Origin of the sequence: Fusicatenibacter saccharivorans (genome assembly GCF_015557635.1) — a bacterium.
Lineage (GTDB): Bacteria > Bacillota > Clostridia > Lachnospirales > Lachnospiraceae > Fusicatenibacter > Fusicatenibacter saccharivorans.
Window position 1 is genome coordinate 115,343 of record NZ_JADNOP010000003.1, and the last position, 57,671, is coordinate 173,013.

Here is a 57,671-nt window from a genome sequence, read left to right on the forward strand (position 1 = left end):
GCAGAACTTGCCAATATGATTAACGAGGCAGCACTCCGTGCCGTCCGTGATGGAAGAAAATTTGTCACCCAGGCGGATCTGGAGGAGAGCGTTGAGGTTGTCATCGCCGGATACCAGAAGAAGAATAAGATCATGACCGACAAAGAGAAACTGATCGTTTCCTACCACGAGGTCGGCCATGCACTCGTCGCAGCACTGCAGAGCCATTCCGCTCCGGTTACGAAGATCACCATTATCCCGCGTACGTCCGGCGCCCTCGGCTATACGATGCAGGTGGATGAAGATGAGCACAACCTGATGAGCCGCGAAGAGCTGGAAAACAAGATTGCAACGCTGACCGGCGGCCGTGTGGCAGAGGATCTGGTGTTCCATTCCATCACGACAGGTGCTTCGAACGATATCGAGCAGGCAACGAAGGTGGCAAGATCCATGATCACCCGCTTCGGTATGAACGAGGAATTTGGTATGGTTGCATTTGAGACGGTAACGAACCAGTACCTCGGCGGTGACACTTCCCTGGCATGCTCCGAATCGACAGCAGCACAGATTGATGAGAAGGTTGTTGCAGCAGTCAGAAAACAGTACGACAAAGCAGAGCAGCTCTTAAAAGATAACATGCCGAAACTCCACGAGCTGGCAAAATATCTGTATGAGAAAGAGACGATCACAGGTGATGAGTTTATGGAAATCCTGAATTTATCCCCGGATCAGCTTACGACAACGAGAATGGAAACAAACTAAAAAGCGATAAAAGCAGATGAGAATCCCGCGTTACTGTTCACCCAGCAGTGAAACACTTGCTGTTTCACTGCGTAAGAAAGTGATTCACGAATCCCGCGTTTCAAGGCGACTTCAGCCTTGCGCGGGATTCTTTCTTGTGCTATAATGCTGTAATGCGAAATTATGACACAAAAAGACAGATTTTTTAGGATAGATCAAGAGAACATAAGGAGAAACGCAATGAAGAAAAAACAGGCATGGAAAGTGATGGGTGCTGTCCTTGCGGGCACACTGGTATTTTCCGATGCAGTTCCGCTCCGTGCCAGCGCATCGGCAGGAACGGAAAAAAGCGCAGTACAGAACGAAACTGTCTCCGGAACGGAGAACGGTACAGAGACAAAGACAAAACGGGCAGCCGTTTATGTGAATCTGAAAACCGGCGATGATACGGCAGACGGTACAACGGCAGAGACAGCAGTAAAAACCGTGGAAAAAGCACAGGAGCTTCTTGCAGCTGCAGCGGCAGAACTGCAGGCGGACGGGAAAACAACCGAAAAAAACACTGCTGCAGATACCAGCAAAACGGCAGCGGAGGAAGCAGCAGAAAAATATCTGGTATTCGTCGGCATGGATGAAAAAGAGCTGGAAACGTATCGAAAGAAACAGCAGAAAACAGACTTCTGGGGAAGAGTAACAGATACCGTTTTTGCGGCAGATGAAATCGTGGTGACAGAAGCCGGATATGAGGCTGTTCTGGCAGCAGAAAAAGCAAAAGAAACGGTTTCGGAAACACCAACGCTTGCGCCGGGCGAGTCTCCGGCACCGGATGCGGCAGAAGATACCGTAACACCGACTCCGGGTCCGACGGAAACGCCGGATGCAGAGCCGACCGCAGAACCAACGGTGACCCCGGACGCAGAGCCAACGGTAGAACCGACGGAAACGCCGGACGCAGAGCCGACCGTAACGCCGGCGGAGGAACCAACGGCAACACCGACACCGGATGCGGACAACGGAGAAAATACAGAGGATACACCAACGGCAGCGCCGACACCGGATGCGGAACCGACCGTAACGCCGGAAGTAACTCCGACGACAGCACCGGGCGAGAATACCGATGACAGTGAAAATCCGGAGAATCCGGAAACTCCGGCAGAAGATCCAACCGTGACACCTGCCCCGGATGATACAGCAAAAGACGATCCTGCAGCAGATGATACAAACCAGGACGATACAAACCAGGATAACCAGAACGGAACGGGAAATGATGCATCATCGGACCAGTGGAAACAGGATGAAAATCTGGATGACCTTGTAAAAGATGAAATTCAGAAAGAAAACGAAACCGTAAAAAATTTCGATGAAATTTCCAATCCATCCGGTACGGACAGCACAGAAGACGGCTATCTGATCTCCGATGTCTCTCTTTTGATCCATCCGATGGCAGTAAGTCTGTCCGGAAGCGTTGTATCAGAGGAGCAGACGGAAACAGCAGAAGCTGAGACGGCGGACGAAGGCGAGCATGAACTGCTTGCAGCTGCAGAGCAGAAATCCAACCTGAGTGCCGGTGAAATGACAGCAAGTGCAGCCGATGACGTAAGTACGCTGCGTGCCGCAGGAACGATCCTTGTAGGACCGGACAACTACGGAACGAATAAGACATCCACTCCGACTCCGACAGCCACACCGTCGAAGAGCAGCAGTAACAACAGCTCTTCCAATTCCAATACCGGAAGCACAAAGATTCCGCAGAAGAAGACACAGACCACTGCAAGCATCCGCAGCATCCCGGTCAACACCGGCGATGAGACGATGGTGCTTCCGCTGGCGATCAGCTCCGCACTTTCTGCAGCCGTTATGTTCTGCATGGCATTCCTTCAGATGCAGGCGAAACGCGCAAAGAGCATGGCCGCATGGCTGGAATTCAAAAAGAATCATCCGTTTGACGAAAAATAAAGAAACAGGCATATCCGAAAAAGCCATTCCATACATTTACAGTATGGGAGGGCTTTTTCTTATGGAAGAAAAGAAAACATGGGAGGTGGGTGCGGGCAGCGGGATCGGCTGGCTGAAGGCGCTTCTCGTTTCCTATCTGATCTCGGTGCTTCTTCTTTTGCTGCTGTCTTTCCTGCTCTGGAAATTTTCCTGGAAGGAAAGCTGGGTGCAGGCGGGCATTGTGGTGATCTATCTGGCATCAAGCTTTTCCGGCGGAAGAATGGCAGGAAACATGGCGGGAAAACGGCGGTTTCTCTGGGGCATCTGCTTTGGAATCGTGTATTTTGCCATTCTGATCATCGTCTCCGCAGTCTTCCTGCCGGGCGGATTTGCCGGAGCCGGAAGACTTCTGTGGGCGGCAGCAGTCTGTGCCGTCGGCGGAATGGCAGGCGGAATGACGGCACACGGCAGATAAAAGCGGACAAAACAGAATATTTTTTCAAAAAACAGACTTTTAAATTTGAAAAACCTATGCTATAATGGGAAGAGCTAATGGCCGAAGACTATAAAAAAGTCGCGCGTCAACTACAATGAAGGAGGAATGTGCCATGAAACACATCAAAACTTTAAATACAAAAAGCTTACAGAACACTGTAAAAAAAGGTGGATGCGGTGAGTGCCAGACATCCTGCCAGTCCGCATGTAAGACTTCTTGCACCGTAGGCAACCAGAGCTGCGAGCATAAGTAAAAGTAATCCATAAGGACGAGTAAAAGGTGTTCCCAGAACCGGTTTCGCCGGATTTGGGAACATTCTTTTTGCCAGGCACATCAAAAAAAGAGAGAGTTATAGAAAGGAATACCACAGTGATACATTTATATAAAAGCAATGGCTTCAACATGGTGCTGGACGTCAACAGCGGTTCCGTCCATGTTGTGGATGACTGCGTATACGATGTCCTTTCCTGCATGAACGAAGGAAAAAATGCAGAAGAGACAGCAGAGGCGCTTAGCAGTAAATACGCCGAGCAGGACATCACCGAAGCCAGAGAAGAAATTCAGGAACTTGCAGACAACGGCATGCTCTTTACCAAAGATATCTACGAAAACGCAATCGATCAGTTTTCCAACCGTCCGACCGTCGTAAAAGCACTCTGCCTCCATATCGCACACGACTGCAATCTTGCCTGTCGTTACTGCTTCGCAGAAGAGGGCGAGTACCACGGAAGACGTGCGCTGATGTCCCTGGAAGTCGGCAAAAAAGCGCTTGATTTCCTGATCGCAAACTCCGGCAGCAGAAGAAACCTCGAGGTAGATTTCTTCGGCGGTGAACCGCTGATGAACTGGGATGTTGTAAAACAGCTCGTAGCCTACGGAAGAGAGCAGGAGAAGTTACATAATAAGAACTTCCGTTTCACCCTGACCACCAACGGTGTTCTCTTAAACGACGAGGTCATGGAGTTCTGCAATAAGGAGATGGGCAACGTCGTATTAAGTATCGACGGAAGAAAAGAAGTTCACGATCACATGCGTCCGTTCCGCAAAGGTGCCGGAAGCTACGATCTGATCGTGCCGAAATTCCAGAAATTCGCTGAACTCCGTCATCAGGACAAATACTATGTGCGCGGAACCTTCACGCATTACAACACAGACTTTGCTGCCGACGTCCTCCATCTGGCAGACCTCGGCTTCAAACAGATCTCGGTGGAGCCTGTTGTAGCACCTCCGACCGAGGATTACGCGATCCGCGAGGAAGACCTTCCGGTGATTTTCGAACAGTACGACATTCTGGCAAGAGAGATGATCAAGAGAGAAAAAGAAGGAAGAGGCTTCAATTTCTTCCATTTCATGATCGATCTGACCGGCGGACCATGTGTTTATAAACGTCTTTCCGGCTGCGGTTCCGGAACCGAGTACCTTGCGGTAACACCGTGGGGCGATTTCTATCCGTGCCACCAGTTCGTAGGACAGGAAGATTTCTGCCTCGGAAATGTTTACGAAGGCGTGAAAAAGACAGAAACTGTCAACGAATTCAAAAAATGCAACGTTTATTCCAAGAAGGAGTGCAGCCAGTGCTTTGCACGGTTCTACTGCAGCGGCGGATGCGCGGCAAACTCCTACAATTTCACAGGTAAGATCAACGATGTTTACGAGATCGGATGCAAGATGCAGCAGAAACGGATCGAGTGTGCATTGATGATAAAGGCAGCTCTGGCCGAAGATTAAAGAAAAGAGGAAAATCGCGACATGATGAAGAAGAAACAGAGTATCATCGCACTCGTCCTGGCAGCCATTGTAACAGTGCTTCTTGGATGGACGATGATCAAAGGATGGGGTCCTACCGGAACCGGTTCGATGAAGAACATCAACCTGGGTCTGGATCTGTCCGGCGGTGTCAGCATTACCTATCAGGCCGTAAAGGACAACCCGACAGACGAAGAAATGTCAGATACCCGCTACAAGCTGGAACAGCGTGCGCAGCAGTACAGCGAAGAGGCACAGGTGTATCTGCAGGGCGACAACCGTATTACCATTGAAATCCCGGGTGCAACCGATGCAACCACCATTCTGGAAGAGATGGGTAAACCGGGAAGCCTGTATTTCATCAAACAGACCAACGATGACGGAACAGAAAACTACACCTACGACAGCTCGACCGGCGAGTACGTTCTGAACGGAAAAACTATCGAAGAGCTCGAGGAGGACGGCTCCGTCGTTCTGACCGGTAAAGATGTGGAGAGCGCAGAAGCTATGCATCAGCAGAACTCCACCACAAAAGCAACCGAGAGCGTCGTTCAGCTGAAAATGACCGACGAAGGAAAACAGAAATTTGCAGACGCAACCCAGGAAGCCTACAGCGCAGGAAAGAGCATCGGTATCTACTATGATGAGAAATTCGTCAGTGTACCGAGTGTAAACGCTGTGATTTCCGATGGTACTGCAGTCATCTCCGGCGGAAACATGGACTGGGATGAAGCAACCAGCCTGGCATCCACCCTCCGTATCGGTTCCCTTTCCCTGAAACTTGAGGAGATCAACTCCAGCGTCGTTGGAGCACAGCTTGGATCTGCAGCTGTTTCCACCAGCGTGAAAGCAGGAGCGATCGGCATTATCCTGATCATCATCTTCCTTGCAGTTGTATACCGCCTGCCTGGTATTGCAGCCGGATGGGCACTGCTCATTTACGTTGAGCTGAACCTGATTTCTTTAAATGCATTTGACCTGACCCTGACTCTGCCTGGTATCGCCGGTGTTATCCTGTCGATCGGTATGGCAGTCGATGCGAACGTTATCATCTACGCCCGTATCGAGGAGGAGATCGGTGCCGGAAAGACGGTTCATGCAGCAATCCGCGACGGATTCAAGAAGGCAGCTTCCGCCATCCTGGACGGAAACGTAACGACTCTGATTGCAGCAGCCGTTCTGTATGCACTCGCAAGCGGAAGTGTCCGCGGATTCGCCATGACACTTGCTCTTGGTATTGTTCTTTCCATGTTCAGCGCCATGGTTGTTTCCAGACTGCTGGTCAACAGCCTGTACGGTATGGGACTGAAGGATGCGAAATACTACGGAACCAAGAAAGAGCGCAAGGGATTTCCATTTGTGGAAAAGAGAAAGATTTTCTTCACGATCTCCTGCATTCTGCTGCTTGCCGTTCCGGCCAGCATGATTTTCATGCATCAGACAAAGGGAAGCGCACTGAACTTCAGCCTTGACTTCAAGGGCGGTACTTCCATCAACGTTCCGTTCAACGAGGATTACTCCATCGAAGAGCTGGACAAAGAGGTAGAGCCGGTTGTGGAAGGCGTGACAAAAGATTCCAATATTCAGATGACAAAGGTTGTCGGAGGCAACAATGTCATCATCAAAACACGTTCTCTGACTCTGGAAGAGCGTGAGCAGGTTTACCAGGCAATGGCAGACAATTTCGGTGTCGATACTTCTGAAATCACTTTCGACAACATTTCTTCTACTGTAAGTAAAGAGATGAGCCAGAATGCGATGAAAGCAGTTATCATCGCTGTAGTCTGCATGCTGCTGTACATCTGGATCCGTTTCCGCGACATCCGTTTTGCATCGAGTGCCATCCTTGCACTGATGCACGATATCGCCATTGTATTCGGATTCTATGTGGTATCCCGTATTTCGGTCGGCAGCACCTTTATCGCGTGTATGCTGACGATCCTCGGCTATTCCATCAACAGTACGATCGTCATCTTCGACCGTATCCGTGAGAATCTGCCGGAGTTAAAGAGAGAGCCGATCGAGTCTCTGGTTGACCGCTGCATCACGGACACCCTGACCCGAAGCATTTACAGTTCCCTCACCACCTTTATCACCATCTTTGTTCTGTTCGTGATGGGAGTTTCTTCCATCCGCGACTTTGCAGCACCTCTGATGGTTGGTATCGTATGCGGAGCTTACACTTCTGTCTGCATCACAGGTGCCCTGTGGTATGTGATGAAGCACGTTGGAAAAAACAAATATGTGCCGTCCAAAGCAGTACAGAATAAGACAAAAAATAAATAAAAGCAGCAAAAACCATAAAAAGAGAAACGCCGGACCGGAAAAGTCCGGCGTTTCCTGCTAACAGGAAAGAGGAGAACATATGAAGAAAGAACGCTGGGTAGTTTCGGCAAAACGCGCCGATTTCCAGGCAATTGCGGACCGGTTCGGCATCGATCCCGTCATTGCCCGCCTGATCCGGAACCGGGATGTGACCGGGGAGAAAGAGATCGAAGAGTATCTCTTCGGTGATCTGGAGCAGCTCCACGATCCGCTGCTGATGAAGGATATGGAGCGCGCGGCAGATCTGATCGCAGAAAAAATCCGGGAGAAAAAGCCGATCCGCATCATCGGGGACTACGACATCGACGGTGTTACGGCAACGTATATTCTGCTGACCGGCTTAAAAGATCTCGGTGCCGATGCGGATGTGCGTATCCCGGACCGGATTGCAGACGGATACGGCTTAAATGAGCATCTTGTGCAGTTTGCCGCGGATGAGGGGCGGGACACGATCGTCACCTGTGACAACGGCATCGCGGCGGGCAGTCAGATCCGTCTGGCAAAAGAGCTTGGCATGACGGTTGTTGTGACGGACCACCACGAGGTTCCGTTTGAGGAGGATGAAAACGGAGAACGCCGCTACATCCTGCCGCCGGCGGACGCGGTTGTCAATCCGAAACAGAAAGACTGTTCCTATCCGTTTCCGGGCCTCTGCGGTGCGGCCGTCGCATGGAAACTGATCCAGACGATGGAGGCAAAAGCAGGTATTCCAAAGGAGCACAGCTTCCGCTTTCTGGAATTTGTCGCCATTGCGACGATCGGTGATGTGATGGATCTGCAGGGAGAAAACCGGATTTTTGTAAAAGCCGGCCTTCGGGCGCTCCATAAAACGCAGAACCTCGGCCTGCAGGAGCTGATCCGTGTGCAGGGCATCGAGGCGGAAAACGTGACACCGTATCACATCGGCTTCGTTCTCGGCCCGTGCATCAACGCATCGGGACGGCTTGACACGGCGGAGCATTCGTTAAAACTGCTCTGCGCAAAGACACGTGAGGAGGCTGCAAAGCTTGCTGGGGACTTGAAAGACCTGAATGAAAGCCGCAAAGAGCTGACGCGCCAGGGTGAGGCGAAAGCAATCGAGCTCGTGGAAACCTCCCCGCTGCAGAACGACAAAGTCCTCGTCGTCTATCTGCCGGACTGCCACGAGAGCCTTGCCGGAATCATCGCAGGTCGCCTGCGGGAGCACTTCCACAAACCATCCTTCGTACTCACCAGAAGTGAGGAGGGCGTCAAGGGCTCCGGCCGCTCGATCGAAGCGTATTCGATGTATGAGGAGCTCTGCAAATGCAAAGAACTGATGACGAAATTCGGCGGCCACCCGATGGCTGCGGGCCTTTCCCTCGCAGGAGAGGAGATGATCGAACCGTTCCGCCGGGCACTGAACGATAAGTCCACGCTGACGGAAGAGGATTTCGTCGAAAAAGTCGTGATCGATGTGCCGATGCCGATCACCTACATCACCAAAAATCTGATCCGCCAGTTAAGCCTCTTGGAGCCGTTTGGAAAAGGCAACACGAAACCGCTGTTCGCACAGAAAGGACTGACTGTATTAAATTACCGCATTTTTGGAAAGAATAGAAACGTGGTGAAAGTACAGCTTGCCGATGCGGGCGGATACCAGATGGATGGTGTCTATTTCGGCGAGGGAGAAGCGTTCGCCGCATACGTGGATGCACATCCAACCCTCTCGGTAGCGTACTATCCGTCGATCGATACGTGGAACGGACGCGACAAATTACAGATCAATATCCAGAGTTATTTTTAAAGATGCAGAAAAGCCGCAAATACCTGATTTTTCTGCCCTGTTTTCTATCGGAAACAAAATTGACGCAGAAGAATATTGATGCTATACTGTAAGGTGAATTGTCAAACCTTGACGAAACGGAGGAATATTTTATGAAAAAAGTAGAGGATTACGTAAGAAGTATTCCGGATTTCCCGGAACCGGGTATTATTTTCAGAGATGTAACGAGTATCCTGCAGGACGCAGACGGACTGCAGCTTGCCATAGATGAGATGCAGCATTTTGTAGAAGAAGTAGACTGTGACGTAATCTGCGGAACCGAGTCCCGCGGCTTCATTTTCGGTATGCCGATTGCTTACAATCTGCACAAACCGTTCGTGCCGATCCGTAAAAAAGGAAAACTTCCTCTGGAGACCGTCGAGGAGAGCTATGACCTAGAGTACGGCAGCGCAACGATCGAGATGCACAAAGACTCCATCAAACCGGGCCAGAAGGTAGTCATCATCGACGACCTGATTGCAACCGGCGGTACCGTGGAGGCTTGTGCAAAAATGATCGAGCGCCTCGGCGGCGAAGTAACCAGAATCGTGTTCCTGATGGAGCTTGCCGGCTTAAAAGGACGCGAAAAACTGGCAAAATATGATGTAAAATCTGTCATCCGTTACGATGGCAAATAACGTATCCAACGAAACGCAGGGGTTAATCATGAGAGCGGAGGATACATATGGAAGAAGAGAAAAGAATCAGTGAAGAAGAATTAAAGAAGGATGTGGCGGCGGCAGAAGCCAGAATCCGCAAGACGGACGATTTTACAAGTCCGGAGGAATTATACGGGGAATTGATCGCTTCTGTGAAAAAATATCATCCATCGGACGATATTTCCCTGATCGAAAAAGCATACCGCGTGGCAGCGGATGCACATAAGGACCAGAAAAGAAAGAGCGGGGAACCGTACATCATCCATCCGCTCTGTGTGGCAATTATCCTGGCAGATCTGGAGCTCGACAAGGAGTCGATCGCGGCAGGCCTTCTGCACGACGTTGTCGAAGATACCGTCATGACCGAAGAGGAGCTGACCGAGGAGTTCGGCCCGGAGGTGTCCCTGATTGTAAGCGGTGTCACGAAGCTGGCACAGCTGAAATATTCTGCGGATAAGGTCGAGGAGCAGGCAGAAAACCTGAGAAAGATGTTCCTTGCGATGGCAAAGGATATCCGTGTTATTCTGGTAAAACTGGCGGACCGTCTGCACAACATGCGGACTGCACAGTACTGGTCGCCGGAGACGCAGAAGAAAAAAGCGCGTGAGACGATGGATATTTATGCCCCGATCGCACAGCGCCTCGGTATTTCCAAGATCAAGGTCGAACTCGATGACCTTTCTCTGAAATATCTGGAGCCGGATGCGTACTATGAACTGGTGCAGAAGGTCAGCATGAAGCGGGAGCAGCGGCAGGAGTTTGTCGATGCGATCGTAAAAGAGGTGACCCGTCATATCCACCAGGCCGGCATTGAGGCAGATGTCAACGGACGAATCAAGCACTTTTTCAGCATCTACAAAAAGATGGTCAACCAGCATAAGACGCTGGATCAGATCTATGACCTCTTTGCGGTCCGCATCATCGTGGAATCCGTCAAAGACTGCTATGCAGCGCTCGGTGTCATCCATGAAATGTACACGCCGATCCCGGGCCGTTTCAAAGATTACATTGCGATGCCGAAGCCAAACCGTTACCAGTCCCTGCATACAACCCTGATCGGACCGAACGGACAGCCGTTTGAGATTCAGATCCGTACTTATGAGATGCACCGGATTGCAGAATACGGTATCGCTGCACACTGGAAATACAAAGAGGCCTCCGACGGCAAGAAACCGGGACCGGAGCAGGAAGAGGAAAAACTGACCTGGCTGCGCCAGATTCTGGAGTGGCAGCAGGACATGGCGGACAACCATGAGTTCATGAACCTCTTAAAGAGCGATCTCGACCTGTTTGCCGACAATGTTTACTGTTTCAGCCCGGCGGGCGATGTCAAAACGCTTCCGGTCGGCTCCTGTGCCATCGACTTTGCTTATTCCGTCCACAGTGCGGTCGGCAACAAGATGGTCGGAGCGAGGGTCAACGGAAAACTCGTGCCGATCGAGACGGAACTTCACAACGGAGACCGCGTCGAGATCATCACCTCGCAGAACTCCAAGGGACCGAGCCGCGACTGGCTGAAAATTGCGAAGAGTTCCCAGGCAAAGAGCCGCATCAACCAGTGGTTCCGCCAGCAGAACAAGACGGACAACATCGTCAAAGGCAAGGAAATGCTCACCAGCTATGCAAAGCTGAAGGGCAAAAACCTTGGAATCTATACGAAACCGATGTACGAAGAGGCTGTCATGAGAAAGTACGGCTTCCGCGACTGGGATTCCGTTCTTGCGGCCATCGGCCACGGCGGCTTAAAAGAGGGCCAGGTCCTCAACAAGCTGATTGAGACGTACGAAAAGCAACATAAAAAAGAGATCACCGACGAGCAGGTGCTCGAGGCGGCATCCGGAGAGAAAGTTCTGCCGGTTGGAAAGAGCAAGGGCGGCATCGTCGTGCGCGGTATCCACGATGTGGCAGTTCGCTTCTCAAAATGCTGCAATCCGATCCCGGGCGATGAGATCGTGGGCTTTGTCACAAGAGGACGCGGCGTGACCATTCACCGCACCGACTGTGTCAATGTCCTGAATCTGCCGGAATCTGAGCGGGCGCGCCTCATTGATGCTGAATGGCAGGCAGAGGACAACGGCGGCTCTCTCTATACCGTGGAGATCAGCGTTTACGCAAACAACCGTACCGGTCTTCTGGTGGATATCTCCAAGATCTTTACCGAGCGGAAGATCGACCTTGCGGCGATGAACGTGAGAACGAGCAAGCAGGGAACGGCTTCCATCGATGTGACGTTCGACGTGCACAACAACGAAGAGCTGAACAGCATCATCGAGAAGGTACGCCAGGTGGAGAGCGTGATCGATATTCAGAGATCGAGAGGATAAAAAGGAGAAAAGCGTATGATAAAGGTAAATTACCGGGCACTTGGAATGCTCTCGACAAACTGCTACGTTGTGGAAAATCCGGACAGCCAGAAGGTGCTGATCGTGGACCCGGGCGATTCGCCGCTGGAGATTGAACGCCAGATCGACGAGATCGACGGCGACCCGGAGGCCATTCTGCTGACCCATGGCCATTTCGACCATATGCTGGCAGCGGATGCACTGCGGAAAAAGTACCATATCCCGGTCTATGTCCATGAAAAAGAGCAGCACCTGCTGGGGGATCCAAAGAAAAATCTTTCCGGGCTCTGGAGCAAACCGTACACGATGCAGGCGGACAAAACCGTAAAAGAGGGCGATGTGCTGCATCTCGCAGACTTTGAAATCCACGTTCTTGCGACACCGGGGCACACGGCAGGCGGTGTCTGCTACTATATTCCGGCAGAGAAAGCACTTTTTTCCGGTGATACGCTGTTCTGCGAGTCCTACGGAAGATACGACTTCCCGACATCCTCCGGCAGAGAGCTGATCGCGTCGGCCAAGCGCCTGTTAAAAGAGCTTCCCGGGGATGTGACCGTGTATCCGGGCCACAACGATGAAACTACGATTGAACATGAAAAGAGGTACAATCCCCTTGCTTAATATCAGCCTTTGTTTTAACAGAAAAGATTTTGAATACGATGTGTATTCCCTGATCAAGGCATTCTATCCGGGCTGTGAGATTACCTCATGGTACGAAGAGGATGGGGCGCCGGACGGGGAATTTGCATATTATGATAAGATCCTGTACGCGGCAGACCAGATCTGCTTTTCCATAGAAAATGAGAAGCACGAAGAGCTTTCTGCCGCGTGTGAGGCGGTGGAATATGAAAAAGACCGCCACGAAACGAAAAATGTCCTGAAACGGATGGTCTATCGCACGCTCTCGAAAGTGAGCGGAAAAGAACTTCCGTGGGGCGACCTTACCGGCATCCGTCCGACGAAAATTCCGATGAAGATGCTGGAAGAGGGCAAAACAAATGTAGAGATTGCGAAATACATGCGCGAGACCTACTACACCAGCCCGGAAAAGACGGCACTTGCAATCACGATTGCCAACCGGGAAAAGGACATTTTAAAGACGATCGACTACGAACACGGTTACAGCCTGTACATCGGCATCCCGTTCTGTCCGAGCATCTGCCTGTACTGTTCCTTCGGCTCCCATGTGTTAAGCCGCTGGGAGCATATGGTAGATCCGTATCTCGATGCACTGATCAAAGAACTGATCTTTATCAGTGAGAACATGAAGGATTACACCCTTGATACGATCTACATCGGAGGCGGTACGCCGACCACGCTGAATGCGGCACAGATGGAGCGCCTGCTCACGAAAGTGACAGAGCTCTTCCCGATGGAGCAGGTGCAGGAGTTCACCGTGGAGGCAGGACGGCCGGATACGATCAATGAGGAGGTCTTAAAAGCCATCCGCAAATTCCCGGTCACCCGTATTTCGATCAATCCACAGACCATGAACCAGGAAACGCTGGATCTGATCGGACGCCACCATACCGTGGAGGAGATCGAGGAGAAGTTCCGTATGGCGCGTTCCCTTGGATTTGACAACATCAACATGGATCTGATCGTCGGTCTGCCGGGCGAGGACAAGGAAAAAGTGGCGCATACGTTGGAAAAAGTGGAAGCGCTGAATCCGGATTCCCTGACCGTCCATTCCCTTGCGTTAAAGCGTGCAACGAGACTCAACCTGTTCAAAGACAAATATCAGGAAATCTCGTTTGAAAACTCTGCCGAGATCATGAAAATGACGATGGACAGCGCACACCGCATGGAGATGGGACCGTATTACATGTACCGCCAGAAAAATATGGCGGGTAACTTTGAGAATGTCGGCTACTCCCGCGAAGGAAAAGCAGGTATCTACAACATCCTCATTATGGAGGAAAAACAGTCCATTCTGGCCGCGGGAGCCGGAGCGTCCACGAAATTCGTGTTTGAACACGGAGAGCGCATTGAGCGGGTGGAGAACGTGAAGGATCTGAAAAACTACGTGGAGCGTATCGATGAAATGATCGAGAGAAAACGTATCGGAATGGAGAAGTATCTGCCAAAATGAAAGAAAATTCCAGTCAGCAGCTTCACATGCTGCGCTATACCCTGACCGAGCAGCTCATCCATGGCATGGAAGTGAGCAATTTAGCTTACGATCTTGCGCGGGAACTTGGGTATGAGAAAGAAATCTGCTATGAGCTTGCAAAAGCGGGCGTTCTCCACGATATCGGAAAGATTGTACTGGAGAATTACGTAGAAGAACAGGATACACTCGTCGTCGAGGAGATGCGCTTTGTGCGGACCCATTCCACACTGGGCTATGAACTCCTGCAGGGACGCGGCTACTCCGATTTTGTGCTGGAGAGTATTCTGTATCACCATGAAAATTATGACGGAACCGGGTATCCGGCCAATCTGGCGGGAGAAAAGATTCCGTTTGGGGCGCGTATCTTACGCATCTGTGATGTGTACTGCGCGCTGACCTCCGACCGCCCGTACCGGAGTGCGTTTACGCGGAAACAGGCGATGGAGCTTATGACAGAAGAAGTCAAAAATTTCGATCTGAAAATGTTCCTGGCATTTCAGAGAGTGATCCACAGCGGCAGCCGGAAAGCGATCGAGCTTTCTGATGTCGATGAATTGATCCGGGAAATCATAAAGGAGAAAACAGAAAATGGCATTAAAAAAGAAACCGGTTACCGGAATGAAAGATATTTTACCGAAAGAAATGGCAATCCGTGACTATGTGATCCGTCTGATCAAGGAAACTTACGGAACCTTCGGCTTTACCTCCATGGAGACCCCATGCGTGGAGCACATCGAAAACCTGAACAGCAAACAGGGCGGCGAGAATGAGAAACTGATTTTCAAGATCTTAAAAAGAGGAGAGAAGCTGAAACTCGAGACCGCTGAGAAAGAAAACGATCTCGTAGACAGCGGCCTGCGTTATGACCTGACCGTTCCGCTCTGCCGTTACTATTCCAACAACGCAAACGAGCTTCCGTCCCCGTTCAAAGCACTTCAGATGGGAAATGTATGGCGTGCAGACCGTCCGCAGAGAGGAAGATACCGCCAGTTCATGCAGTGCGATATCGATATCCTCGGCGAGCCGACCAACCTTGCAGAGATTGAGCTGATCCTTGCTACCACCACACTGCTTGGAAAACTGGACTTCAAGAACTTTACGATCCGTATCAATGACCGCCGCATCTTAAAAGCAATGGCAGCCTACAGCGGATTCCCGGAGGAGTCCTATGACACCGTATTTATTATCCTCGATAAGATGGATAAAATCGGTTTTGAGGGCGTTGCCAAAGAGCTCGAGGAAGCCGGCTTTGCAAAAGAGTCCGTAGAGAAATACCTGAAAATGTTCGAGGAGATCACCCCGGATACCGCAGGCGTAGAGTATTGCCGTGAGAAACTCGAGGGATTCCTTGACAAAGAGTACGCAGACGGCCTGAAGACCATCATCGACAGTGTCAATGCCGTGAAGACCGCAGAATTCAAGATCGCTTTCGATCCGACTCTGGTGCGCGGAATGTCCTACTACACAGGACCGATCTTCGAGATCGCTATGGATGAGTACGGCGGATCTGTCGGAGGCGGCGGACGCTACGATGAAATGATCGGAAAATTCACCGGAAACCAGACCTGCGCATGCGGATTCTCCATCGGATTTGAGCGTATCGTTATGCTGCTGCTCGAGAGAGATTACCAGATTCCGGGTGCTCAGAAGAAAAAAGCATATCTGATTGAGAAAAACATGCCGGCAGAAGGAATGCAGAAGATCATTCAGCAGGCGACAAAAGAGAGAAGTGAAGGCACGGCCATCAACATCGCCGTGATGAAGAAGAACAAGAAATTCCAGAAAGAGCAGCTTGCCAGCGAGGGCTACACTGAGATCGAAGAATTTTTTGTTGACAAAATGTAAGGAATATCCAATAATAGTAATCGCATGAAAAAACGATGTGCTGCGGATGCAGATTCTTTGTGTCCGCAGTTCCAAATAGGAGGAACAAGAAAATGGCTGAATCCATGAAAGGCCTGAAGAGAACCTGCCGCTGTGCGGAAGTCACAAAAGCAGATATCGGAAAAAAAGTAACCCTGATGGGCTGGGTACAGAAGAGCCGTAATAAAGGCGGAATTATTTTCGTCGATCTGCGCGACAGAAGCGGTATTATGCAGATCATCTTTGAGAACGGCCCGATCAGTGAGGAAGGTTTTGAGAAAGCAGCAAAACTGCGCAGCGAGTTCGTCATTGCCGTAGAAGGTGAAGTTATGGCCCGCTCCGGTGCTGTCAATGAAAATCTGGCAACAGGAGAGCTCGAAGTAAAGGCTGAGTCCTTACGCATTCTTTCCGAGGCAGAAACCCCGCCGTTCCCGATCGAGGAGGATTCCAAGACGAGAGAAGAGCTCCGTCTGAAATACCGTTACCTGGATCTGCGCCGCCCGGACATCCAGAGAAACCTGATCATGAGAAGCAAAGTGGCAATGCTCACCCGTGAGTTCATGTCCAAAGAAGGCTTCCTTGAGATCGAAACCCCGATGCTGACGAAATCCACACCGGAAGGCGCCAGAGATTACTTGGTACCGAGCCGTGTTCATCCAGGCAGCTTCTACGCACTGCCGCAGTCTCCGCAGCTGTTCAAACAGCTTCTGATGTGCTCCGGCTATGACCGTTATATCCAGATCGTAAAATGTTTCCGTGACGAGGACCTGCGTGCCGACCGTCAGCCGGAGTTCACCCAGATCGATATGGAGCTTGCTTTCGTTGATGTAGACGATGTTATCGATGTCAATGAGAGACTGCTGGCACACCTGTTCAAAGAGGTGCTCGGCGTTGAGGTACAGCTCCCGATCCAGAGAATGACCTGGAAAGAGGCTATGAACCGTTTCGGTTCCGACAAACCGGACCTGCGTTTCGGTATGGAGCTGGTTGATGTTTCCGAGACCGTAAAAGATACCGAGTTTGTTGTATTTAAGGGCGCGCTTGAAAACGGCGGTTCTGTCCGCGGTATTAACGCAAAGGGACAGGGCGCAATGCCGAGAAAGAAAATCGACAAGCTCGTTGAGTTTGCGAAAGGTTACGGTGCAAAAGGTCTTGCATACATTGCAATCCATGAGGATGGAAGCTGGAAATCTTCCTTCTCCAAATTTATGACAGAGGAGCAGATGGAAGCCCTCATCAAAGCCATGGACGGACAGGCTGGAGACCTTCTTCTCTTCGCAGCAGACCGCAACAAGATTGTTTGGAACGTTCTTGGCGCACTTCGTCTGGAACTGGCAGAGCAGATGGGACTGCTCGACAAGAACGAGTACCGTTTCGTATGGATTACCGAGTTCCCGCTTCTGGAGTGGTCCGATGAGGAGAACCGTTTCACCGCAATGCATCACCCGTTCACCATGCCGATGGACGAGGATCTGCCGCTTCTGGACACCGATCCGGGCGCAGTTCGTGCAAAAGCTTACGATATCGTCCTGAACGGCACTGAGATCGGAGGAGGAAGCGTTCGTATTCACCAGAACGATGTGCAGGAGAAGATGTTTGAGATGCTTGGTTTCACAAAGGAACAGGCACATGAGCGATTTGGTTTCCTTCTGGATGCTTTCAAATACGGAGTTCCGCCTCACGCCGGACTGGCTTACGGACTGGACCGTCTCGTTATGCTGATGGCAAAAGAGGACAGCATCCGCGACGTCATCGCATTCCCGAAGGTAAAAGATGCTTCCTGTCTGATGACCGAGGCTCCGTCACCGGTTGACGCAGTACAGCTGGAAGAGCTTGGTCTTGAGGTTGAGCCGCAGGCTGAGGAAGAGACAATAGAAGAGTAAAGAAAATTTTGTAATTTACAGGACAGACAATTTTGCAGAAGTGCAGCGTTGTCTGTCCTTTTTTAGGTTTCACTCGATCGGTGTAAAGAAAAACTTAAGAAATTCTTCCACGTCTTCCCCGTTGTTTTGCTGGAAAAAAGTGCTACAATATGGTTTGTAAGAAAGATACGGAAACATCCACAGCAAGTGGAACACATAGAGAAAAAGACAAGGAGGGATCACGATGTTAGTTACATTAGTCATGCTGGCAACCTGTTTTGGTCTGCTCTGCGGAATTGGAATTTTATTTGGGATCGTCGGACTGCTGCTGAAATTTGGAGGAAAAGTCCTCGGCGCATGCGCCACTATTCTTCTCCCGATCGGCGTGATCTGGCTTGGATTTAAAATCGTGTTCGCCGTCGTTCCGCTTCTGTTCAAACTGGTCTGTGCAGCGCTGATCTGTTATCTCGTATACCGCATTCTGCGGGAGATGAAACTTGTAGCATAAAAAATAAAATCTAACAGATTCGAAAGAAAACCTGCTTTCCGTCATAAACACGGAGGCAGGTTTTTAATGACAAAAACAAAAATCTATTTTCAGAAAAAGCCAGTATTTGCTAAAAAAAGAGTAAGGAAAAAGTAAGAAAACAAAAAACAAAATGTGATACGATAGAACTAACTTGGGAAAGCAGAAAATTAATTTGTAAAATAGAAAAGTGGGAGGAAGCATATGAAGAAAAAAGTAATCGCGATTGTGTGTGCAGTCGCAGTGCTTGCGGCAGCCGGAGGGGGAGTGACATGGCATTTCCTTGGAAACGGTACAAAAGAGGACGATAACGTCGTCTATGTCAATACTGTAAAAGCCCTGACCAATCTGGGAACCGGAAATGGAATGGAAAACCGCTATGCCGGTGTTGTGGAGTCGGAAAATACCTGGAAGGTAGAGAAAAACAGCGAGAAAAAGGTAAAGGAAGTTTATGTGGAAGTCGGTCAGGAGGTTCAGGTCGGAACACCGCTGTTCTCCTACGATACCGAGAAATTCCAGAGTGACCTCGAGCAGGCGCAGCTGGATCTGGAACGCATAAACAATGAACTTTCAAGTATGAATACCAATATCAACCAGCTTTACAAAGACAAAAAGCAGGCATCAAAAGACCAGCAGGCAAGCATCACACTGGAAATTCAGGAAGCGGAGCTGGATTTAAAGAAAAAAGAATATGAAGGAAAATCAAAACAGGCGGAGATTGATAAATTAAACGATAACATCACCAATGCGACCGTGATCAGCGAAATCGCCGGTGTTGTAAAATCAATCAACAACGATGACAGCAGCGCCGGCGCTTACTCCGGTGACAGCTCCGACAATTCCTTCCTGACCGTTCTTGCAACGGGAGATTTCCGTGTAAAAGGCCAGATCAATGAACAGAATATGAGCGACGGTTCGATTACCGAAGGAAGCCAGGTGATCGTACATTCTCGTGTAGATGAGAATCAGACCTGGACCGGAACCGTGACAAAGATTGATCGGGAAAATGCCCGGACAGGAAGCAATAACGTTTACAGCAGTTCAGGAGACAGTATGACGCAGTCAAGCAACTATCCGTTTTATGTACAGCTCGATGGAACAAATGGCCTGATGCTCGGTCAGCATGTTTACGTAGAGCCGGATATCGGTCAGCAGGAAGTCAAAACTGGAATCTGGCTGTCCGATTACTTTATCAACGATATCGACAGCAATCCTTATGTCTGGGCTGATGATGGAAATGGAAAACTGGAAAAACGAAGTGTAACCCTTGGAACACACGATGAAAATATGATGGAATATCAGATCACTGATGGTCTCAAAGAGGAGGATGCCATCACCTTCCCGGAGGATGGTCTGGAAGAGGGCATGAAGACCGTCGTCAGCACCGATGGTTCGCTGGGACAGAGCAATCCGGCCGGCGGCGAAGATGACGGAATGATGGATGACGGTATGCTTGACAACGACGATGGAATGGTCGACGACGGTATGACGCAGGATGAAAACGGCATGGTCGACAATACCATGGATGGCGCAGAGTACAGCGGTGAGGAAGATACGACGAACGTGATCGGCGGCGCCGACGGTGGTGAAGCTGGCGAGAACGACGCGGCAGACACACAGGAAGCCGGATCGGCGGAGGACGGGGAGGTGCAGCCGTGATTCTGGAATTAGAGAATATCTGTAAAGAATATATGCAGGGCAAAATCCCGGTTCCGGTTCTGAAAAACATCAACTTCTCCATGGAAGAAGGCGAGTACGTTGCGATCATGGGTCCTTCCGGTTCTGGAAAAACAACACTGATGAATATTGTCGGCTGCCTCGACCAGGCGACGAGCGGACGGCTGATCCTCGACGGACAGGACATCAGCAAATGCAGTGACAATCAGATGTCGGACATCCGCCTGCAGAAAATCGGCTTTGTCTTCCAGAACTTCCAACTCCTTGCAAGACAGAGCGCAATGGAAAATGTATGCCTGCCGTTGACGTACGCGGGCGTGCCGAAAAAAGAGAGAAGAGAGCGGGCAGCGATTGCCCTCGAGCGGGTGGGGCTCGGCGACCGTATGAGTTTCAAACCGACCCAGCTCTCCGGCGGACAGAAACAGCGTGTGGCGATTGCAAGAGCGATCGTCAACCATCCGAAAATTCTGCTGGCTGATGAGCCGACCGGAGCGCTCGACTCCCATTCCGGCGAACAGGTCATGGAGCTGTTCCAGAGCCTGAACGACGAGGGCGTCAGCATCTTGATGATTACGCATGACGCGGAGATCGCATCGATGGCACAGCGCACCGTGGAGATCCGCGACGGAATGATGAAATCGAAGGAGGTGGCCGAAACATGAAAAAAGGAAAAGCCGCAAAGAAAGCCGCGATTGCAGTTGTGACCGCAGTTGCCGTGGGCGGTGTCAGTGTCGGCGGTTATTACGGCATCCGCCAGGCGCAGAAGACGACCGTAAAAGTGTATCCGGTCAGTGACTTTACGAGTGGTTACTGGGGAGACAACATGAACATGGAAGGCCAGATCACCTCAACGGCTTCCCAGAACATCTATCTTTCCGACAGCCAGACCATTTCCCAGGTTCTCGTCAAAGAGGGCGATGTGGTAAATGCCGGAGACACGCTGATGACATACGATACCAGCATGATCGAGCTGGATCTGGAAACGCAGCAGTTACAGCTTGCACAGACAAAGCTGAAAATCCAGCAGAGTGAAAAAGAACTGGAAAAGCTGAAAAAGACAAAACCGGTATCGGATACCCCGCTGGATCCGGTGGAGCCGGATTTCCCGGAAGATCCCGATTTTCCGGATTTCCCGGATTTTCCAGATGAACCCATCGATCCGGATTTCCCGGACGAACCGATTCCGACCCCGGAACCGGAGCCGACGTACGAGGATGCTGTTCTGTACAGCAGTACGAATAAGCTTATATTTGGTTCCAAACCATACAAAGGAGAAGGAACGCAGGAAGACCCATACACCTATCTCTGCGCACCGGGAACAGTCCTGACAGGCGGATTCCTGAATCAGATGGCAGGATACGCGGATGAAAAGGGAACGAAAAAAGAAGAGGACAGCGAAGGATACTGGTTCCGCCTGGAGATTCATGAGGAAAACAAAGCCGCAGAGGCGCTGGAAACCGTGTGGGAGCAGGATGGAACGAAGATTGCGAAAGTATACGAGACTTCGTATGAAGCAGTCCTGAGTCTGAAAGAATCCGAGTCGGCGGATGCACCGGAAGTAAAAATTACCACGCCGCTTGCCAACACAGAGGTGGCAGAGGGCGGCGGGCTGAAGCTGAAAATCGGAATCAATGAGAAGAAAGATACCGAAGAGAAGCCGGATGAGAAAGCTGACGATAAAACGGATGATAAAACCGAGAGTCCGTCCGAGGACGATGTGACACAGCCGGGTGAAGCCGGAAATGGAAGCGGAGAGACAGACGATTCCACGGAAAACACCGAAACAGATGTCACTTACACATACGTCTGGAAACACAACGGAAAGACAATCGACGGAGATTTTAAGGATACTTACACAAAAGAAAACATCACAAAAGAGGATGCCGGAATCTATACAGTAGAAGTGACAGCGAAAAATGACAAGGGTACTTCCATGGCAGTCAGCACTGCAAATGTGGCGGTAAAAGAAGGAACGATTACCCCGACACCAAGTGTAACTCCGACCCCGGGCGTTACGCCGGGACCGAGTGTAACTCCAGAGCCGACCGTCAGCCCGGAACCAAGTACAACACCGATTCCGACCACAGAGCCGGTTCCAACAGAAACTCCGGTGCCGAGCGAGACCCCAGTTCCGACGGAAACGCCGACGCCGACCAAAGTCCCGGCAGAACCGGAAGCGGAACCGCAGAGTGAAAGTGCACCGGAAGCAGTGCAGACAACAGCAAAAACCGTATTCTACGGTGAAAAAGCATCGGTACAGTCCCTCTTTACATCATCCACAGGAAGCAGCGCCAACAACAATACTTCTTCCGGTGATGATACCCAGATGACCTACACAAAAGATGAGCTGAAAAAAGCCATCAGCGAAAAAGAGAGCCAGATCCGTGGTCTGAAGCTGGATCAGAAGGAAGAGGAACTCAAAGTCAAAAATACGCAGAAATCCCTGGATTCCCAGACCGTAAAAGCGACGATCAGCGGTGTGGTAAAGAAGGTTGGAAATGCAGAAAACCCGTCCAACGACGGAAGCGCCTTTATCCAGGTCAGCGGAAACGAAGGTCTGTACGTGCGCGGCTACTTAAGCGAGACGTATCTCGATCAGGTAAAAGTCGGCGACGAACTCAACGTGACTTCCTGGTCTTCGGGTGCTTTTGCAGCGGCAACCGTAACCGAGATTTCCCCGTACCCGACAACAAGCTACATGTCCTACAGCGAGACACCAGCCTCCTTCTACCCGTTCACAGCCGTTATCCCGGAGGGCGGAGAAGGTTTTGAAAACGGCGACTGGATCGAGATTGCAATCACTGTCGGAAACGATGTAGAAAACGGCAACGGCCTGTACGTCAGCAAAGAATTCATCCGCGAGGAGAACGGACAGAAATTCGTTTATATCCGGGATGAAAATGATAAATTAAAGAAACAGAATGTGGTAACCGGAAAACTTCTGTGGGGCAGCTATTACGAAGTGAAGAGCGGTCTTTCCGAAGAGGATTACATTGCATTCCCGTACGGCAAAACCGTGGTGGAAGGCGCAGACACGAAGGAATCCAGTTCATCGGATTATTACAACAGTTAAGGAGGCGCACCATGTTAGAAAATGTAAGACTTTCCTTTCAGGGAATCTGGTCACACAAAATGCGTTCCTTCCTGACGATGCTGGGTATTATCATCGGAATTGCGTCGATCATTTCGATTGTCTCCACGATCAAGGGAACGAATGAGCAGATCAAACAGAACCTGATCGGAGCCGGAAACAACAACGTGACCGTCAGCTTAAAGCAGGGCGACGGCAATTACTGGATGGACAACGGACTGCCAAGCGGCGTGTCGAAACTGTCCGATGACCAGAAAAAGCGGATCCGCGAGCAGGATCAGGCGGAAAATGCATCGTTTTACACCGAAAGAACGTATGTGAGCGGCATCGCAAAAGGAAACACAACACTGGACAGCGCGAAGGCGCTTGGCGTGGATGAAAATTATCTGTCGACGTGCGGCTATCAGATTTATCAGGGACGCGGCTTTGTGGAGAGCGATTTCTCGAAGATCCACAAAGTTGTCCTCCTCGACGATACCGCAGTGCTGACACTCTTCCCGGATGAGTCGCCGGTCGGCAAAACGATCGAGATCATGGGAGAGCCGTTCACGGTGATCGGCGTGATCAAAAAAGCCGATTCGTTCCAGCCGGTCATCAATTCCAGGGAGGACTACTATACGTACAATCAGGAATCCTATCCGCTGGTGCTGATGCCGGATGTCTGCTGGCCGATCGTATTCCAGTATGATGAGCCGGAAAATGCCGTTGTGATGGCAAAAACAACCGAGGATATGAGCACGGTGGGAAAGACAACAGCGGATATCATGAACGAATCCGTGACCAATACAACGGATTCTCTTTCCTATCAGGCAGAGGATCTGCTGGAGAAAGCAAAGAGTCTGCAGGAGTTAGGTCAGAGCACGAACCAGCAGCTGATCTGGATCGCGAGCATTTCGCTTCTGGTCGGCGGTATCGGTGTTATGAATATTATGCTGGTATCTGTAACGGAACGTACAAGCGAGATCGGCCTGAAAAAGGCGATCGGAGCAAGAAAACGCAGAATTCTGTTCCAGTTCCTGACCGAGGCGGCGGTGCTCACCAGCATCGGCGGACTGCTCGGCGTGCTGGGCGGCATTATCATGGCACAGGTGATTTCGAGGGTATCGCAGACGCCTGTGGCGATCAGTATTCCGGCAATCATTTTCTCCGTGGTCTTCTCCATGGTGATCGGTATCGTATTCGGACTGCTGCCGTCGGTAAAAGCAGCGAACCTGAATCCGATCGATGCGCTGCGAAGAGAATAGAACAAAAAAGAGTTGAAAAATCCGTGCGGGTACAGCGTAGGTGCTGGATCCGTGCGGATTTTTTGTGCGGCGTGTGCGGATGAAACTTAAGATCTTTACTTTTTGCGGAAAGTCGGTTATACTGGAAAATAAGCGCAATTTGCGGCGCAGCAAAGAGGCATTCGAGTTTCAGATTCGGTATGTTTATGAAAATATAAGAAAGATTCAAAGACATTTCACATTCGTTTATGGTATAATCAAACAAGAGTATGACCAACGAAAAGGAGTATACGCGAATGAATATTTTGTTTTTTATCACACCGAAAAGTGAAACGGCTTATCTGTATGACGACTGCTCACTTCGGCAGGCCATCGAGAAGATCGAATATCATAAATACACGGCGGTTCCGGTACTGAACAAAAAGGGCTGCTACGTGGGAACACTGACGGAAGGAGATCTGCTCCGCATCATAAAAGAACGGTATCTGCTGAATTACCATGAAGCAGAGGATATCCCGCTCTGGCAGGTTCCGAAACGGTGGAATTATGAGTCCGTCAACATCAACAGCAACATCGAGGACCTGATCGAGATGTCCATGCGGCAGAATTTCGTTCCAGTTGTGGATGACGAGGGAATCTTCATCGGCATCATCCGAAGAAGAGACATCATCCAGTACTGTTATCAGAAAAGCGGCATCAAAGAAGAGGAAGAAGCCCGGCGCAGCGCGCGGAAACAAAACGCAGAACAGATGATTCTGCAGTAAAGAAGAAAATGAGGGAAACATTATGAAAAAACTGATCGATCTTATCCAGGAAGAGCTGGTAAAAGCCTTTACCGCTGCGGAGATGGACCCGTCCTATGCAAGGGTTTCCGTTTCCAACCGCCCGGATCTGTGCGAATACCAGTGCAACGGCGCAATGGCAGCTGCAAAAGCATACCACAAAGCACCGATCCAGCTGGCTGAAGCAGTTGTAGAAAAAGTGACCGATCACAGCGTGATCGGTGAAATTGAAGCCGTAAAACCGGGATTTATCAACCTGAAAATCAACCCGGAATTTCTGGCAGATTATCTTTCCAAAATGCAGAACGATGAAGATCTTTCTGTAGAGAAAACAAAAAATCCGAAAACCATCATCGTAGATTACGGCGGAGCAAACGTGGCAAAACCGCTTCACGTCGGCCATCTCCGTTCCGCGATCATCGGCGAGAGCATCAAGCGTATGGGACGCTTCATGGGCCACAACATGATCGGTGACGTTCATCTTGGAGACTGGGGTCTGCAGATGGGACTGATCATCACCGAGCTGCAGGAGCGCCATCCGGAGCTTGTTTATTTTGATGAGTCCTTTACGGGAGAGTACCCGGAGGAAGCACCGTTTACGATCAGCGAACTCGAGGAGATTTATCCTTGCGCAAGCGGCAAATCGAAAGAGGACGAGGACTATAAGAAACGTGCACTCGAGGCAACGAGAGAGCTGCAGCAGGGCAGAAGAGGATATCGTGCGATCTGGAAACACATTATGAATGTTTCTGTTGCCGATCTGAAAAAGAACTATGGAAACCTCGACGTTCATTTCGATCTGTGGATGGGTGAGTCCGATGCACAGGAGTACATTCCGGACATGGTAGATTACCTGAAAGACAATGGTTATGCACATTATGACCAGGGCGCACTCGTTGTTGATGTCAAAGAAGAGACAGACACAAAAGAGATCCCGCCGTGCATGATCTTAAAATCCGATGGAGCAGCTCTGTATGATACGACAGACCTGGCAACCATCATCCAGCGTATGAAACTGTACAAGCCGGACGAGATCTGCTATCTGGCAGACAAACGTCAGGAGCTTCACTTCGTACAGTGTTTCCGCTGTGCAAGAAAAGCCAAACTGGTGAATGATGATACCGTTCTTTCCTTTATCGGATTTGGTACTATGAACGGAAAAGACGGAAAACCGTTCAAGACCCGTGAGGGCGGCGTTATGCGTCTGGAGCGTCTGATCGGCGAGATCAACGATGAGATGTATCAGAAGATCGTGGAGAACCGCAGCGTAAAAGATACGGATGCAAGAGGAACGGCACAGATTGTCGGACTGTCTGCTATTAAATACGGTGACCTGTCCAACCAGGCATCGAAAGATTATGTATTCGATGTTGAGAGATTCACTTCCTTCGAGGGAAACACCGGTCCGTACATCCTGTATACGATCGTTCGTACAAAATCCATCCTCGGAAAATATAAAGAAGAGGGAAATGAACTGAAGAAAGGCGCACTCCTGGCACCGAAGAGCGACAGCGAGAAAGCTCTGATGCTTTCCGTATCCCGTTTCAACGGCGTTGTGGAGAACGCATTCGAGGAGAAAGCACCGCATAAGATCTGTGCTTATATCTACGAGCTTGCAAACGAGTTCAACCACTTCTACCACGAGACCAAGATCTTAAGTGAGCAGGATGAGGCAAGAAAAGCATCTTACCTGGCACTGCTGGATCTCGTCCGCGAGGTACTCGAGACCTGCATCGACCTGCTGGGATTCTCGGCACCGGAACGGATGTAAAACGCCAGGGGATCAAACTTAAAAGTCCGACGCAATCTGGCGTTGCGCGGAGTCAAGAGGGAAAAAATAGATAAAAAACAGGCGATTTTTTTGGCAGCCGTCGGCTTCTGTAGTTCTTGCAGAAACGGCGGCTGTTGTGTTATACTTACATCACGATTTTTCATCCGCTTGGACATTCGTCCTGAAAAATCGATTCTATATTACTCTATCGAAGAGCCATTCGGCTCAATTTATATCCATGTACAAAAACAGAATATCGGACTGACAAACGCTTTGACGTAAAAAGAGGAGGCGGGATCATTGGAAAAGTAGAACTTCCGGGAGGGAAGTATCGCCTGCTGTCAGTGCTCGGAAGAGGGGCAACGTCTGTCGTTTATCTTGCAGAAAAAACTGGATCCGGAAAGCGGTATGCAGTCAAGGTAAGTATATGTGACAGGGAAAAACTGCGCCGGGAGGCGTTTCTTTTACAGAAGTTTTCATATCCCGGGATTCCCTGTGCGGTGGAACTTCTGGAAAGTGGGACAAAAAGCTTTCTGGTGATGGAAGCTGTAAACGGAAAATCTATCGGACAGCGTATGCGTAAGGGAGAACGGTTTTCCAGCCGGGGAATTCTGAAAACGGGAATTGCCCTGAGCGGGATTCTCTGTTATCTCCATGCACAGAACCCGCCGGTTTTCTACCGGGATCTGAAGCCGGACAACGTGATGATAACAGAGCGTGGTGAAATATACCTTGTGGATTTCGGTGCAGCCGGAACAGAAGAAACGGGTGTGGAAGTCCGTTATGGAACCCGCGGTTATGCAGCGCCGGAGCAGTATGACGGGAAGTGTGACGCCCGTTCTGATCTTTATGCACTCGGCGCACTGCTTGCGGCAATGGCGAAGCATGCGAAAAAGCGGCAGAAAAGAGGACTCTGGCGGGTGCTGGAAAAGTGTATGCAGAAAAAGCCGGAGGAGCGGTATGCGTCTGCCGGAGAGGTCAAAAAGGCACTGCGGCGGCTGGAAAGAAAGCAAAAAGGCAGGAAGACTCTGCGGATCTTTGCAGTTTTTGCTTTTCTGACAGGAGGAGCGGCTGCAGCTGCCAGCAGGATGCCATGGGGGCAGTTTCCGGCGGCAGACGAATGGGAGGAGCAGGGCGATCTCTGGTTCTGCGGAAATCCGGTGGAAGAAGGCAGTCTGCCGAACTACCGGAAAGCGCGGGAAGCGTTCTTAAAGGCAGACCATCTCAGTCAGGCGGGACGTGTGGAGCAGGAACTTGTGGAATACTGTCTGGCGGATGATGCGGCAAGGGAAAAAATGCAGATGGAGCCACTGCTGGCTGAATTTTATGATGACACGCAGCAGGAGCCGGAAAAAGAAAAACGCTGCCGCAGATATCTTGCTGTTGCAGGAATGTATTTCAGTTTTTCTGAAGAACTGGCGCGTGAAAATGACACAGACGCCATGCGGAAAGGAATCGAAGTGCTGGAAAAGGCCGCAGGCGAGAATATGGAGGGGCAGTGGGAGAACGTCATCTGGCAGAGACTGGCGGATGCGTGCTATCTTGGCGGAAAATCCGGGGATGGGGAAAGAGAACAGGACTGGTGCCAGGAGAGCTTTCTCTATTACGAACGGCTTCTGTGCAGCAGACAGGATGGAAACCGGCGGAAAAATCTGCTCAGGGCCGCAGAGCTGGCACTGCAGTTCGACATGCAGGAAAAAGCAGAACAGTACCTCAACGAGGCAGCAGAAATTCCGGGAATGGAGGAGGACATTTTTTATCAGCAGATCAGAAAAAGATGGGAGGAAGCAGGATGAGAAAAAAGACCATATGCGCAATGATGACAGGATTCCTGGCCATCCAGGGAATCGAAGTCCACGCGGAGACACAGCAGGCGACAGGCGAGGCCGCAAGTGCGGTGGAAAGCGTGGAATTAGAAGCTGAAATCACCGAGAACAGTGATGTGACAGATGCAGACGGGAAAGCCGGACCGGAGAAACAGCTGCCGGACGAAAAGTCAGAAGAAGAACCGCCTATAGAAGAGAAACCAGAGCAGGAACCAGAGCCGCCGGAAGAGAAAACAGATCCGGCAGAGACCGGAAAGAAAGAGACAGAAGGAGAAGAAAAAATGCTTCCCCCGACGGTAATTCCGGATCCGGAGAAAGAACCAGCGGAAAGGTGGGAAGAAGAGGAGGAAGAAATTTCGGAAGATTCAGAATCGGGGAAGCCAGAAGAATTACCGGAGGCAGGAGATATGGGTTCCGGGGAATCGGAATCAGAGGAAGGATGTGAAGAAACAGATACAAAAGAATCAGAGACAGAAGAGTCAGATTCGGAGAGAACGGATTTTGGAGAAATGGACACAGAAAAACCAGATTATGAAGATACAGGTTCAGAAAAATCCGGAACGGAAAATTTGATGCCAGAAGATCCGGAACCGGAAAAGCCTGATATGGAAGAAACGAAGCAGGAATCTCCGTCAACCGAAAAAGAGTCAGAAAATCAAACCTCGGAAACAAAAGCACCAGAAAAAGAGGAGCCTACCGTAATGCCAGATGCCGGAAAGTCAAACACAGAAAAGCAGGAACAAACGGAGCCCGGGCAATCGTCTCCGGAGAAAGAAGAACTCAAAACAGACGAACAGCTGCCCGTTGCTGCAGCCACGCCCGAGGAGGTGACCCAAGATCCAGATGATATTCCGCTACAAACAGAAGAAAGCAGTCCTCCGCCTGCCGAAACTCCATCTGAGAGTGCCGGGGAGGAGCCATCTCAAATACCGCCGCAGATCATCGCCGATTTCATATTATCACAGATAGCAGACGAAGATTTCGAAGCGCCGATCCCCCTGATTATCCGCCCGGCCGACACCAGCGTCGAAATAGATCCCGGTTATACCCCGGAAATTCTGCTCGAGGGAGCCGCCGACACGGCTGAAATTCTTTCCTGCATGGTAAATGGCTCCGAAGCCGAATACGAATGGAAAGAAAACAAAATCTGTCTGAAAGCCGAGAGCCTTTCCGAAGGCTACAACCGCATCACTGTAAAAGTGCGTGGCGCAGACGGCATTGTACGAACCATGAAACCGTGGGAAGTCAACGTGAAACCAAAAACTTCCACACTTGTCAGCCAAAGAACCAGCCAGAAACCAAAAGGAACCCGCCTCTTGCAGTCCTTAAGGCGCCTCTGGAACCTGATTCGTGCCATTGCCGAAATTCAGAATCAGACCACCCGCTATCTGCGTGCACTCTGCAGAAAATAGCCTGATCCGGTTTTGTTTGTATTTCTAATTTCGATATGCTAGAATAAAAGACATGTCATACGATAAAAAAGTAAAAGAGGAAATAAGAGTATGTCAGATATGATATTATTTGATCTGGACGGAACCCTGACCGATTCCGGTCCTGGAATTACAAGATGCGTACAGTATGCGCTGGCATCCTTTGGCATCGAAGAGCCGGATCTGGAAAAACTGAACTGTTACGTGGGGCCGCCGCTTCTGGAATCTTTCATGAATTTTGCAGGCCTTGGCTGCGAAGAAGCACAGCAGGCCATCACAAAATACCGGGAGCGGTACGAGGCAGAGGGCATTTTTGAAAATGAAGTATACGGGGGAATCCCGGAGGTTCTGGCGTATCTGAAAGAGAAGGGAAAAATTCTGGCGGTAGCATCGTCCAAACCGGAAAAATACGTGGAGCAGATCCTGGAGCATTTCGAAATCAGAAAGTATTTTACCGTAGTAACCGGTTCAGAAATGAACGAAACCAGAACCGACAAAGGAGAAGTCATCGCAGAGACGCTGCGCCGACTCGGAGCAGAAGACAGCCGTTCCGACGTGGTGATGGTTGGTGACAGAAGCTATGACGTAATCGGGGCAAGAGAAAACGGACTGCTCTGTGTCGGCGTATCGTATGGTTACGGCGGAAGAGAAGAACTCGAGGCAGCAGGTGCCGCAAAGGTATGTGATACACCGGAAGAACTGAAACTGCTGGCGGAGGATCCGAAAGAAGAGAAGAAAAGACGCGACCGCATCAAAAAAATGAAGCCGGAGCGTATCCCGTGGCTGACAAGAGGAGAAAGTGGAACAGGAATCTTTGCGCCGAAAGAGAAAAAAGCAGAGAATATAAAAGAAAAAAGGACAGCGAAAACAGAGCCAAAAACGGAGGAAATCGTAATTCCTATCCAGCGGAAGCTATGGCGTCTTTTAAAACCGCTTCTGACGTACGAACTGTTTCTGATCGGAGCAACCGTACTTCTGGCGCTGATCCTGATGACGTTTACGACCGGCGGTTATCTGGAAGAGCGTATGCACGCGACATCCGTTCTTGCATCAGCAATCGGCAGTCTGGCGGCGATCCCGGTTCTCTGGAAACAGTACAAAAAAGATGAAGGCATGTTCCCGAAACCGGAAAAACGGTGGAGTGCTACAGAGGCAGCCGCCTGTATTCTGTTGGTTATGACCTTCGGCCATCTCCTGAACACTGTCATGAACGTGACCGGCTTTACCAGAATCTTTTCCGGCTATCAGGACATGGCATCAAAGATTTATGAAGGACAGAACCCGCTGCTTCTGATCCTGTCCGTCGGTGTGCTGAGCGCGGCCGCAGAGGAAATTGTTTTCCGCGGCATGATTTACCGCAGGGCAAAAGATTTCTGGGGAACCGGCTGGGGCATCGCAGCATCATGTCTGCTGTTCGGTGCATATCACGGCAATGTGACGCAGTTTGTCTATGCAGCCGTGGTAAGTGTGCTTCTGATCCTTATTTATGAGCGGTGTGGAACACTCCTTGCCCCGGTTCTTGCGCACATGGCAGAAAATATCTGGGGACTTTACCGGAGCCAGTTTATATCCTGGATGACAGAAAAAGCGCCGGCAGGAGCATGGATGTTCATCTTTTTCGAAGCCGTAATCTGCGCCGGAACGTTCTGGTATCTGTTTTTAACACCAGTAGACAAGAAGTCCCCCGCTTCTAAAGTGGAGGGATGAATTGTTAAAAGAAACATAACGGCAGTGGCGGGCGGAGAGAAATCGGTATCCTCCACTGACATGAGGCAGGTCATAGTCGAACTATTTTCGACATGTCAGACTCCGTGAAAATACCGACTGTGAGTTGAAACAAAGGATAAACAGGGAAAAACGCCAAAATAACGGAAAAAAACCACAGAATTCGCGAAAAAAATGCTTGTCATGAAAAAAACTCTGTGATACAATCTTACTGTTGCACAATAAGCACCCATGCGGTACCAAGGATGGTGCCTGTTTTTTGAAAAACAGGTTCCAAGGTGAAAAAACATGGGGAAGAATAAAACCATAAGGAGATAAAACAATGAGCGTAATTTCAATGAAACAGTTACTGGAAGCCGGTGTTCATTTCGGACATCAGACAAGAAGATGGAATCCTAAAATGGCTCCGTACATCTACACAGAGCGTAATGGTATCTACATCATCGACCTGCAGAAATCTGTAGGAATGGTAGATGACGCATACAAAGCTGTTGCAGACATCGCAGCAGACGGCGGCACAATCCTTTTCGTAGGAACCAAAAAACAGGCTCAGGACGCTATCGCTGTTGAGGCAGAGCGCTGCGGAATGTACTATGTAAACGAGAGATGGCTCGGCGGTATGCTGACCAACTTCAAAACCATCCAGAGCCGTATTGCAAGACTGAAAGCAATCGAGACCATGGAGCAGGATGGCACCTTCGAAGTTCTTCCGAAAAAAGAAGTCATTGAGTTAAAGAAAGAGCTTGCAAAACTGCAGAAAAACCTTGGCGGTATCAAAGAAATGAAGAGACTGCCGGACGCTATCTTCGTAGTAGATCCGAAAAAAGAGAGAATCTGCGTACAGGAAGCTCATACACTGGGAATTCCGCTGATCGGTATCTGCGATACCAACTGCGATCCGGAAGAGCTTGACTATGTAATTCCGGGTAATGACGACGCTATCCGTGCCGTAAAACTGATCGTTTCCAAAATGGCAGACGCAGTTATCGAGGCAAAACAGGGCGAGGCTGAGGAAGCTGCATACGAAGAAGCAGCAGAGACAGACGCTGAATAATTTACGCGAAGTAATGAACTGGGGGGAACTTGAAATTCAGGTTCCCTTCGGCGAATCTCACAATAGCAGATCGGCATGAAGATGCAGTCTGCTGAATCACGTATACGGAGGAATAAAACAATGGCTATTACAGCAGCAATGGTAAAAGAGTTAAGAGAAGTAAGCGGTGCTGGTATGATGGACTGCAAGAAAGCTCTTACAGCTACCGAAGGTGATATGGACAAAGCAATGGAGTTCCTGAGAGAAAAAGGACTTGCTACTGCTCAGAAAAAAGCTGGCAGAATCGCAGCTGAGGGTATCGTTATGCTGAACGTATCCGAGGATGGAAAGAAAGCTGTCGCTGTAGAAGTAAACGCTGAGACAGACTTCGTTGCAAAGAACGAGAAATTCCGTGGCTATGTAGCACAGGTTGCAGAGCAGGCTATGGATACAACTGCAGCAGACGTAGAAGGATTCCTGGCAGAGCCTTGGAAATTCGATACCAACGAGACCGTTGGCGAAGAGCTGGCTCATCAGATCGCTACCATCGGCGAGAACATGAACATCCGTCGTTTCCAGCAGGTAAAAGAGGAGAACGGTTTCGTTGCTTCTTATACTCATATGGGCGGTAAAATCGGTGTTCTGGTTGACGTTGAGACAGACGTTGTAAACGACGACCTCAAAGAGATGGCTAAAAACGTTGCAATGCAGATTGCAGCTCTTCGTCCGCAGTACACAAGCCGCGACGAAGTAAGCGCAGACTACATCGCACATGAGAAAGAAATCCTCATGGCTCAGATCCAGAACGACCCGAAAGAGTCCCAGAAACCGGAAAAAGTTATCCAGGGAATGATCCAGGGCCGTATCAACAAAGAGCTCAAAGAGATCTGCCTGCTTGACCAGGTATACGTAAAAGCAGAAGACGGAAAACAGTCCGTAGCTCAGTACGTAGCACAGGTTGCTAAAGCAAACAACGCAACTGTAGCAGTAAAAGGCTTCGTTCGTTTCGAGACCGGTGAAGGAATCGAGAAGAAAGAAGAGAACTTCGCTGAGGAAGTTGCTAAACAGATGAATGCATAATTCAACTGTAAGTTTACAAAAATAATATAAGAATATAGAGCCCTCATAAATAGTGCAGATAATACACGATTTATGAGGGTTTTTAGATTGTCTGAAATTATAATACTGCAATTTTTGCAATACACACAACAATCCTGCCAATTGGGTTTTGAAGGAAGTTACCTTATAATCATGACGAAAGAAACAGCTATATCGTTTGAAACCAGAGGATTCTGGAAAATTTTATGGAATGAGGTAATGGACATGGAATGCAGAAAATATGATCTGCTTACGCTGGGTGAGGTGCTTTTGCGGCTTTCGCCTCCGGCAAATGAAAGAATGATATTGGGCGTCTGGCAAGAAATGAAATTCACGGACAGTTTCCGGAAGAAATGTTTACTTCTGCCAGATGCTTTCACACCTGCGGAATTACATTGGCACTGGATGAAAAAGTGAGAGAAACAGCAGTTACTCTCATGAGAAAATTTAAAGAGCATGGAACGCTGATTTCTTTTGACGTAAAATTCAGAGGAAATTTATGGTCGGTATGAAAACATTGAAGTGGTGGACAGGATTGAAAGCGGAGATGCCTATATTGCAGATGCTTTGTATGGAATTTTGAAATATCCAGAAGATCTGTCACAGGCAGTATCTATCGGAAACGCAGTAAGCGCCCTGAAGAATACCGTCCCCGGAGATTTTCCGGCAATGGATCTCTCCGAGATTCGTGAACTGATTCAGGAACATAAAGCGAATGGTCCGGTAATGGAGATGAAACGTTAAAAATTTAGATAAATAAGAATTGTAAAAGGATAACAGCCATTGCAGAGAATAGAGATATTGTCTGCAATGGCTGTTTTTATAGAAACCGAATGAAAAATAAGTTGATTTGGAAAGTGGATTTTTATATAATGAGGAAATGGTGTCGGACCAATATTTTATGGAACGTTAAAAATAAGAAAAGAGGAACAAATTTGAAAAAACAAGACAAAAGAAACTGGCCGAAAGCAGCGATTCAGATTCTTTCTTTCCTGCTGCTCACGGGCCTGTTTGAGGCGCAGTTTTCTGCGGTTGGGACGATTGTTTCCGCAGTTTATCAGGGGACAGTTTCGTGGGAACGGATCAGGTATTCGGTATGGATGCTGCTGGCGACGGTTCCGGCGGTGATTATTGTGGGAAGGTTTTTCTGCGGATATTTCTGCAGCTTCGGGGCTGTGCAGGATTTTCTGTGGTTTGCAGGGAATAAGCTGAAATCGCAGTTTCGAAAAGCAGGTGCGAAAAACCTGCATTCAAATTCAAAGAAGAGTGGAAGAAATGTTCCAACAGGCTGGATCAAATATGGTGTACTACTGTTCTGGGCAGTCTTTGTATGGAGCGGTATGGTAAAATGGAACATCGCAGGGCCGTGGCAGGTGTTTGGGCAGTACAGTTCCATCGGACACTGGCCGGGCGTGAAGCCTCTGTTTTCAATTGGCGGGGCGCTGCTTCTGGTGATTTTCGTTGGATCTGTTTTGATCCAGCGCTTTTTCTGCCGGTATCTCTGTCCCATGGGAGCCATCTACAGCCTGATTTCCAGATGTGCTCTGTTAAAAATTGTAAAACCGTGGAGCAAATGCGGAAACTGCCGTCTCTGTACTGCAAAATGTACCATGGGAATTGATCTGGCAGAGAAAAAGCAGACGGCAGGCGGCGCGTGTATTGGATGCGGAGTATGTGTAAACGGATGTCCGAAGAATAATGCACACTGGAAGTACCGATACAGCGTGTGGATCGGTGTCGGGGTGACCTGCCTTACGATTGCAGCATCGCAGTTTCTGATTCGGAGCGAGAGCAGTTCCATTGGTAAGACAGCAGGTGATGCGGCTGTTGATACGGCAGAACAGAACCCGAGCAGCAGATTCCGGGACGGCACCTATTCTGGAAGCGGAGAAGGCTATCGCGGAACTGTGACCGTTTCCGTGAAAGTAGAACAGGGAGCCATAACCGGACTGACGATAGAAAACGCCGAGGATGATCAGACATATCTGGACAGAGCCAAGTCAGGAATCTTTTCAGAAATTCTGGAAAAACAGAGTGCAGAGGAGATCGATACCGTTTCCGGTGCCACCTACAGCAGCAAAGGGTTGATTGAGGCCGCTCAAAATGCGTTAAAAGAAGCCGACCAGGAAAAAACGGATGAACCAGACGAAAATACGGCGTCCATATCAGCTGCGGGAGACGAGAATTCCAAGAATGAAACACAGGAAAATACAGCATCTGAATCGACGGATACAACGGAAGAAAAACAGGCATTCCTGGACGCCGGCCGTTTCCATGACCTGAAAGACGGCATCTACACGGGTACCGCCGATGCCTTCCGCGGGGATGTCGAAGTGCAGGTAACGGTAGAAAACCAGAAAGTGACCGACATCTCCATCCTTTCCTACTGCGACACCGAGGAATACTTTTTCCGTGCAGCGCCGTACGTGATTGAACAGATGAAAGAAGAACAAAGTCTCAACATCGACGCCTTGAGCGGCGCCACCTACAGCAGCAACGGCATCATCCACGCCACTGCCAATGCCCTCGAAATTCCGGAGGACGAATATGCACCGCGCCCCGGCCGTGATCTGAAAAATAAACAGAAAGACCATGGTCACATTGTACAGCATACCATCGAGAACCGGGAGCAGTATGAAGAAAAAGTAAAAGAATACGAAGACGTACAGAATTAAAAAAATCTCAGAATAAGCACTGCAAATACATCCATCTGTATTTGCAGTGCTTTTCTGCTGTAACAGAACCCCGTCTGACTGCATCAGAAATATAAAAAATTTTACAATCATTTGATATAGACCTTATCGGAACAGGATAGCAGTTAAAATACAAATGTGCTACGATCGTGATTGTAGTAAAAAAGACAGAAAAAAAGGAGTGCTCGAGTGTATGATAAAAACCTATGTAATAGATACAAATGTATTGATTCAGGCACCGTATGCCTTGGAATGCTTCGATGATAACCGTCTGGTACTGCCGCTGGTAGTGCTGGAAGAACTGGATGGACTGAAAAAGGCAGAAGGAGAGCGGGGTGCGAATGCAAGAAAAGCAATTCGGAACCTGGAAAGATACAGACAGTGCGGCGATTTATTACAGGGGGTAGAACTGCCAGGGGGAGGCAGTCTGCGGATTGAAAAAAATTTTGTGCAGGTAGAACTGCCGCAGGATCTTCCGGAAGATAAGGCAGATAACAGAATTCTGAAAGTATGCAAAGGACTTGCCGATGCAGATAAAAATGATCAGATTATACTGGTCAGCAAAGATATTGTATTAAGACTGAAGGCGCAGATTCTGGGAATTCCGGCGGAAGATTTTGAAAAAGAGCGGATCTCTGATAACGATGCACAATATACCGGGCGGATAGAAGTTTACATTCCGGAAGATAAGGTGAAGGAATTTAAGAAAAAAGGAATTTGTTTGGCGGATGCTTACCAGAGCGACCCGGAAGGAAAACAGATCAGCCCGGAATTTCATGAAAATGAATTTGTTATCCTGAAACCGGATCAGTCTGTAAAGAAAACTCTGCTGGGGCGGGTGTCTGGCGGAAAAATTGTTCCGCTGGTTTATAAAAAGAGCAAACCATACGGCGTATCGCCGAGAAATGTCGGGCAGTATTTTATGCAGGAAGCACTTATGACAAGTGCAGAAGAAGCACCGCTTGTTATTCTGAAAGGAATGGCAGGAACCGCAAAAACATTTTATTCGCTCGCGGTCGGAATGGAAAAAGTCTATAATAATCCAACAGGAGAGTACCGCCGTGTGATTGTCTGCAGACCGAATGCGCAGTTTGATGATGATATTGGTTTTCTGCCGGGCGATGAAAAAGAAAAAATTGCACCGCTGATGCGGCCGGTGATTGATAATCTGGAGCAGATTCTGGATTCGGATGAGAAGAGAAGATATGAGGATGAAGAGGAACTGGGGGATAAAATCACGGAGATTTTCGAACGGGGAATCATTCAGACAGAAGCGATGAATTTTATCCGCGGACGATCGATAGCAAGGACATATCTGATAATCGATGAAGCACAGAACATGACACCCAATCAGGTGAAGGGAATCATCACAAGAGCGGGACAGGGAACGAAAATTATTCTGCTTGGCGATCCGCAGCAGATTGATAAACCGTTTCTCGATGAGCGAACGAATGGCCTGAGCTATGCGGCAAAACATATGATAGACAGCTCTCTCTGCTGGCAGATTACCTTGTCTGCAGAAGAGTGTGAACGGTCTGCGCTTGCAATGGATGCAGTCAAAAGACTGTAGCCTGAAAAAGAGGAGAACGAACGATTGACATACAAGGAAATTATAAAAAACAAAGAAATTAACGCATATCTGAAAAAAGGAAACGAAAACCTGGGACAGCTGGGATATACGGATCATTCGCAGAAACACTGTATGCAGGTTGCCCATCAGGGAGGAAAAATTCTGAAAAAGCTGGGTTATTCGGAACATGAGATTGAACTCGCTCAAATTGCAGGTTATATGCATGATATTGGAAATGTGATTAACAGATCACATCATGCAGAGTACGGTGCACTTCTTGCAAATGAACTTTTAAAAGAAACGGATATGACGTTGGAAGACAGAGTAACCATCGTTTCTGCAATTGGAAACCACGATGAATCAACGGGAAGTCCGGAGGATGTGATCTCAGCCGCCTTGATCATCGCAGATAAAACAGATGTCAGAAGAAGCCGTGTAAGACAAAAGGAACAATCTGCTTTCGATATTCATGACAGAGTAAATTATGCGGTTACAGATTCCAAGCTGAAAGTGGATGAGAAAAAATCAGAGATCGCATTGAATCTCCAGATTGATGAAAAAATCTGTTCGATGTATGACTATTTTGAGATCTTTCTCGGAAGAATGATGCTGTGCAGAAAATCGGCAGAAATACTGGGAACTACGTTTAAACTGACGGTCAATGGACGAAAAGTTTTGTAAAAAGAACAAAAATGGCTTTACATGGATTTTACAGAAACAAAACAATAGCAGGATAGATGAAAAAATTTTCTTATTATATGATAACCATCAGGGCTTTTACAGCAAGTGAAAAGAAAAGCGGAATCTTTGAAAGAACGCGCAGAAGAAGGAGAATTAAAATACATGAAAAAGCAGCAGTTAAAATCAGAACCCTATATGATGAACCGTGAATTATCCTGGCTGAAATTCAATGAGAGAGTCTTAAACGAAGCCGGAAACCCGGCCGTCCCGCTTGCCGAGCGTCTGACGTTTGCTTCGATCTACCAGTCAAACCTGGATGAGTTCTACCGTGTCCGGGTCGGCACATTGATGGATCAGATGGAATCAAAAGAAGTGGTCCGGGAAAATAAAACGAATATGACGAGTGAACAGCAGGTAAAAGCGATTCTGCAGGAGACAAGAGACCTGGATCAGAAAAAAGCGGCGATCTATGAGCAGCTGATGGGAGAATTGGAGCCGAAGGGAATCCGCCTCATCAACTTCAATAAGCTGTCCGCTGAAGAGGGAAAACTGCTGGAAACGTATTTTGATAATGAGATCGCGCCGTATCTGTCTGCCAACATTGTGAGCAAACAGCAGCCGTTCCCGTTCCTGAAAAACAAAGATATCTATGCGGTCGCACTCCTTGAGACGAAGGGCGGAAAGACCCGTGCTGCGATCATCCCATGCAGCAACAACGTATTCCGCCGTCTGATCGACATCCCGACCAGAAAGGGAACCTTTATGCTCTCCGAGGAGCTGATTCTGCACTTCCTTCCGAAGATGTTCAAAAATTATGTTGTAAAAGAAAAATCCCTGATCCGTGTAACGCGGAATGCCGATATCGATACCGAGACGATTTACGATGAGGATCTGGATTATCGTGATGCAATGGAAAACCTGATCAAACAGAGAAAACGTATGAGCCCGGTCCGCATGGAGATGTCCCGTGAGCTGAACAAGAAGCTGACTTCATCGCTCTGTAAGGAAATCAAGGTGGACAAAGACCATGTATTCCTGTCCAGAGTGCCGCTGGATCTGTCATTTGTCTTTGCACTGCAGGGATATCTGCGCAGTCTGGAGCAGAACGGAACGGCCGACACTAAGCAACTGTTCTATCAGCGCCGCGCCCCGCGTATGACACCGCAGTTGGATTCGAAAGCGCCGCTGATTCCGCAGGTTATGAAAAAAGATGTTCTGCTTTCCTATCCATTTGAGAGCATCAAACCGTTTATCAGCCTGCTCGACGAGGCGGCAAAAGATGAGAGCGTTGTTTCGATTAAGATGACACTGTACCGCCTGGCTGACAAGAGCCAGATTGTTGATGCACTGGTCGAAGCAGCAGAGAATGGAAAAGAGGTTGTTGTCCTTGTTGAGCTGCGCGCCCGCTTCGATGAGGAGAGCAATATCGAGTATTCCCGTATCCTGGAGGAGGCCGGCTGCCGCGTGATTTACGGCCTGAACGGCTTTAAAGTCCACTCCAAGCTGTGCCTGATTTCCAGAAAAACAGAGGACGGCGTATCGTATGTGACCCAGATCGGAACCGGAAACTATAACGAAAAAACATCCGCACTCTACACCGACCTGTCTCTGATCACCGGAAACCAGGCGATCGGAAAAGAGGCGGCAGAGGTGTTTGCAGCGCTCTTAAAGGGCGAGACCGTGGAAAAGACAGACCTTCTTCTGGTTGCACCGAAATGTCTGCAGAACCGGGTGCTTGAGATGATAGATGAAGAAATTGCGCATGCAAAACAGGGTGAGGAGAGTTATATCGGCATTAAGATCAACTCCCTGACAGACAAAGCCATCATCACCAAGCTGGTGGAGGCTTCCCAGGCGGGCGTGAAGATCGAAATGATTGTCCGCGGTATCTGCTGTCTGATTCCGGGAATCGAGGGATACACGGAAAATATCAAGGTTGTCAGCATTGTCGGCCGCTTCCTTGAGCATTCCAGAATTTACCGTTTTGGAACGAAAGAGCGCGAGAAGGTCTATCTTGCATCCGCCGATTTCATGACAAGAAATACCATCCGCCGTGTTGAGGTTGCCGCTCCGGTTCTGGATGATACCTTAAAAGAGCGCCTGGACTGGATGTTCGAGACGATGATGAAGGACAACGAAAAGGGAAAATGTCTGAATGCCAGCGGAAAATATGTGGACCGGGAATCGAACGGTACGAAACTCAATTCGCAGGAGCTGTTTTACGCGATGGCGTACAGCAATGCAGAGAAAGCGCAGACAAAAGCATAAAAACAGACAGGGATTTTATTTTGCAAAATGGTAAAACCGGAGAACAGCCAGGCAGAAAAGCGGGCGCTCTCCGGTTTTTCATCGGCGCTTGGATGGGAAAAAATCCCGCAGTTGTAAAAAATACTTTGAATATCAAGAAATCTATGCTACACTGATACTATACGGCACTGGATGGAATTTTGCTTCTTTTTTACAAAAAGAGGCTATCGGATTTGATCTGTGTCTGCTAGAATTGCCATATTGTCAAAAAAGAGAAAGCGGGGATGTAGTATGGGTGGATTGTTTCGTGCACTCAACAGGACGAAAGTGTTCCGGAATCTGACGGAACAGGAGTTTGCATGGGTATTGTATGATGTGGGAAATTCGGCGTTTATTATGATCGCCTGTTCCCTGATTCCGATCTGGTTCAAGAGTCTGGCGATCGGTACGGAGCCGGGGAAGATCAGTTCGGATCAGGCGACGGCGTATTATTCGATTGCGATCGCGATCGTGACAGTCGTCGTAGCGCTGATCGGTCCGGTCTGCGGCGTGCTGGCGGATCATAAGGACAAGAAAAAGATCTTCTTCACCACGACGGCCGGCCTTGGCATCGCGGGCTGTGTGCTGAATGGTTTTGCGACGAGCTGGGTGCTGTTTCTTGTCATCTATATTCTGACGAGAATCTGCTACAACGCATCGCTGACCATTTATGATTCGATGCTGAACGACGTAACGACCGAGGAGCGCATGGACGAGGTTTCCTCCTATGGCTATGCGTGGGGTTACTTAGGATCCTGCATTCCGTTTCTGGTTGCACTGATCGCCTACGTGCTGGGACCGGACATGGTTGGTGTGCTGCCGGATTCTGTTTCAAAAATCATCGGTTTTGGCGTGACGGCACTCTGGTGGCTGATTGTAACGCTGCCGCTGCTGAAAGGATACAAGCAGAAAAATTACGTCGAGACGAAAGCGGTAACTGTCGGCCAGACGTTTGGAAAAATTTTCGGAACGCTGAAGAAAATGGCCGTTTCCGACCGGAAAGTTTTTTTCTTCCTGATCGGATTTTTCCTCTATATTGACGGCGTCGGAACCATCATCGACAACTGCATCAACATCGGAACCGACCTCAACCTGAACACCGTCGGCCAGGTCATTTTCCTTCTGGCTACACAGGTTGTGGCTTTCGGCGGATCGCTGTTTTTCGCGAAGCTGTCTCGGAAGAAAGATACCGTATCACTGATCCTGATCTGCATCGCCGGTTATTTCTGCATCTGTCTCTATGCACTGACGCTGCGGACGCTCGTGCATTTTGCGATTCTGGCGTTCGGCGTTGGATGCTTCCAGGGATCGATTCAGTCGCTGTCACGGTCGTATTATTCGAAGATCATTCCGGCTGAGAACTCCGGGGAATATTTCGGCATCTACGATATTTTTGCCAAAGGTGCATCGTTCCTCGGTTCTGCGGTTATTGCAGCTGTAAAACTGGCAGGCGGAACGATCAACGTGGCGGTTGCATGTCTGGCGATTTTCTTTGCACTGGGATTTGTTTTCCTGAAAATTGCAGACCGGCAGCCGATGGCTGGGGAGAGATAAAACAGAACATAGCATAAAAATCTCAAAGCAGGAGAGAAACCCGCTTTGAGATTTTTTGCGTTTCACTCCGGGGTTCCGCAATGAGAGGTTTTGTGGTACAATAAGCAGTGAGTTGGGCCGCAGGGGATGAGGGGGCCTGAAAAAATATAAATCATACAGACAGGATGAAACAAAATGAAAAAAACCAAAAAACTGGCGGTCGGTATTCTGGCGCATGTCGATGCGGGAAAGACGACGCTGGCAGAGGGAATTTTATATAAAACAGGCCAGATCCGGAAAGTCGGAAGAGTGGATCACAAGGACGCCTTTCTGGACACGGAGGAATTGGAAAAAGCAAGGGGTATCACGATCTTTTCCAAACAGGCCGTGCTGAAGCTGAACGAGACGGAGGTCACACTCCTTGACACGCCGGGCCATGTGGATTTCTCGGCGGAGATGGAGCGCACTTTACAGGTCATGGACTATGCGGTTCTTCTGATCAGCGGTGCGGACGGCGTGCAGGGTCATGTGGAAACCCTGTGGCGGCTGCTCGCACGGTATGAGATCCCGGTCTTTCTCTTTATCAACAAGATGGATCAGCCGGGCACGGATGCGGAAAAACTGCTGGAAGAACTGCAGAGCCGTCTCTCAGAGCACTGCCTGAATTTCTCGCAGGATCTCCAGAACGCAGAATTGCTGGAAGAACTCGCCATGTGTGATGAGAACGTGCTGGAGCAGTATCTGGAAACGGGAAGCGTGGAAGAAGACCAGATCCGCACGATGATCGCAGAGCGGAAGGTTTTTCCGTGCTGCTTTGGCTCTGCACTCAAGATGGAGGGCGTGACGGAATTTCTGAAAATTCTGGACCGGTTTACAAAAACGCCGGAGTACGGCGGGGATTTTGGCGCGCGCGTTTTTAAGATTTCAAGGGACACGGCAGGAAACCGTCTGACGCATCTGAAAATCACGGGCGGCGTGCTGAAGGTAAAGCAGATGCTCGGCGAAGAAAAGGCAGACCAGATCCGCATTTATTCCGGTGCGGGCTATACGATGGTACAGGAAGCACCGGCGGGGACGATCTGTGCCGTAACGGGGCTGAACAGCACCTTCTCCGGTCAGGGCATCGGCAACGAAACCGAGGCGGAAAAACCGGTGCTGGAGCCGGTGCTGACGTACCGCATCGAGCTTCCGCCGGACTGCGATGTCCATCAGATGCTTGGAAAACTGCGCCAGTTAGAAGAAGAAATCCCGGAGCTCCACATTGTCTGGAATGAGCGCCTCGCGGAAATCCATGCGCAGGTCATGGGTGAGGTGCAGATCGAGATCTTAAAGAGTCTGATCCACGAGCGTTTCGGCGAATGGGTGGAATTCGGAGCCGGAAATATTGTATACAAAGAGACGATCCGCAGTACCGTGGAGGGTGTCGGCCATTTCGAGCCGCTGCGCCATTATGCAGAAGTTCATTTGCTGCTGGAGCCGGCAGAACCGGGCAGCGGACTGCAGATTGGAACCGTCTGCAGCGAGGACACCCTGGACCGCAACTGGCAGCGTCTGATCCTCACACATCTGCTGGAGCGGAAGCATCCCGGCGTGCTGACCGGGTCGGAGATTACCGATATGAAAATCACGCTGGTCAAGGGCCGTGCGCACATTAAGCACACCGAGGGCGGCGACTTCCGCCAGGCGACGTACCGTGCGGTGCGGCAGGGACTGAAAAAAGCAGAATCCGTTCTGCTGGAGCCGGTCTATGCGTTCCGTCTGGAAATTCCATCGGAATCGACGGGACGGGCGCTGAACGATATCCAGCGGATGTACGGCAGCTTTAAACCGCCGGAAATGGAAGGCGATATGACAGTGATCACCGGAACCGCACCGGTTGTGACGATGCGGGATTATCAGAAAGAAGTGACTGCTTACAGCCGGGGACGCGGAAGAGTGTTCTGTACCTTAAAAGGATATGAGCCGTGTCACAACGCGGAGGAAGTGATTGCCTCCATCGGCTACGATTCCGAGGCGGATGTGGAAAATCCGACGGGTTCTGTGTTCTGTGCCCACGGGGCAGGCTTTGTCGTTCCATGGAATGAAGTGGAAGACCATATGCATCTGGAATACACGCTGGAAAATCCGGAAGAAGAAAGCGATTCAGCCGAATCTGCGGCAGACCGGAGCGGCGGAGCATCCTCTGTGCAGAAAGCAAAAAAAGCATCTGACCGCGTGCCGATGGCAGCTTCCCTGCAGGAGGCAAAGGAGCTGGAAGAAATCTTTACGAGGACATACGGCAAAGTGGAGCGGAAGCGCGCCGGTTTTGAGCGGCGGACACGTCCGGTCACCTCGTCATCCGGCATCGGGGATCCCAAATATGCAAAATCAAACCGCCCGAAGGAGCCGCAGGAGGAATATCTGCTGGTGGACGGCTACAACATTATTTTTGCATGGGATGATTTAAATGAGCTGGCGAAGTATAATATTGAGAGCGCCAGAGGAAAGCTGATGGACATCCTGTCAAATTATCAGGGATATAAAAAAATGACGCTGATTCTTGTCTTTGATGCCTACAAAGTAAAAGGCAACCAGGGTGAGGTCGGCATGTACCATAATATTCATGTCGTTTATACGAAAGAGGCGGAGACGGCTGACCAGTACATCGAGAAAACGGTTCACAGGATCGGCCACAACGGCAACGTAACGGTGGCTTCCTCGGACGGTCTCGAGCAGATCATCATTATGGGAGCGGGCGCGCATCGTCTCTCCGCACGGGATCTGCGCACCGAGATTGAACATACAAACGGCCAGATCCGGGAAAACTATCTGGAGAAAGAACAGAAAACGAAGTCGTACCTGCTGGAGAACGCCTCCGGAGAACTGGGAGACTTTTTAAAAGAGCTGGAAGAAGAGCGAAAAAAAGAGAGTAAAAAGAGCAAAGGAAAGGCTTAAGATGAATTACGCAATCATACTATCGGGGGGAATCGGAACGAGAATGCAGATGGGGGGTTTTCCGAAGCAGTATTTGGAAGTGGAAAAGAAACCGATTCTGCTGTATACGCTGGAGCAGTTTCAGAAAAGCAGTGCCGTTGAGAAAATCGTCATCGTGGCGGCAGATGCCTGGAGAGAGAATATCCGCGGATGGATGGAAGAAGACGGGATTACGAAATTTCTCGCCTTTGCGGATGCCGGGGATACGCGGCAGGAATCCATTCATAATGGCCTTACCGTCTGCATGGAGGATTCCGTATCGGAGAACGACGGTGTGATCATCCACGACAGCGTGCGGCCTCTGGTGAGCGAACAGCTGATTGGCGACTGCCTTGCGGCGCTTGCCGATCATGAGGGCTGTATGCCGGTGCTGCCGATGAAGGACACGATCTATCAGAGCAGCGACGGAACAAAAATTGACCATCTGCTGGAGCGCAGCACGCTGTTTGCCGGTCAGGCGCCGGAAGCCTTCCGGCTGCATCCGTACGCGAAGATCAACCGGGAAGCATCGAAAGAGGAGCTGTCCCTCACAAGGGGAACGAGTGAAATTGCCTACCGCCATGGAATGGATGTGGCGATGATCCCAGGGGATGAGCGGAACTTTAAGATTACAACAAGGAGCGACCTGGAGCGTTTCTGTACGATTGTGGAAGGAGAAACGAAATGAGAGCATACGAGCTGCATGGAGTCAATGATTTAAGAAGGGAAGACATCGAAAAACCGGAAATCCCATCCGGCTGGGTTCTGGTGCAGGTAAAGGCATCAGGAATCTGCAGCTCCGATATTCCGCGGATTTTCACAAACGGAACATACCATTTTCCAACGATTCCGGGTCACGAGTTTTCAGGCGTGGTTGCCGCATACGGCGAGGGTGTGCCGGAAGAGCGAGTTGGAAAACGGGTCGGCATTTTCCCGCTGATCCCATGCCGCACCTGCCCGCAGTGCCGGCAGAAAAAATATGAGATGTGCGAACACTACGATTACCTCGGCTCGCGCCGGGACGGCGGCTTTGCGGAATACGTGGCCGTGCCGGACTGGAACCTGCTGGAGCTGCCGGAAAACGTCAGCTTCCGCGAGGCAGCAATGCTGGAGCCGCTCTCTGTGGCGCTTCATGCGGTGAAACGAAGCGGTGTGAAGCCGGGCGATACCGCAGCAGTGATCGGAACGGGCATGATCGGTTTTGCAGCGGCAGCGTGGGCGAAAGCGCTCGGCGCCGAAACCGTTTTTGTGATTGGACGGGGCGAAGCAAAACGTGCGATCGCAGAACAGATCCCGGGCATCTCATATGTGACGGAAGAGGAGAGTAAAGCGATTCAGGCGGATGTTGTAGTAGAAGCGGTCGGAACGCCGCAGGCCGTTTCCAGTGCAGTTCTTCTTGCGAGACCGGGCGGAAGCATCGTGCTGATGGGAAATCCATCGGGCGATCTTGCGATGGAAAAGAACGTGTACTGGCGCATACTGCGCAAACAGCTGAACCTGATGGGAACGTGGAATTCTTCTTATGAAAAAGATGAAGCCTGCGACTGGACGGAGGTACTCGATGCGCTTTCGAAGAAGAAAATCCCGGCACAGGCGCTGATCACGCACTGTTTCCCGTCCGAAAAGCTGATGGACGGACTGGAACTGATGAAAAATCATAAAGAGCCATACTGCAAAGTAATGGTTTCATGGGAGTAGAAAAATATGAGAAAAAGTCAGATATCGGCATCCATGATGTGCTCAAACCTTGTGGATCTGCAGGCGACGATCGATGTATTTGAAAAAGAAAAAGTCGAATATCTCCATATCGATGTGATGGACGGCGAGTTCGTTCCGAACTTCGGCCTTGGCGTCGACTACATCCGCGGACTGCGGGAACTGACGAGTATTCCGCTTGATCTTCATCTGATGATTAAAGACCCGGAGTACAAGCTGCCGTGGATCGGCATTCACAAAGAGGACATCGTGACGATTCATTATGAGAGCACTTTCCAGGTGCAGCGCGCGCTCGATTACCTCGTGCCGTACGGCTGCAAGCGGTTCCTCGCGATCAACCCGGCGACACCGATCGGGCAGATCGAGGAAGTGCTTGATTATATCGACGGCGTCAATCTTCTGATGGTGAATCCGGGCTTTGCCGGGCAGAAAATTGTGCCGAGTACGCTGCGCAAGGCGGAAAAGCTGCAGAAATTTCTGCAGGAGATGCACCGGGAGGACATCATTTTAGAAGTGGACGGAAACATTACGAAGGAGCACGGCGCGACGCTGCGTTCCTGTGGAGCCAGCATTTTTGTGGCGGGAACTTCGAGCATTTTCTGCACCGATGTATCGCACTTCGGAGAAAAAATCCGGGAATTCCGGAAAGCAGTGGAATAAGAAAAAGAACTGCCTTCCCGGGATGCACGGTTTGAAAAACAGACGAATACTGTAAAGTGAGAAATGACGGAGCGTGTCATATGGTAGAATTGCTTCTGCTTGCTGCGGCGCTCTCAGCCGATAACTTTGCAGTAAGCATCGGATATGGAAGCAACAATACGAGAATTTCACCAGGCATGACGGCGCTGCTGAATCTGTTTTGCAGTGCTGCCCTGGTTGCTTCCGCGCAGTTTGGAAAAAGATTTCTGCAGTCCGCAGGACCGGAATGGGGAACCAGAGTGGGTGCGGGCTGCTTTTTTCTTATGGGAACGCTGAAAATTTTTGAGGAACTGAGAAAACGCAGAAGAAAAAAGCAGGGAAAACCAGAAGCAAGACTGGAACATCTGGAAAAACAGCTCCACCCACTGGAATTTGGCCTGCTGGCGGTTTCGATGTCGGTGGATGGAATTGTCTCCGGCGTCTTTGCCGCGGATCTTCCGGTGACAGGAGGACAGATCTTTTTTGCCTCCTTCGCGGTCGGAATGGCGGCGATGTATGCCGGAACTGCCATCGGAAAAAAGACGGGGCAGAAAAACGGCGGAAACGGAGCACTGTTCGGAGGAATTCTGTTCTATTTACTGGCGTTTTTAAAGCTCACATAGAATTACATGTAAGAAAGAAAAACCAGCAGATCCCGGCGTAAAATTGACAAGCCCGTGCAGATATGCTATAAAAGTAGGAGGTTTGCTGCTGGAAAATTAAAAAAACAGATGCAGCAGACAAAGTAAGAGAGGAAAATACATGATTTCAGTAGTAATCCCTTCGTACAACGGTGCAGAAACACTGTTTCAGGCAATCGACTCAGTCCTTTGCCAGACAACAAAAACCCCGCTGGAAATCCTGGTGATCGACGACAATTCCACGGACGATACGCTGGAAAAAATGGGGCGTTACGGAGAAAATGACCGGGTACGGTATATCCGGAATGAGACAAACAAAGGAGCGTCCGCATCCAGAAACCGCGGTGTACAGCTCGCAAAGGGCGATTACATTGCCTTTCTGGACGCGGATGATTACTGGGATCCCGAAAAACTGGAAAAGCAGGAAAAAGCCCTTGCAAAGACCGGTGATGTGCTCTGCTGTACGGGTCGGGAGCTGATTTACGATCAGGAACCGGAAAAGCAGAAGATCTTTTCTGTCCCGGAGCGGATCACCTACAAAATGCTGCTGCGCGGCAACGTGATCGGCTGCTCGTCGGTACTGGCCAAAAGAAGCGTTCTGCTGGAATTCCCGATGGAAAAGGACGAGTGCCACGAGGATTATCTGGACTGGCTGCGGATCCTGAAAAAATACGGGACAGCCTGCGGTGTGGATGAGCCTTTGCTGAAATACCGGCTGTCCAGCACAGGAAAATCGGGGAATAAACTGCATTCTGCAGGAATGACTTACCGTGTTTACCGCGAGCTGGGAATGGGAACGTTCCGCTCCCTGTACTGTTTTGCGTGCTATGCCGTAAACGGTGTGCGGAAGTATTACGGTAAGGGCAAAAAGAGAGGAAGAGATTGATGAACTATAAAAACAGGGAACAGTACAAACATCTGATGCGTGTCCTGGCGGTCGCGGCGATTGTGCTTCTGGAATGCGCTGTTTTTTCTGTGTTCTGGGACAGATACTATGCGAGCCACCTGTGGCTGGAGCCGTTCTGGGATAAGGGAAATCAGATTATCGTCGTGATCTACGGCATTTTTCTTCTGGTTTTCATGTACATTTACGGCGGCATGAAGATCGGCTACATGAAGGGAAGCAGCATCATCTATTCCCAGATGATGACGGCATTCTGTGCCAATGCGCTGATGTATCTGCAGATTATCCTGCTGTGGCGTCACCTGCCGTACATTCTGCCGATGGTCGGCATGACACTCGTGGACTTTGCGCTGGCAGGCATTGTATCCTGGCTTTTTGAGAAGACGTTTGCGCGTCTCTTTCCGCCAAGAGAGGTGCTTCTGATTTACGGTGAATACCCGATGGAAAGCCTGGAGCTGAAGATGAACCAGCGGCCGGACAAGTATATTGTAGCACATAAGGTGAGCGTGGAAGTGGGAGAGAAAGAGCTCTGCCGCCAGATTGACGCATACGGTCAGGAGGGCGTGATCCTGGGCGATCTTCATTCGGAGCTGCGCAACCGTCTGCTGAAATATTGCTATGCGAAAGAAATCCGTGTCTATCTGACGCCGAAGCTGTCGGATATTATGGTACGGAAAGCGGAAGCGCTCCATATTTTCGATACACCGCTTCTGCTCGCGCGAAACAGTGGTCTTTCGTTTGATCAGAGATTCTGCAAGCGCCTGCTGGATCTGCTCGTATCGACGATTCTTCTTGTGATCACGTCGCCGATTATGCTGATCGCAGCGCTCTGCATCAAGCTGTATGACCATGGCCCGGTGTTCTTTAAACAGAAACGTCTCACGATCGGCGGAAAAGAATTCTATGTCTACAAATTCCGAAGCATGATCGTGGATGCCGAAAAAGACGGCGTAGCCCGTCTGGCAACGAAGAACGACAGCCGCATTACGCCGGTCGGAAAGGTGATCCGCGCGACGAGAATTGATGAGTTGCCGCAGCTTCTGAACATTTTCAAGGGCGATATGAGCGTCGTCGGACCGCGCCCGGAGCGGCCGGAGATTGCAAAGGAATATGAGGAATCGATTCCGGAGTTTGCTTACCGTCTGAAAGTAAAGGCAGGCCTTACCGGCTACGCCCAGATTTACGGAAAGTACAACACGACCGCATACGACAAGTTGAAGCTGGATCTGATGTACATAGAGAGCTATTCGATTTTAGAGGATCTGAAGCTGATTCTTGCAACCTTTAAGATTGTCTTCACAAAGGAGAGCACAGAAGGGCTCGAGGAAGGACAGACGATCAGCCTGAACGCAAAGGAAGAGGAGAAAAAAGATGTTTAATACCGAGGACGAAATTCTGCGCCGGCTGCAGGAAAAAAATCTGGAAATGGCCGTTATGTTTTACCACTGGTGCCAGAGAAACCATCTGACCTGTTATCTCTGCGGCGGCGGCTGTATCGGTGCAATCCGCCACGGCGGCTTTATTCCGTGGGACGATGATCTCGACTTTTTCATGCCGCGGAAAGATTACGAGAAGTTCCTGAAAATCTGGGATACGCAGGAGGAGAGTAAAATCTACAAGCTCGAGTACCCGAAAGAGGGCTTCTGCAATGCGCACACGTTTGCGAACATCCGCGACAGCCGCACCACGCAGGTGAAAAAGGAGCAGGTCGATATGGATCTCTGCCACGGCGTTGCGCTTGATATTCTCCCGATCGAGGGCTATGCACCGGGAAAACTTGCGCGGAAATGGCAGGTGATCGAGGGAAAGATTTTCCAGCTCTTCTGCACGCAGGTTATTCCGACCAAAGAACGCCACGGCGCGTTTATGCATTACCTGGGAACGATTCTGCTGGCGCTGGCTCCGACGCAGAAGATGCGGTACCGGATCTGGAAGCAGGCAGAGAACTATATTACAAAATTTGATATCGACAGCCCACGGGTGGACGGCATCACCGAGATGTGCGCACCGCAGGCGATTCTCCGGAAATATCCGAAAAAGATTTTTGCATCGGCGATTGAGGTTCCGTTCGAGAACGAGCGCCTGCCGATTCCGGTCGGATATGACACATATCTGCGCATGGCGTTCGGCGATTATATGAAACTGCCGCCGAAAGAACAGCAGAAAGGCCACCACGATGCGGCGTTTCTGGATCTCGATCATCCGTATGAGCAGTATAAGGGGATACACTACTGCTGTAAGAAATAAAGAAAGAGGATAAAACAATGCCGGAAATTTCAATCATTACCCCGGTGTATCAGGCAGAAAAATTTTTAAAAAAATGTGTGGATTCCATTCTCTCCCAGTCTTTTACGGACTGGGAGCTGCTTCTTGTAGATGATGGAAGCACCGACAAGAGCAGTGAAATCTGCCGGACATACGCAGAACAGGATGCGCGGATCCGTTATCACCAAAAAGAGAACGGCGGCGTCAGTTCGGCGCGGAATGCGGGCGTTGCGCTTGCAGAGGGGCGTTATATCACGTTTGTGGACAGCGACGATTTCGCAGCGGAGGATCTTCTGGAAACACTGTATCGTCTGGCGGAAAAATATGATGCCGAAATGAGTATCTGCCGCGGATACGATCTCTATGAAGGAAGGCCGGTGCCGGATCTGAAACAGGAGGGAATCGAATCTGTGACCGACAGCGAGGATGGACTGCGCCAGGTGATGAAGGCGCGCGTGTTCGGCGTGATGCCGTGGGGCAAGCTGTATCGGAGAGAGATTTTCGAGGGCGTTGTCTATCCGGAGAAAACAATCGCCGAGGATGCATACGTCATCGTTCCGTTAATGGAGCACTGCCGGAAGGTGGCCTTTTCCACAGCACAGAAATACTATTATGTGCACCGGCGCGAAAGCCTCACGACAAGCGGTTTTCGCTGGTCAGATCTGGGTTCGGTGGAAGTATGGGATCATAATCAGAATGTCGTGGAAGAACGCCACCCGGCGCTGAAAAAAGAAGCAGGTGTGCGCTGCTGCTGGGCGCGGTTTTTCGTGCTGGACAAGCTGATGCTGTTGGAAACCATGGACGCGGAGAAAAAGGCGCTTGCGAAGAGGCTGGCAAAAGAGCTTAAAAAGCATCCGCTTCTGGTACTGGAAGGCGATCACTTCACGAATGGGCGGAAAATCGCCTATCTGACCCTGTTTCTGGGAACCGGAATTTACCGGCAGTGCGTTCGTGCACTGTTCCGGAAAAGAAATTTATAAAAAATGCGGCAGAAACGAATGAGATTTTCGTTTCTGCCGCATTTTTATATGGATTTTTCTAGCTTTCTTTTTCGGAAAGCAGAACACCGTTTTTATCAAACACATACGTTGTTCCGTCAATTTTTTTCGTCCCGGTGACGCATCCGCCCCAGCTCTGGAAATAATATGTTTTTCCATCAATTTCTGCCCAGCCGGTCTGCATGGAAGCATCATCGTTGAAGTAATACCAGTTGTTTTTATAATAGAACCACTGCGATTTTCTCGCACCGCCCCAGCTGTAGGTAAAGTACCAGACACCGTCCCGGATCACCCATTGGTTTGCCGGCATGACGCCGTTTTCATCAACAAAATAAAGATTGTTATCATACGTAAAGGCTTCATCCGTTTTCCGTGTACAGTCCTCATTAATATAATAGTATTTATTCTGAAGCAGCAGCCAGCCTTCGTGTGCGGCACCGCCCCAGCTTCTGAGATAATAATAGTTTCCATCCCATTTCAGCCACTGGTTCTGATACATTTTTCCGCTCTTATTTACAAAGTAGAGATTGTTGTCATACAGGAAACTTTCGTTCTGCTTCAGGGAACCGTCCGCATTCATAAAATACCAGGCGCCATCGATCTGATACCAGCCATTGGTTACGCAGGAATATTTCTGTACATAATACCAGGCACCGTCATGGTACAGCCAGGTGCTGCCGGAAATACCGCCCCAGGAAAGAAATTTGACGCGGTAACCGTTTAAGGTAAGTGTCGTATTGCGTGCGGCACCTCCCCATGTGTAAAAATAGTACATCGTTTTGGTCTCCGGATCAGCGTGCCATCCGGACGAATACATAATACCGGTATCCTTGGCGAGATAGTACCAGTTGTTGCTGATAAACTGCCATCCGGTCTGCATCTCACCGCTGCCGGAAAAATAATAGTAATCTCCATCAAGCAGAAGCCAGCCTGTTGCCATAACGCCGTCCGCGCCGAGGTAATACGTTTTGTGGTCGAGGGTGAGCCAGCCGGTATACGGTGTTTCATCATCGTTGTAGTAATACCATTTTCCATCCCGTTTTACCCAGCCGATGACGTGGCGTTCGTTTGTGATCACGCCGTTTTCATCGGAGGTATATTCGATGCCCGTTTCTGTGTCGCGCCAGGAAGTGGAGCATACGAGAAGATGGCTGCTGTCTGCATAATATTTCTGTCCGCCGCGGGTGAAAAATCCGCTGTACGGGATGCCGTCATGATAAGCAACGAGCTTGGAAGAACGGCCGCGGTAAATTTCATAGGTATCATCCACGTTGGAAGTGACCGCGGAACCGGAAAAGTCAGCAATGACTGCCGGAAGATCGCCGGAATATTCTGTCGTGGAAAATACGCGCAGCCCCAGAGAGGTCAGGGTCTCGACGGTATCGTTATCCATAATACGGAAGTCACCGGTCTGGATAAAATATTCCGGGTTGACGGCAGCAAGATAGTCTGCATCGACAGCATTCGGATATCCGTGATGATTGGAAGTCATCAGATCAATGCTGTACAGCCCGTAGTTCGAAACAATCCGGCTGGCATCGCCCTCGACGTCGTCGATATCGCTCGTCAGAAAAGCGCGGTGGTCGTTTGCGGAGGCAATTACACCAAGACAGAACTGGTTGGCGTCCTCTTTTGGACTTGTGAGATAATCTTCCTCGTAGTTGACAATCTGGATCTGGAAATTTCCAAAAGCAAAATCAGGAGATCCTTCTTCTGCGGAGGCGGCACCGGGATTCAGATGCTGGATCAGGGTCACACCTTCAGTCTCTTCTACAGCAGTAAGAAGCTGGTCGTAGACATAAAGATTGTCCCAGAGACGCGCAGTATTATAGATATAACTGTCATCATACGGGAGCAGATAAACCCGGTCGGGGGAATACAGCCGCACGATGGTATCGCCGGTTCCAATATGGTCGCTGTGCGGATGTGTTGCAACATAAAACTGCAGATTATCGGAGGTGACACCGAGGGAGTCCAGGTAGGAGAGTACCTCATCGTCGTAGCCGGTCGACGTTGTGATGCCGCTGCGCAGCGGATAACGCGGATCAGATCCGTCAGGGTAATCCCAGTCCTCGCCGGAGTCTACCATGCCGAAAATTTTCTGGCCATTATCGTCTACACTTTCCAGAACGATGGCATTGGAGCCGCTGCCGAGTGTCAGAATGTGAATTTTTGCTGTAGTATCAGCCGCATGTGTGTTTTCCGGGGTGAGAAAAAGAAAAGCAGCGGCAAGGGATGCCGCGCCGATGGAAAACACGGATCTGCGGGTATGCCGGGAAAAAGGCATATCAATGGCTCCTTTCGTAACATATATCATTAAAACAAAAAGTAAAACAGCCGGGTGGAAAATAAGCGCTCAACATCACAATTATACAAAATTTCAGGGAAAAGTCAATGTTTATTAGAATTTCGATTACTTGACGCAGACAGGGCATCATGTTAGAATGAGTGGGATTGGGAATGTAAGGAAAAGAAAGGAACCAAACATGATTACCTTATTAAAAATGCCGGCACTGTTTCTGGGAATGCTCGCAGTGTTCTGCTGCCTGGGTTCTTTTTTTATCAGAGAAAACAGGTATGAGAGCGGACATCTGGGTGAAACTGTGCTGTTTGGCTTTATTGCATATTACTTCTTATTTGAACTGATTTCTGTGCCGATGATGGTGCTCGGTGCAAAGCTGCATCTGCTCGCATGGGTATGGGCTGCTGTTGTGGCTGTCCTTGTAATTGCTTCCATCTGTCTTCATCTGGGAATGTGGAGAGAGTGGGGAAAAAGAAGCGGCGGTTTCTGGAGAGGAAAGACGGCGGCTTTTTATGTGATGCTGGTGCTGATTGGAATCCAGCTGTATTTTGTTGCTGCACTGCAGGAAAACGGCAGTGCGGATGCAGCGTATTATGTGGGAAGTGTGACAACGAACCTTGCGACAGATTCCATCAGCAGCTTTGACCCATATACAGGAAAAGCACTGGATTTTTTTAACATCCGTTATGTGTTCAGCATGTATCCGGCAGCAAATGCAGTACTGTGCCGTTTAACGGGCCTTCATCCGCTCGTAGTGACGAAGGTGATTCTCTGTATGATGACGGTAGTTTTAAGTTATCTCGTCTATGCACAGATCGGAAAGGCGCTGTTAAAAGAAAAACAGATGGTATGGGTGCTCCTGTGCTTTATTAGTGTTGTGAATCTGAATTTTCATACGATCTTTTCGAATGCGTCGTTCCTGCTGACGAGGGGATACGAGGGAAAGGCCGTATTGTGCAATATCATCCTCCCGTTTCTGTTTTATCTTGGCCTGCGCATGTATCAGGAGAAAAACGGAAAGAGAGTCTGGCTGCTGTTTTTCATGACAGGCGTCGCTGCGATTGATCTTACGATGTCATCCATGATGACCGTACCGGTGGCCATGAGTGCTGTGATTCTGCCGAATCTTGTGCGGAAAAAACGCTGGGGACAGAGCGGGCTCTATCTGCTTGCTGTGCTGCCGTGTGTGCTGGTGCTTGGGGTCTATCTCCTTGGTGTGCGCGGTATCCTGCAGATTCCGGTTGTGCGGTAGAAAGGAGAAAATGTGGGCGGAATAAATCTGAATGAGAGCGGCCTCGATTTTGTGAGACAGGTCTTTGTGACGTTTGGAGGAAACACAACCGTACTGACGCTGTTTCTGCTGTCGGTGCTGTATCTCGCTTTAAAAGGAAAAAAGGAAGAGCGGTATGTGTTCGTAACAACCGCTGTTTTTCTGGCCTTTACGGTATACAATCCATTTGCGGTGAAATATATCCTGGGAAAACTTGGAATGGTCAATGTCTATTACCGGTTTTTCTGGATTCTGCCGATGGTACTGACCATCGGATATGCCTGCACGAAAGTTGTGGGCGGGCAGAAAAAAGGCTGGAGACGGTATCTGACCGCGGCTGCGCTGGCAGCGGTCATCTGTTTTGGCGGAAATTCCGTACTGGCTGGCGGACTGCCGAAGCTGCCGGATAACCAGTACAAGATGCCAGATGATCTTCTGGCCGTCTGTACGGTGCTGCACGAAGAAGCGGGAGAGGGAACCGTAAGAGTTGTCTTTGAACCGGATTTCAACCTGATCGTGCGGCAGTATGATGCTTCGTTTGAACTGGTTCTGGACCGCGATATGGTTCTGACCTATCAGGGCTCCAATACGGTATCAACTGATGCACTGACCGAGCAGGAAATTGAAGACGAAACAAAGATCCTTCAGATTATCACACAGATGGATCTGTCGCTGGATCAGAAAGAATTTTACAGAAGTCTTAGGGAAATGAATGCAGAGTATATTGTACTTTCGAGCAGTTCAGCGGCAGTATCCTATGTGGAAACAGCGGGGTGCATCCCGGTAAGAGAAGTAGAAGGGCATATCATTTTCCGCGTGGAAGAAAAGTAAAAAGGAGGACTTGTTTTTGAATAAGGCAAAAGATTATATTCAGCTGCACCTGAATATCCTGCTGTTTTCTCTGACGAGTGTGTTCTCGAAAGCAGCATCGGTTCAGCTGAACCGGGGAGGAATCAAAAATCCTCTATTATATGTATTTTTATTTCTGATGGTTGCAAACTGTGGCATTTACGCTATTGCATGGCAGAAGGTAATCAAAAAATTCTCTTTGTCAACCGCATATGCAAACCGCAGCGTCTATCTGATCTGGTCCCAGATCTGGGCCGTGATCATTTTCCATGAAAATCTGACGGTAAAAAATATCATCGGCCTTCTG

The 57,671-nt window shown here is 49.7% G+C and carries 46 protein-coding genes (2 of these 46 running past the window's edge); 45 read left to right on the forward strand and 1 reads right to left on the reverse strand.

The window, feature by feature from the left end; genetic code table 11:
- From ftsH to I2G42_RS03930, 42 genes are all read left to right on the forward strand, one after another.
- Positions 1 to 741, forward strand: the 3' portion of a protein-coding gene (gene ftsH, locus I2G42_RS03730) for an ATP-dependent zinc metalloprotease FtsH (protein ID WP_022461128.1). The gene continues 1,119 nt to the left of window position 1, outside the view; 741 of the gene's 1,860 nt are visible here — the last part of the coding sequence; its start codon lies beyond the left edge, outside the window; the stop codon is at positions 739 to 741.
- 219 nt (positions 742 to 960) lie between these two features.
- The gene (locus I2G42_RS03735) at positions 961 to 2,676 is read left to right on the forward strand and encodes a hypothetical protein (RefSeq protein ID WP_158585795.1); all 1,716 of its coding nucleotides are present in this window, start codon (positions 961 to 963) and stop codon (positions 2,674 to 2,676) included.
- A 61-nt stretch (positions 2,677 to 2,737) separates the two neighbouring features.
- A complete protein-coding gene (locus I2G42_RS03740; protein WP_070103206.1) occupies positions 2,738 to 3,130 on the forward strand; it encodes a TIGR04086 family membrane protein in 393 nt (130 codons plus the stop codon).
- A gap of 133 nt (positions 3,131 to 3,263) precedes the next feature.
- Positions 3,264 to 3,404, forward strand: coding sequence for a six-cysteine ranthipeptide SCIFF (gene scfA, locus I2G42_RS03745; RefSeq protein ID WP_022461131.1), 141 nt, complete (start codon positions 3,264 to 3,266; stop codon positions 3,402 to 3,404).
- A 116-nt stretch (positions 3,405 to 3,520) separates the two neighbouring features.
- Positions 3,521 to 4,879 carry a thioether cross-link-forming SCIFF peptide maturase gene (scfB, locus tag I2G42_RS03750; protein WP_022461132.1) on the forward strand — a complete coding sequence of 453 codons (1,359 nt, stop codon included), beginning with the start codon at positions 3,521 to 3,523 and terminating at the stop codon, positions 4,877 to 4,879.
- A gap of 24 nt (positions 4,880 to 4,903) precedes the next feature.
- Complete coding sequence (locus I2G42_RS03755) at positions 4,904 to 7,183, forward strand: protein translocase subunit SecDF (protein ID WP_055227688.1); 2,280 nt, start codon at positions 4,904 to 4,906, stop codon at positions 7,181 to 7,183.
- A 79-nt stretch (positions 7,184 to 7,262) separates the two neighbouring features.
- Entirely contained in the window at positions 7,263 to 8,987 is a 1,725-nt protein-coding gene (gene recJ / locus I2G42_RS03760; RefSeq protein WP_055227614.1) for a single-stranded-DNA-specific exonuclease RecJ, read from the forward strand.
- 131 nt (positions 8,988 to 9,118) lie between these two features.
- Positions 9,119 to 9,643, forward strand: coding sequence for an adenine phosphoribosyltransferase (locus tag I2G42_RS03765; protein ID WP_022461135.1), 525 nt, complete (start codon positions 9,119 to 9,121; stop codon positions 9,641 to 9,643).
- A gap of 47 nt (positions 9,644 to 9,690) precedes the next feature.
- Positions 9,691 to 11,988, forward strand: coding sequence for a RelA/SpoT family protein (locus I2G42_RS03770; RefSeq protein ID WP_022461136.1), 2,298 nt, complete (start codon positions 9,691 to 9,693; stop codon positions 11,986 to 11,988).
- Between the two features lie 15 nt (positions 11,989 to 12,003).
- Positions 12,004 to 12,627 (forward strand): MBL fold metallo-hydrolase, encoded by a 624-nt coding sequence (locus tag I2G42_RS03775; protein ID WP_055227612.1) that lies wholly within the window; start codon positions 12,004 to 12,006, stop codon positions 12,625 to 12,627.
- Positions 12,599 to 14,098 carry a coproporphyrinogen dehydrogenase HemZ gene (hemZ, locus tag I2G42_RS03780; protein ID WP_055227610.1) on the forward strand — a complete coding sequence of 500 codons (1,500 nt, stop codon included), beginning with the start codon at positions 12,599 to 12,601 and terminating at the stop codon, positions 14,096 to 14,098. The genes I2G42_RS03775 and hemZ overlap by 29 nt, the downstream gene beginning before the upstream one ends.
- Positions 14,095 to 14,775, forward strand: a complete 681-nt coding sequence (locus I2G42_RS03785) for an HD-GYP domain-containing protein (RefSeq protein ID WP_070103204.1) — start codon at positions 14,095 to 14,097, stop codon at positions 14,773 to 14,775. The genes hemZ and I2G42_RS03785 overlap by 4 nt, the downstream gene beginning before the upstream one ends.
- Positions 14,708 to 15,964 carry a histidine--tRNA ligase gene (hisS, locus tag I2G42_RS03790; RefSeq protein WP_055227609.1) on the forward strand — a complete coding sequence of 419 codons (1,257 nt, stop codon included), beginning with the start codon at positions 14,708 to 14,710 and terminating at the stop codon, positions 15,962 to 15,964. Before I2G42_RS03785 ends, hisS begins: the two co-directional genes overlap by 68 nt.
- Positions 15,965 to 16,056: 92 nt before the next feature.
- A complete protein-coding gene (aspS, locus tag I2G42_RS03795; RefSeq protein WP_055227607.1) occupies positions 16,057 to 17,865 on the forward strand; it encodes an aspartate--tRNA ligase in 1,809 nt (602 codons plus the stop codon).
- 223 nt (positions 17,866 to 18,088) lie between these two features.
- Complete coding sequence (locus I2G42_RS03800) at positions 18,089 to 18,352, forward strand: hypothetical protein (RefSeq protein WP_022461142.1); 264 nt, start codon at positions 18,089 to 18,091, stop codon at positions 18,350 to 18,352.
- 222 nt (positions 18,353 to 18,574) lie between these two features.
- Positions 18,575 to 20,029 (forward strand): efflux RND transporter periplasmic adaptor subunit, encoded by a 1,455-nt coding sequence (locus I2G42_RS03805; protein WP_055227605.1) that lies wholly within the window; start codon positions 18,575 to 18,577, stop codon positions 20,027 to 20,029.
- The gene (locus tag I2G42_RS03810; protein WP_022461144.1) at positions 20,026 to 20,709 is read left to right on the forward strand and encodes an ABC transporter ATP-binding protein; all 684 of its coding nucleotides are present in this window, start codon (positions 20,026 to 20,028) and stop codon (positions 20,707 to 20,709) included. Before I2G42_RS03805 ends, I2G42_RS03810 begins: the two co-directional genes overlap by 4 nt.
- The gene (locus I2G42_RS03815; RefSeq protein WP_055227603.1) at positions 20,706 to 23,120 is read left to right on the forward strand and encodes a biotin/lipoyl-binding protein; all 2,415 of its coding nucleotides are present in this window, start codon (positions 20,706 to 20,708) and stop codon (positions 23,118 to 23,120) included. The genes I2G42_RS03810 and I2G42_RS03815 overlap by 4 nt, the downstream gene beginning before the upstream one ends.
- An 11-nt stretch (positions 23,121 to 23,131) precedes the next feature.
- Positions 23,132 to 24,382, forward strand: coding sequence for an ABC transporter permease (locus I2G42_RS03820; protein WP_055227601.1), 1,251 nt, complete (start codon positions 23,132 to 23,134; stop codon positions 24,380 to 24,382).
- 275 nt (positions 24,383 to 24,657) lie between these two features.
- On the forward strand, positions 24,658 to 25,125 hold the full coding sequence (locus I2G42_RS03825; protein ID WP_022461147.1) for a CBS domain-containing protein: 468 nt from the start codon (positions 24,658 to 24,660) through the stop codon (positions 25,123 to 25,125).
- 22 nt (positions 25,126 to 25,147) lie between these two features.
- Positions 25,148 to 26,914 carry an arginine--tRNA ligase gene (gene argS / locus I2G42_RS03830; protein ID WP_055227599.1) on the forward strand — a complete coding sequence of 589 codons (1,767 nt, stop codon included), beginning with the start codon at positions 25,148 to 25,150 and terminating at the stop codon, positions 26,912 to 26,914.
- A gap of 338 nt (positions 26,915 to 27,252) precedes the next feature.
- Positions 27,253 to 28,710: a serine/threonine protein kinase gene (locus I2G42_RS03835; protein WP_243277140.1), complete on the forward strand. Its 1,458-nt coding sequence runs from the start codon at positions 27,253 to 27,255 to the stop codon at positions 28,708 to 28,710.
- Positions 28,707 to 30,152, forward strand: a complete 1,446-nt coding sequence (locus I2G42_RS03840; RefSeq protein ID WP_055227594.1) for a prolipoprotein diacylglyceryl transferase — start codon at positions 28,707 to 28,709, stop codon at positions 30,150 to 30,152. Before I2G42_RS03835 ends, I2G42_RS03840 begins: the two co-directional genes overlap by 4 nt.
- A gap of 90 nt (positions 30,153 to 30,242) precedes the next feature.
- On the forward strand, positions 30,243 to 31,877 hold the full coding sequence (locus I2G42_RS16650) for an HAD hydrolase-like protein (RefSeq protein ID WP_070103203.1): 1,635 nt from the start codon (positions 30,243 to 30,245) through the stop codon (positions 31,875 to 31,877).
- Positions 31,878 to 32,217: 340 nt separating this feature from the next.
- Entirely contained in the window at positions 32,218 to 32,949 is a 732-nt protein-coding gene (gene rpsB / locus I2G42_RS03850; RefSeq protein ID WP_022461152.1) for a 30S ribosomal protein S2, read from the forward strand.
- 120 nt (positions 32,950 to 33,069) lie between these two features.
- On the forward strand, positions 33,070 to 34,008 hold the full coding sequence (gene tsf / locus I2G42_RS03855; RefSeq protein ID WP_055227593.1) for a translation elongation factor Ts: 939 nt from the start codon (positions 33,070 to 33,072) through the stop codon (positions 34,006 to 34,008).
- Positions 34,009 to 34,179: 171 nt separating this feature from the next.
- Positions 34,180 to 34,443, forward strand: a complete 264-nt coding sequence (locus tag I2G42_RS16945) for a hypothetical protein (protein WP_055227591.1) — start codon at positions 34,180 to 34,182, stop codon at positions 34,441 to 34,443.
- A 108-nt stretch (positions 34,444 to 34,551) separates the two neighbouring features.
- On the forward strand, positions 34,552 to 34,770 hold the full coding sequence (locus I2G42_RS16950) for a hypothetical protein (protein ID WP_330378092.1): 219 nt from the start codon (positions 34,552 to 34,554) through the stop codon (positions 34,768 to 34,770).
- 191 nt (positions 34,771 to 34,961) lie between these two features.
- On the forward strand, positions 34,962 to 36,701 hold the full coding sequence (locus I2G42_RS03865; RefSeq protein ID WP_055227587.1) for an FMN-binding protein: 1,740 nt from the start codon (positions 34,962 to 34,964) through the stop codon (positions 36,699 to 36,701).
- Between the two features lie 211 nt (positions 36,702 to 36,912).
- Positions 36,913 to 38,289 (forward strand): PhoH family protein, encoded by a 1,377-nt coding sequence (locus I2G42_RS03870; protein ID WP_055227585.1) that lies wholly within the window; start codon positions 36,913 to 36,915, stop codon positions 38,287 to 38,289.
- Positions 38,290 to 38,313: 24 nt separating this feature from the next.
- Positions 38,314 to 38,970 carry an HD domain-containing protein gene (locus I2G42_RS03875; RefSeq protein ID WP_055219435.1) on the forward strand — a complete coding sequence of 219 codons (657 nt, stop codon included), beginning with the start codon at positions 38,314 to 38,316 and terminating at the stop codon, positions 38,968 to 38,970.
- Between the two features lie 162 nt (positions 38,971 to 39,132).
- Positions 39,133 to 41,238: a polyphosphate kinase 1 gene (gene ppk1, locus I2G42_RS03880; protein ID WP_055219575.1), complete on the forward strand. Its 2,106-nt coding sequence runs from the start codon at positions 39,133 to 39,135 to the stop codon at positions 41,236 to 41,238.
- A 270-nt stretch (positions 41,239 to 41,508) separates the two neighbouring features.
- Positions 41,509 to 42,810, forward strand: coding sequence for an MFS transporter (locus tag I2G42_RS03885; protein ID WP_055227583.1), 1,302 nt, complete (start codon positions 41,509 to 41,511; stop codon positions 42,808 to 42,810).
- A gap of 174 nt (positions 42,811 to 42,984) precedes the next feature.
- Positions 42,985 to 45,723 carry a translation factor GTPase family protein gene (locus I2G42_RS03890; RefSeq protein ID WP_055227581.1) on the forward strand — a complete coding sequence of 913 codons (2,739 nt, stop codon included), beginning with the start codon at positions 42,985 to 42,987 and terminating at the stop codon, positions 45,721 to 45,723.
- A 1-nt stretch (position 45,724) separates the two neighbouring features.
- Complete coding sequence (locus tag I2G42_RS03895) at positions 45,725 to 46,429, forward strand: IspD/TarI family cytidylyltransferase (protein WP_055227579.1); 705 nt, start codon at positions 45,725 to 45,727, stop codon at positions 46,427 to 46,429.
- Entirely contained in the window at positions 46,426 to 47,439 is a 1,014-nt protein-coding gene (locus I2G42_RS03900; protein ID WP_055227577.1) for a galactitol-1-phosphate 5-dehydrogenase, read from the forward strand. The genes I2G42_RS03895 and I2G42_RS03900 overlap by 4 nt, the downstream gene beginning before the upstream one ends.
- Positions 47,440 to 47,445: 6 nt before the next feature.
- Positions 47,446 to 48,117 carry a ribulose-phosphate 3-epimerase gene (locus I2G42_RS03905; RefSeq protein ID WP_022462993.1) on the forward strand — a complete coding sequence of 224 codons (672 nt, stop codon included), beginning with the start codon at positions 47,446 to 47,448 and terminating at the stop codon, positions 48,115 to 48,117.
- Between the two features lie 80 nt (positions 48,118 to 48,197).
- On the forward strand, positions 48,198 to 48,758 hold the full coding sequence (locus I2G42_RS03910) for a manganese efflux pump (RefSeq protein ID WP_055227575.1): 561 nt from the start codon (positions 48,198 to 48,200) through the stop codon (positions 48,756 to 48,758).
- A 139-nt stretch (positions 48,759 to 48,897) separates the two neighbouring features.
- Positions 48,898 to 49,662 carry a glycosyltransferase family 2 protein gene (locus I2G42_RS03915; RefSeq protein ID WP_055219423.1) on the forward strand — a complete coding sequence of 255 codons (765 nt, stop codon included), beginning with the start codon at positions 48,898 to 48,900 and terminating at the stop codon, positions 49,660 to 49,662.
- The gene (locus I2G42_RS03920; protein WP_022462990.1) at positions 49,662 to 51,059 is read left to right on the forward strand and encodes a sugar transferase; all 1,398 of its coding nucleotides are present in this window, start codon (positions 49,662 to 49,664) and stop codon (positions 51,057 to 51,059) included. Before I2G42_RS03915 ends, I2G42_RS03920 begins: the two co-directional genes overlap by 1 nt.
- The gene (locus I2G42_RS03925) at positions 51,052 to 51,927 is read left to right on the forward strand and encodes a LicD family protein (protein ID WP_022462989.1); all 876 of its coding nucleotides are present in this window, start codon (positions 51,052 to 51,054) and stop codon (positions 51,925 to 51,927) included. The genes I2G42_RS03920 and I2G42_RS03925 overlap by 8 nt, the downstream gene beginning before the upstream one ends.
- Positions 51,928 to 51,944: 17 nt before the next feature.
- Positions 51,945 to 52,925 carry a glycosyltransferase family 2 protein gene (locus tag I2G42_RS03930; protein ID WP_022462988.1) on the forward strand — a complete coding sequence of 327 codons (981 nt, stop codon included), beginning with the start codon at positions 51,945 to 51,947 and terminating at the stop codon, positions 52,923 to 52,925.
- A gap of 58 nt (positions 52,926 to 52,983) precedes the next feature.
- Here I2G42_RS03930 and I2G42_RS03935 read toward each other — a convergent pair whose 3' ends face one another.
- Positions 52,984 to 55,230, reverse strand: a complete 2,247-nt coding sequence (locus I2G42_RS03935; RefSeq protein WP_055227573.1) for an MBL fold metallo-hydrolase — start codon at positions 55,228 to 55,230, stop codon at positions 52,984 to 52,986.
- 199 nt (positions 55,231 to 55,429) lie between these two features.
- Here I2G42_RS03935 and I2G42_RS03940 point away from each other — a divergent pair, with 199 nt between their 5' ends.
- The 3 genes in view from I2G42_RS03940 to I2G42_RS03950 are tightly spaced (at most 16 nt apart) and all read left to right on the forward strand, a layout consistent with a single transcriptional unit that may run on beyond the window.
- Complete coding sequence (locus tag I2G42_RS03940) at positions 55,430 to 56,497, forward strand: DUF6077 domain-containing protein (RefSeq protein WP_022462986.1); 1,068 nt, start codon at positions 55,430 to 55,432, stop codon at positions 56,495 to 56,497.
- Between the two features lie 12 nt (positions 56,498 to 56,509).
- On the forward strand, positions 56,510 to 57,346 hold the full coding sequence (locus I2G42_RS03945; RefSeq protein ID WP_055227571.1) for a hypothetical protein: 837 nt from the start codon (positions 56,510 to 56,512) through the stop codon (positions 57,344 to 57,346).
- A 16-nt stretch (positions 57,347 to 57,362) separates the two neighbouring features.
- Positions 57,363 to 57,671, forward strand: partial view of an EamA family transporter gene (locus I2G42_RS03950; protein WP_022462984.1) — the 5' portion only. 42 nt of this gene lie beyond the right edge of the window; the window shows 309 of its 351 coding nt (coding positions 1–309); its start codon is at positions 57,363 to 57,365; its stop codon lies off the right edge, out of view.

Coding starts and splice junctions, on each gene's coding strand:
- I2G42_RS03735 (WP_158585795.1), top strand. CDS start 961: ATGAAGAAAAAACAGGCATGGAAAGTGATGGGTGCTGTCCTTGCGGGC.
- I2G42_RS03740 (WP_070103206.1), top strand. CDS start 2,738: ATGGAAGAAAAGAAAACATGGGAGGTGGGTGCGGGCAGCGGGATCGGC.
- scfA (WP_022461131.1), top strand. CDS start 3,264: ATGAAACACATCAAAACTTTAAATACAAAAAGCTTACAGAACACTGTA.
- I2G42_RS03755 (WP_055227688.1), top strand. CDS start 4,904: ATGAAGAAGAAACAGAGTATCATCGCACTCGTCCTGGCAGCCATTGTA.
- recJ (WP_055227614.1), top strand. CDS start 7,263: ATGAAGAAAGAACGCTGGGTAGTTTCGGCAAAACGCGCCGATTTCCAG.
- I2G42_RS03765 (WP_022461135.1), top strand. CDS start 9,119: ATGAAAAAAGTAGAGGATTACGTAAGAAGTATTCCGGATTTCCCGGAA.
- I2G42_RS03770 (WP_022461136.1), top strand. CDS start 9,691: ATGGAAGAAGAGAAAAGAATCAGTGAAGAAGAATTAAAGAAGGATGTG.
- I2G42_RS03775 (WP_055227612.1), top strand. CDS start 12,004: ATGATAAAGGTAAATTACCGGGCACTTGGAATGCTCTCGACAAACTGC.
- hemZ (WP_055227610.1), top strand. CDS start 12,599: ATGAAAAGAGGTACAATCCCCTTGCTTAATATCAGCCTTTGTTTTAAC.
- I2G42_RS03785 (WP_070103204.1), top strand. CDS start 14,095: ATGAAAGAAAATTCCAGTCAGCAGCTTCACATGCTGCGCTATACCCTG.
- hisS (WP_055227609.1), top strand. CDS start 14,708: ATGGCATTAAAAAAGAAACCGGTTACCGGAATGAAAGATATTTTACCG.
- aspS (WP_055227607.1), top strand. CDS start 16,057: ATGGCTGAATCCATGAAAGGCCTGAAGAGAACCTGCCGCTGTGCGGAA.
- I2G42_RS03800 (WP_022461142.1), top strand. CDS start 18,089: ATGTTAGTTACATTAGTCATGCTGGCAACCTGTTTTGGTCTGCTCTGC.
- I2G42_RS03805 (WP_055227605.1), top strand. CDS start 18,575: ATGAAGAAAAAAGTAATCGCGATTGTGTGTGCAGTCGCAGTGCTTGCG.
- I2G42_RS03815 (WP_055227603.1), top strand. CDS start 20,706: ATGAAAAAAGGAAAAGCCGCAAAGAAAGCCGCGATTGCAGTTGTGACC.
- I2G42_RS03820 (WP_055227601.1), top strand. CDS start 23,132: ATGTTAGAAAATGTAAGACTTTCCTTTCAGGGAATCTGGTCACACAAA.
- I2G42_RS03825 (WP_022461147.1), top strand. CDS start 24,658: ATGAATATTTTGTTTTTTATCACACCGAAAAGTGAAACGGCTTATCTG.
- argS (WP_055227599.1), top strand. CDS start 25,148: ATGAAAAAACTGATCGATCTTATCCAGGAAGAGCTGGTAAAAGCCTTT.
- I2G42_RS03840 (WP_055227594.1), top strand. CDS start 28,707: ATGAGAAAAAAGACCATATGCGCAATGATGACAGGATTCCTGGCCATC.
- I2G42_RS16650 (WP_070103203.1), top strand. CDS start 30,243: ATGTCAGATATGATATTATTTGATCTGGACGGAACCCTGACCGATTCC.
- rpsB (WP_022461152.1), top strand. CDS start 32,218: ATGAGCGTAATTTCAATGAAACAGTTACTGGAAGCCGGTGTTCATTTC.
- tsf (WP_055227593.1), top strand. CDS start 33,070: ATGGCTATTACAGCAGCAATGGTAAAAGAGTTAAGAGAAGTAAGCGGT.
- I2G42_RS16945 (WP_055227591.1), top strand. CDS start 34,180: ATGACGAAAGAAACAGCTATATCGTTTGAAACCAGAGGATTCTGGAAA.
- I2G42_RS03870 (WP_055227585.1), top strand. CDS start 36,913: ATGATAAAAACCTATGTAATAGATACAAATGTATTGATTCAGGCACCG.
- ppk1 (WP_055219575.1), top strand. CDS start 39,133: ATGAAAAAGCAGCAGTTAAAATCAGAACCCTATATGATGAACCGTGAA.
- I2G42_RS03885 (WP_055227583.1), top strand. CDS start 41,509: ATGGGTGGATTGTTTCGTGCACTCAACAGGACGAAAGTGTTCCGGAAT.
- I2G42_RS03890 (WP_055227581.1), top strand. CDS start 42,985: ATGAAAAAAACCAAAAAACTGGCGGTCGGTATTCTGGCGCATGTCGAT.
- I2G42_RS03895 (WP_055227579.1), top strand. CDS start 45,725: ATGAATTACGCAATCATACTATCGGGGGGAATCGGAACGAGAATGCAG.
- I2G42_RS03900 (WP_055227577.1), top strand. CDS start 46,426: ATGAGAGCATACGAGCTGCATGGAGTCAATGATTTAAGAAGGGAAGAC.
- I2G42_RS03905 (WP_022462993.1), top strand. CDS start 47,446: ATGAGAAAAAGTCAGATATCGGCATCCATGATGTGCTCAAACCTTGTG.
- I2G42_RS03910 (WP_055227575.1), top strand. CDS start 48,198: ATGGTAGAATTGCTTCTGCTTGCTGCGGCGCTCTCAGCCGATAACTTT.
- I2G42_RS03915 (WP_055219423.1), top strand. CDS start 48,898: ATGATTTCAGTAGTAATCCCTTCGTACAACGGTGCAGAAACACTGTTT.
- I2G42_RS03920 (WP_022462990.1), top strand. CDS start 49,662: ATGAACTATAAAAACAGGGAACAGTACAAACATCTGATGCGTGTCCTG.
- I2G42_RS03925 (WP_022462989.1), top strand. CDS start 51,052: ATGTTTAATACCGAGGACGAAATTCTGCGCCGGCTGCAGGAAAAAAAT.
- I2G42_RS03930 (WP_022462988.1), top strand. CDS start 51,945: ATGCCGGAAATTTCAATCATTACCCCGGTGTATCAGGCAGAAAAATTT.
- I2G42_RS03935 (WP_055227573.1), bottom strand. CDS start 55,230: ATGCCTTTTTCCCGGCATACCCGCAGATCCGTGTTTTCCATCGGCGCG.
- I2G42_RS03940 (WP_022462986.1), top strand. CDS start 55,430: ATGATTACCTTATTAAAAATGCCGGCACTGTTTCTGGGAATGCTCGCA.